The 41,053-nt window shown below is 63.5% G+C and carries 40 protein-coding genes (1 of these 40 only partly in view); 17 read left to right on the forward strand and 23 right to left on the reverse strand.

The genetic code is table 11. From position 1 onward, the window contains the following. From QM712_RS18510 to QM712_RS18550, 9 genes are all read right to left on the reverse strand, one after another. Positions 1 to 182, reverse strand: partial view of a ParB/RepB/Spo0J family partition protein gene (locus tag QM712_RS18510; RefSeq protein WP_415024569.1) — the 5' end (the start) only. The gene continues 775 nt to the left of window position 1, outside the view; only the first 182 of its 957 coding nucleotides appear in the window; the start codon lies at positions 180 to 182; its stop codon lies off the left edge, out of view. A 33-nt stretch (positions 183 to 215) separates the two neighbouring features. After that, positions 216 to 497 carry a hypothetical protein gene (locus tag QM712_RS18515; RefSeq protein WP_415024570.1) on the reverse strand — a complete coding sequence of 94 codons (282 nt, stop codon included), beginning with the start codon at positions 495 to 497 and terminating at the stop codon, positions 216 to 218. A 660-nt stretch (positions 498 to 1,157) separates the two neighbouring features. Continuing rightward, the gene (locus tag QM712_RS18520; RefSeq protein WP_415024571.1) at positions 1,158 to 1,376 is read right to left on the reverse strand and encodes a hypothetical protein; all 219 of its coding nucleotides are present in this window, start codon (positions 1,374 to 1,376) and stop codon (positions 1,158 to 1,160) included. A gap of 92 nt (positions 1,377 to 1,468) precedes the next feature. Then, positions 1,469 to 4,210, reverse strand: a complete 2,742-nt coding sequence (locus tag QM712_RS18525) for a CHC2 zinc finger domain-containing protein (RefSeq protein WP_415024572.1) — start codon at positions 4,208 to 4,210, stop codon at positions 1,469 to 1,471. A gap of 11 nt (positions 4,211 to 4,221) precedes the next feature. Then, entirely contained in the window at positions 4,222 to 5,004 is a 783-nt protein-coding gene (locus tag QM712_RS18530) for a hypothetical protein (RefSeq protein ID WP_415024573.1), read from the reverse strand. 15 nt (positions 5,005 to 5,019) lie between these two features. Beyond that, positions 5,020 to 5,457, reverse strand: coding sequence for a hypothetical protein (locus tag QM712_RS18535; RefSeq protein ID WP_415024574.1), 438 nt, complete (start codon positions 5,455 to 5,457; stop codon positions 5,020 to 5,022). A gap of 10 nt (positions 5,458 to 5,467) precedes the next feature. Continuing rightward, complete coding sequence (locus QM712_RS18540) at positions 5,468 to 5,800, reverse strand: hypothetical protein (RefSeq protein ID WP_415024575.1); 333 nt, start codon at positions 5,798 to 5,800, stop codon at positions 5,468 to 5,470. Between the two features lie 36 nt (positions 5,801 to 5,836). Beyond that, positions 5,837 to 7,318 carry a DEAD/DEAH box helicase gene (locus QM712_RS18545; RefSeq protein WP_415024576.1) on the reverse strand — a complete coding sequence of 494 codons (1,482 nt, stop codon included), beginning with the start codon at positions 7,316 to 7,318 and terminating at the stop codon, positions 5,837 to 5,839. Next, complete coding sequence (locus QM712_RS18550) at positions 7,315 to 7,530, reverse strand: hypothetical protein (RefSeq protein WP_415024577.1); 216 nt, start codon at positions 7,528 to 7,530, stop codon at positions 7,315 to 7,317. Before QM712_RS18550 ends, QM712_RS18545 begins: the two co-directional genes overlap by 4 nt. A 176-nt stretch (positions 7,531 to 7,706) precedes the next feature. Here QM712_RS18550 and QM712_RS18555 point away from each other — a divergent pair, with 176 nt between their 5' ends. The 3 genes from QM712_RS18555 to QM712_RS18565 are packed head-to-tail and all read left to right on the forward strand — an operon-like array spanning position 7,707 to position 11,394. Beyond that, the gene (locus QM712_RS18555) at positions 7,707 to 8,495 is read left to right on the forward strand and encodes a PD-(D/E)XK nuclease family protein (protein ID WP_415024578.1); all 789 of its coding nucleotides are present in this window, start codon (positions 7,707 to 7,709) and stop codon (positions 8,493 to 8,495) included. Between the two features lie 3 nt (positions 8,496 to 8,498). After that, entirely contained in the window at positions 8,499 to 9,722 is a 1,224-nt protein-coding gene (locus tag QM712_RS18560) for an AAA family ATPase (protein WP_415024579.1), read from the forward strand. A gap of 13 nt (positions 9,723 to 9,735) precedes the next feature. After that, positions 9,736 to 11,394: a hypothetical protein gene (locus QM712_RS18565; protein WP_415024580.1), complete on the forward strand. Its 1,659-nt coding sequence runs from the start codon at positions 9,736 to 9,738 to the stop codon at positions 11,392 to 11,394. Between the two features lie 333 nt (positions 11,395 to 11,727). On the opposite strand, the gene QM712_RS18570 is transcribed toward QM712_RS18565, so the two are convergent. Then, a complete protein-coding gene (locus QM712_RS18570) occupies positions 11,728 to 13,140 on the reverse strand; it encodes a tyrosine-type recombinase/integrase (RefSeq protein ID WP_415024581.1) in 1,413 nt (470 codons plus the stop codon). On the opposite strand from QM712_RS18570, the gene QM712_RS18575 reads away from it, so the two are divergent. After that, complete coding sequence (locus QM712_RS18575) at positions 13,105 to 13,353, forward strand: JAB domain-containing protein (RefSeq protein ID WP_415024582.1); 249 nt, start codon at positions 13,105 to 13,107, stop codon at positions 13,351 to 13,353. The two genes, QM712_RS18570 and QM712_RS18575, sit on opposite strands and share 36 nt — an antisense overlap. Positions 13,354 to 13,510: 157 nt before the next feature. Here the strand turns inward: QM712_RS18575 and QM712_RS18580 are convergent, their stop codons facing one another. Next, positions 13,511 to 13,816: a YMGG-like glycine zipper-containing protein gene (locus QM712_RS18580; protein WP_415024583.1), complete on the reverse strand. Its 306-nt coding sequence runs from the start codon at positions 13,814 to 13,816 to the stop codon at positions 13,511 to 13,513. A gap of 169 nt (positions 13,817 to 13,985) precedes the next feature. Continuing rightward, entirely contained in the window at positions 13,986 to 14,360 is a 375-nt protein-coding gene (locus QM712_RS18585; RefSeq protein ID WP_415024584.1) for a hypothetical protein, read from the reverse strand. 343 nt (positions 14,361 to 14,703) lie between these two features. Between QM712_RS18585 and QM712_RS18590 the strand changes: the two genes are divergently transcribed. Beyond that, positions 14,704 to 16,101, forward strand: a complete 1,398-nt coding sequence (locus QM712_RS18590) for a peptidoglycan-binding protein (RefSeq protein WP_415024585.1) — start codon at positions 14,704 to 14,706, stop codon at positions 16,099 to 16,101. Positions 16,102 to 16,128: 27 nt separating this feature from the next. Here QM712_RS18590 and QM712_RS18595 read toward each other — a convergent pair whose 3' ends face one another. From QM712_RS18595 to QM712_RS18615, 5 genes are all read right to left on the reverse strand, one after another. Next, on the reverse strand, positions 16,129 to 16,821 hold the full coding sequence (locus QM712_RS18595) for an AprI/Inh family metalloprotease inhibitor (RefSeq protein ID WP_415024586.1): 693 nt from the start codon (positions 16,819 to 16,821) through the stop codon (positions 16,129 to 16,131). After that, positions 16,821 to 17,810 carry a 2-hydroxyacid dehydrogenase gene (locus QM712_RS18600; protein WP_415024587.1) on the reverse strand — a complete coding sequence of 330 codons (990 nt, stop codon included), beginning with the start codon at positions 17,808 to 17,810 and terminating at the stop codon, positions 16,821 to 16,823. Before QM712_RS18600 ends, QM712_RS18595 begins: the two co-directional genes overlap by 1 nt. Continuing rightward, positions 17,810 to 18,628, reverse strand: a complete 819-nt coding sequence (locus tag QM712_RS18605) for an ABC transporter permease (RefSeq protein WP_415024588.1) — start codon at positions 18,626 to 18,628, stop codon at positions 17,810 to 17,812. The genes QM712_RS18600 and QM712_RS18605 overlap by 1 nt, the downstream gene beginning before the upstream one ends. Further along, positions 18,625 to 19,437 (reverse strand): ABC transporter ATP-binding protein, encoded by an 813-nt coding sequence (locus tag QM712_RS18610; RefSeq protein WP_415024607.1) that lies wholly within the window; start codon positions 19,435 to 19,437, stop codon positions 18,625 to 18,627. The genes QM712_RS18605 and QM712_RS18610 overlap by 4 nt, the downstream gene beginning before the upstream one ends. Before the next feature lie 101 nt (positions 19,438 to 19,538). Further along, a complete protein-coding gene (locus tag QM712_RS18615) occupies positions 19,539 to 20,561 on the reverse strand; it encodes an ABC transporter substrate-binding protein (RefSeq protein WP_415024589.1) in 1,023 nt (340 codons plus the stop codon). A 138-nt stretch (positions 20,562 to 20,699) separates the two neighbouring features. Between QM712_RS18615 and QM712_RS18620 the strand changes: the two genes are divergently transcribed. The 9 genes from QM712_RS18620 (at position 20,700) to QM712_RS18660 (ending at position 31,268) form a co-directional block, all read left to right on the forward strand. After that, positions 20,700 to 21,506: a creatininase family protein gene (locus QM712_RS18620; RefSeq protein ID WP_415024590.1), complete on the forward strand. Its 807-nt coding sequence runs from the start codon at positions 20,700 to 20,702 to the stop codon at positions 21,504 to 21,506. Positions 21,507 to 21,646: 140 nt separating this feature from the next. Next, the gene (locus QM712_RS18625) at positions 21,647 to 21,910 is read left to right on the forward strand and encodes a hypothetical protein (RefSeq protein WP_415024591.1); all 264 of its coding nucleotides are present in this window, start codon (positions 21,647 to 21,649) and stop codon (positions 21,908 to 21,910) included. Between the two features lie 317 nt (positions 21,911 to 22,227). Beyond that, entirely contained in the window at positions 22,228 to 23,313 is a 1,086-nt protein-coding gene (locus tag QM712_RS18630) for a sensor histidine kinase (protein WP_415024592.1), read from the forward strand. Positions 23,314 to 23,321: 8 nt separating this feature from the next. Beyond that, positions 23,322 to 23,951 carry a response regulator transcription factor gene (locus tag QM712_RS18635; RefSeq protein ID WP_415024593.1) on the forward strand — a complete coding sequence of 210 codons (630 nt, stop codon included), beginning with the start codon at positions 23,322 to 23,324 and terminating at the stop codon, positions 23,949 to 23,951. A gap of 134 nt (positions 23,952 to 24,085) precedes the next feature. Next, a complete protein-coding gene (locus QM712_RS18640; protein WP_415024594.1) occupies positions 24,086 to 24,499 on the forward strand; it encodes a response regulator transcription factor in 414 nt (137 codons plus the stop codon). Positions 24,500 to 24,783: 284 nt separating this feature from the next. After that, positions 24,784 to 26,781: a carbohydrate porin gene (locus tag QM712_RS18645; RefSeq protein WP_415024595.1), complete on the forward strand. Its 1,998-nt coding sequence runs from the start codon at positions 24,784 to 24,786 to the stop codon at positions 26,779 to 26,781. 16 nt (positions 26,782 to 26,797) lie between these two features. Next, complete coding sequence (locus QM712_RS18650) at positions 26,798 to 28,531, forward strand: ABC transporter permease (RefSeq protein WP_415024596.1); 1,734 nt, start codon at positions 26,798 to 26,800, stop codon at positions 28,529 to 28,531. A gap of 10 nt (positions 28,532 to 28,541) precedes the next feature. Then, entirely contained in the window at positions 28,542 to 29,861 is a 1,320-nt protein-coding gene (locus QM712_RS18655; protein WP_415024597.1) for an AAA-associated domain-containing protein, read from the forward strand. 111 nt (positions 29,862 to 29,972) lie between these two features. Then, entirely contained in the window at positions 29,973 to 31,268 is a 1,296-nt protein-coding gene (locus QM712_RS18660; protein ID WP_415024598.1) for a hemolysin family protein, read from the forward strand. A gap of 3 nt (positions 31,269 to 31,271) precedes the next feature. On the opposite strand, the gene QM712_RS18665 is transcribed toward QM712_RS18660, so the two are convergent. From QM712_RS18665 to QM712_RS18680, 4 genes are all read right to left on the reverse strand, one after another. After that, positions 31,272 to 31,511: a PilZ domain-containing protein gene (locus QM712_RS18665; RefSeq protein ID WP_415024599.1), complete on the reverse strand. Its 240-nt coding sequence runs from the start codon at positions 31,509 to 31,511 to the stop codon at positions 31,272 to 31,274. A 106-nt stretch (positions 31,512 to 31,617) separates the two neighbouring features. Further along, entirely contained in the window at positions 31,618 to 33,300 is a 1,683-nt protein-coding gene (locus QM712_RS18670) for an FMN-binding glutamate synthase family protein (protein ID WP_415024600.1), read from the reverse strand. Positions 33,301 to 33,461: 161 nt separating this feature from the next. Then, positions 33,462 to 34,337, reverse strand: a complete 876-nt coding sequence (locus tag QM712_RS18675; protein WP_415024608.1) for a patatin-like phospholipase family protein — start codon at positions 34,335 to 34,337, stop codon at positions 33,462 to 33,464. A gap of 369 nt (positions 34,338 to 34,706) precedes the next feature. Continuing rightward, entirely contained in the window at positions 34,707 to 35,480 is a 774-nt protein-coding gene (locus QM712_RS18680; RefSeq protein ID WP_415024601.1) for a ferredoxin--NADP reductase, read from the reverse strand. Positions 35,481 to 35,854: 374 nt separating this feature from the next. On the opposite strand from QM712_RS18680, the gene QM712_RS18685 reads away from it, so the two are divergent. Continuing rightward, a complete protein-coding gene (locus QM712_RS18685) occupies positions 35,855 to 36,781 on the forward strand; it encodes an ATP-grasp domain-containing protein (RefSeq protein WP_415024602.1) in 927 nt (308 codons plus the stop codon). Positions 36,782 to 36,854: 73 nt separating this feature from the next. Here the strand turns inward: QM712_RS18685 and QM712_RS18690 are convergent, their stop codons facing one another. Together QM712_RS18690 and QM712_RS18695 are read right to left on the reverse strand one after the other, a co-directional pair. Beyond that, the gene (locus QM712_RS18690) at positions 36,855 to 37,772 is read right to left on the reverse strand and encodes an amino acid ABC transporter substrate-binding protein (protein ID WP_415024603.1); all 918 of its coding nucleotides are present in this window, start codon (positions 37,770 to 37,772) and stop codon (positions 36,855 to 36,857) included. Positions 37,773 to 37,784: 12 nt separating this feature from the next. Continuing rightward, the gene (locus QM712_RS18695; protein ID WP_415024604.1) at positions 37,785 to 39,080 is read right to left on the reverse strand and encodes a dicarboxylate/amino acid:cation symporter; all 1,296 of its coding nucleotides are present in this window, start codon (positions 39,078 to 39,080) and stop codon (positions 37,785 to 37,787) included. A 209-nt stretch (positions 39,081 to 39,289) separates the two neighbouring features. Between QM712_RS18695 and QM712_RS18700 the strand changes: the two genes are divergently transcribed. Together QM712_RS18700 and QM712_RS18705 are read left to right on the forward strand one after the other, a co-directional pair. Beyond that, positions 39,290 to 40,291, forward strand: a complete 1,002-nt coding sequence (locus tag QM712_RS18700; RefSeq protein ID WP_415024605.1) for an NADP-dependent oxidoreductase — start codon at positions 39,290 to 39,292, stop codon at positions 40,289 to 40,291. 167 nt (positions 40,292 to 40,458) lie between these two features. Next, positions 40,459 to 41,053, forward strand: a 595-nt coding sequence (locus QM712_RS18705; RefSeq protein ID WP_415024606.1) for a cysteine rich repeat-containing protein, incomplete at its 3' end; no start/stop codon positions are given.

Genomic DNA, 41,053 nt, shown 5'->3' on the forward strand with positions numbered 1-41,053 from the left:
GCAGGCAGCATGCCGCCGTTCATGATGTGATTGAGCAGAGACTGATTATCCTCGCTGTCAACATCGGTTCGGCCTTCCGGGTTAAACCCCGGCTCGATGTGCAAGTCTTCCCATCGCATGCGGCGAGCGTCGGCGCGCTTCACTACGCCGTCACGCTGCATACTCTTGAATGATGCCGTCATTTCCTTTTCCTTTCGTCGTCGGTCGATGGATGATTACTTGCCGGCGCAGGCCACAACGCGATCCGCCCATGCCGTAAGGTCTTCCGGGTCGATACCGTTTGCAAACGTGATCGCAGACAGCGCAGCGGCGCAAAGGTTTGCCGCAGATTCCGCCATGTGCCCTCGATGCTCTTCGCTCATTTCAGCCGTTGCTATCATGCCCATCAAACCCTTGACTTGAACGGCGATGGCAACCGCATGAGCGAATGTCGCGCCGCGCACCTTGGTTAGATTGTCGATGATGTCGTGCATTTCCTGAATGTTTTCTTTGTTCACGTCCTTTCCTTGTTATCCGAACAACTTGCGAAACAGCCGGCCCGTAATCTTGCCGGCGACACGGCGCGCAATGCGCCGACCTATCTTGTTTTTCCGAACGGCGTTCACGTCGTTTGCGATCTTCGCGCCCGTGTACAGCCAGCTAAGGAAGCTCATTCGCCACCCCTTCCTCAGCGAGTGCTGCGATATCTTCGTCTGACAAATCGCGGTCGTTAAAATCCGCGTCCCCTGGCATGCGCGCTGTGCCGTCTGCACGATGCCAGCAATATTTGCTGCCCCGCCGATGCCTGAACCAATAGCCGGAGCAATCGCAGCCTTGTCCCGTCAGGCCCGTATCGCGCTTGTTCATCCATGCATCAGGCCGCCAGGAACGTCGCTCGCAGGATTCGCGCGGGCACTTCGGTTGCCGTGCGTATTCGTCTGGATGCTTCGGCAGCACGCAGCGCGTTTCGCATGAACGGCAACGGCAGTGATAGCGGGCCATCGCTCAGAACACATGCGGGGCCAGAAAGACCGCCAGCCATCCATAAAACACAGTCAATACGGCGGCGATAGCCCACCACATGACGCGCACTTGACGGCGTGCGCGCTGTTGCCTGTGCTGCGCTTCGAGAAATCGTTTATCGAATGCTCGGCTTGCGTCTTGTCGGTAAAAGCGGCTCACTTCAATTCCTCGCCAGCGCACGCGGCGCAAAGGTTAATCTTGCACGTTCCGCACTTCGAATAGTGGTTGCGGGCGTTCGTATCGAAAAACTGTTGCCCTGGCTCGATACTGCACATGCAGCGCAGGCCATAGCGGCGCATGTCACAACGCTTTTGCGTGCGTGCCTTGCGCCAGCCGCCGCCGTGATGTTTTGCGTACCATTCGGAGCGCTTCATATTTCGGCCTCGGTTGTCGATGTGGAGATTATACGGAAAACGCAAATAACCGGACGGCGGAGCATCATTGTATTTTCCAATCGGCTCGATAGTTACGCTCTATCGAGCACAGACGATGCAGGAAGCCACACGCCGCGATGCGTGCCGCCTGAGCCATAGCGCTCCGTTTCGTGAACCTTCGCGCCAGACAGACGCTTGAGGATGCGGCCGTGCTGCTTACCCGCCCACGGCGTGCCGGCAAGTATCTTTTCCAAGGCGCTATGCGTGTTCGCGACCTTGAATCCTTGGCCGTCGATTTTCACGCCGATACGCAATAGCGTTTCTTCGGCCGCGCCTCGGCCTATGTCGCCGTCGTAGCCTTGGCGCAGCGCCCGCGATATCAGCTCGCCTATGCTGCGCTCGGACGTGTGGCCCATATCGCCCTGAACGCGCACAGTGTGTTCCAAGATGCGCGCCAGGCATGCAGCTTCGTCCTTGGATTCGGTCAGCGCCGTTTCCTCGCTCCAATCCTGTTTCGCGATCCACTCGCGGGCCTGCTCAGGCGAGATAAGGCCGTTGCTGTGCAGCGCGTATGCGCCCGCCAGCAGCGTTCCGATTTGGTCGCCAAGCCGTTGCGTACCGATTACCTCTGCGCCGGCCGTCGCGAACGTCTTGGCGTTGGCACGAACAGCGCCAATCATGTTCACTGCACGGGCGCGCATGCCGGCGCAATACTCCGGCGTCAGCAACTCGACTGCGCGGCGCTCAATCTGCACGAATTCGGCGGCGCGCTGGTCCCGCGACTTAGCTTCGTCAACCTGCATGCCAAGTACCGTTACGCGCGTTTGGTCCGCGTACTGCTGCACGCCAACGCCGATACTCGAAAACGCGAACATCGATCGGACGCGAAACATCATGGCCTTGCCGCCCGTCGTGCCCTTGATGATGGCCCCACCGCTTTCGCTGCTGGCCTGACGCGCCAAAAACATGATGCCCTGTATGCGCTCTGCGGCGCGCATGTCTTGGCTTTCCGCCTCATCGAACACCACGGGCCGCGCGTCGATGCCAAGCAATTGTCGTATGCCTGCCTCGGTCGTGTTGCTCTGCGGCAGGATGGCCGTATTTCCAAGGATGCGCGCAACGATTTCGCTTTGCACCCAGGTCTTGCCCGTGCCAGCGCCGCCCGTGATCCAGATATGCGGCCGCCAGCCAAGCGCGCCGCAGATGGGCGCAAGGAATATCCATCCGGCCAGCAACGTCGCGGATATCGGTTTTTCCCATTGCAGCATGCGGCACAGGCTCACAAGCTCGGCCGCGTCGCGGTTCGTAAGGCCGTTGCTGATATCCATATGCAGCGGCGGCGCGGCTTCATAGATATTCTTGATGCCGGGATGTGTGAGCGGCACGCGCTCGCCATCAACGATCAGCGCGCCGCCCAGGTGCAGCAAGGCGCGGTCGCCATCCCACCACGCGCCACGGCCGCGCACTTTCTCGGCGTCGTACACGCCAGCGTCTTCACACTGTCGCATGAGCGCGTTGGCGGCCATTTCCCAATCGGCCCCCTCGGATTCTTTCTTGGCGTGATACTCGCGCTTCCAGAAATGCCAAGGCGCGATGCTCATCATGTTCAGCTTTGTGTGCGATCCGGCGCTAAGCTCGATCACCTGAGCGGCGCGGCCTGCTAGGTAGAAATAGCGGCCGTGATCATAGCCGAGCGCGCGATACGGGAGCTGTTCGCCGTCATCGTGCGAAAGGTCTTCCGGTTCGCCGTGGTAGCCGTCGTCGTGCTGCGGCGGTTCGTCGTGATCGATAGGCGCGGGCGGCGGCGCTTGTGTCTTGTGCGACGGCAGGCGGGCAAAGGCGTTGATGTGTTCAATCACCCTATCGCCGTCCCAGCCTTCCGATTCGGCGTCGGCCAAGTCCCACCCTTGCGGCACGCCTTCGGGCGGCACAACGATTTTGACGGCCAGGGCGATATCATCCAGCAGCTCGGCAACGCCAGGCTTGCGCACGCCGTGCTTGTCTGCTCCGCCGTCAACCGCCTGCATGCCAACGTCGTCGGCGTCAGGCCACAAAAGAACCTTGCGGCCGCTCAGCGCCTGCCAGGCCATATGCTTGATTGCGTTGGAGCCGCCCGACCACGACACGCCGACGAATTCGGGCAGCATCCGCATAACGGCATCCGCCTTTTTCTCGCCCTCGCAAACAATCACGATAGCGTCAGGACTGGCCGCCAGGCGATGCAGGTTGTACAGCGGGCGCGGCTTCGGGAACGCGGTCTTGCGCCAATCGCATTCGCCCGTCACGGCGTTGCGGCACCATAGGTGCGGTACGTACTCTTTGGCGCGGTTGCCGTCCTGTTCGTATTCGTAGCGCTGCACATAGCCAAGCAGCGCGCCGGATTGATCGTGATAGGCGTAGTCGCCAGCCCAATCGCACGACACCCATTCGCCCTTTTTCTTGGCGCTATGCGTGCGCGGAAGGGGCGGCACATCTTCGGGAATGGGCATGATGGCCTGCCATTCCTTCGCCTCTTCCTTTTCCGGCTTGTGCTCACGCGGGCGAATTTCTGACGCCTGCGGGACATAGCCGTTTGATATGCGCTCGCACGCCTCTTTGAAGCCTGCTCCGGTTATCTCACGCACAAAACGAATTGCATCGCCGTGCGCGCCGCAGCCGAAGCAATGGTAAAAGCCTTTCGCTGTGTTGACCGTGAACGACGCGGATTTTTCCGAATGGAATGGACAAAGCGCCGTGTATTCGTTCGCGCTTCCGCCCCGGTCAAGCTTGATGTATCGGCCAACGATGTCGGCGATATCAACGCTGTCTAATAGTGTGTCTACGTCGATTGCCATAATATCTAGGCTTATGCCTTCGTGTTGTCGTTCGCAGGATGCGGCGGCGGAACGTTGTCATTGGCGGCGCGAAGATGCGGCGCGTTCGCCTCGAAAGCAGCTTGCGAAAATCCACGTGGGGTCGCGCTTCGAATATTCTTCGTGCGATCCGACTTGCCGCCCAAGCGGTTATGCGATTCGCTACCGCCTTGGCCTTCGGACTCAGCAGGCGGCACAGCGCGGCGCTCAGGCATGATGAATCCCCCCCCGGTCCAAAGGCACGTCTTTTTCTTGTACGCATCTTGAGGCGGGAAATATTCGGGATAGATAGGGTGCGAGTCGTTGGCCGGCAGATAGCCGCCATACTCGCAAGGATCAAAAGTGTAGTCTGGTTTGCCGAATATTCCAGAAAAGGCGCTCACGGGATTTTCAAAGAACCAGGGCGCGCCAGACAGCTCGCCAATCATGCGGCACTGCTCGGCCAACAAAGCCGCCTTTGCTTGGAAATACGGATCGGCCTTGCGCTTGGATTCCCAATGGCGAGTACCGGATACTGCCACGTCCGTACACACAGGGAAGCCGGCAACAAAGCAAACCGAACCGGACGCGATGACGCTTTGCAGTTTCTTCACCGCATCCAACACGGTCAACGGGTAGCAGATACGAACGGACGGCGTTTCATTCTCGCCGCGATAGACAGTTTCCGAAAAAACGTCGTGTTGCGGGTCAACAAGTATCACGTCGTAGCCGGCCTTAAGCCACGGCTCAGCCATGATGCCAGTCAGGTCGCAAAGGAATATCGCAGTCATTTTCATGATTGTGTCAGGGGGCTAACCCTGCTTCGTATTCTTGATGATGTCCCGCGCTTCCTCGACGGATCGCGCGAAGCCAGAACGCGCGCCGAAGCCACGCATAAAGCCGTCCCAATTCACTTGCCCGTCACCTGGCCGACCCGTTGCCGTCTTGACCTCGATAGAGCAAAACACGGCAACGACTTTGCCGGCCATCCTGTCGCACCATTGAGGCGTGACAAGCTCGCGATGCGCGCCGATCAGATCGGCAGAGTCCGGGGCCAGGCCGAAGCGCATACGCTCGCCTGAGCCGCCCATACGTTCCGCCATTTCGATGCACGCCGACATGATGCGTTCACGCACGGCCGGGTTCTTGTGCCGGATCACCAGGCCGTACCCGACGTGATTTCGGAATAGCCGCGTATCGGCGTCGCACACGTCGCGCAGGATAAGGCGATGTAGATTCGACTCTTTCATGGTGCGCGTCTCAGAACGGGATATCATCCCCGGCGTCCTGCGCGGTCTGCTGCTGCGTCTCTTGGCGGCGAGGCGGCGGATTGCTCTGCGTCTGGCGTTGCGGGCGCTCGGCCGAACCGCCTTGATTGTCGCGCGGCTCAAACTTCGAAATCAGGATGCTCGTTTGGCCTTCCTTGCGCGGAATGGCGGCTGGATTGAACCACGCATCAAGCATCAGGAATTTGCCGCCGTCATCGCGCTGCATTTCTGCGCCGATGTTTACGTACTTCGGTTTCATTTCCCCGGCGGTGTTCTTGTACTCGCCTACCTTTACTGCCAAGTCGTAGATTTTCGTAACTGCCATGATTTGATTGCTCCGTTATGCGCTCTGTGCGGCGGGTTAAAAAGATAGGGATTGGTCGCGCTGGCGACGTGCCTTCACGCGGATACGCGCCCATCCTTCGGGATTGTTGTAGCCGCGCTCGCGGCCGAGCTTCACGAAGTCGTCGTAGGTGGATGCGCGGCCTTCCTCTTGCCGGCGAACCTTGCGCAGCTCGGCAGCGAGCGCGCCCGTGACTTCCTGCAATTCGCCGTCTTGCTCTTCAATCTGTCGGCCTCGGTTTTCGTAGACGTGGCCGCATTGCGGGCAGCTCGGCGCGGGAGCATGGGCAGCATAGCACTTAGGGCAAGATGTGAGCGCAAGCACTGGTTCGGCGTCGCCGGCTTTCTTGGTCTTTTTCTTTCGCCCCTCAAGCGTCCATTCGCGATCCGCTTCCGGCAGGCCGTGAATCATGCAGTTGCCGACGTGATCAAGAATGAACGCGCGATCTTGACCAGGCGAAGGGCGAAGGATTCGGCCGACTTGTTGCAGGTACACGACAAGCGACATTGTTGGACGCAGCAGGATGCCGCAGCCGACCACGGGAATATCCGTGCCCTCGCTTATCAGGTCGCAGCTCGTCAGGCCGTGAATTTTGCCGCGAGCCAGCGAGCGTATCAGCATGCGCCGTTCGTTGCCGTCCATCTTGCCGTCGATGTAGCGGAAGTCGAAACCCGCCGCCTTGAATTGCTCGGCGACGTGTTGCGCATGCGCGACAGACACACAGAACGCGATGGCAGGCACGCCGGGGCAAATGCGCGCGTAGTGCTTCACGGCATCGCCCGTGATGGACGGCTTATCCATCCGCTCGGCCAGCTCGCCCACAGCGTAATCGCCGGCCTGCTTGCTCACGCCTTGCAGGTTCGCCACCATCGGCGGCGCAAACACTGTCGGCTGTAGCAACGCGCCAAGGCCGATCAGCTCGCGCATTTGCGGGCCGCAAATCATGTCATCGAAGAAACCGCCCGCAGACTTACCCAGGCCGCGCCCGTCGCTGCGTGTTGGCGTCGCAGTCACACCAAGGATTCGCGCATCAGGGAAGGCGGATATCACCTTGCCCCACTTGTTGCCGGGTACGGCATGGTGCGATTCGTCAGGGATGATCAGGAACGGCGAACGGATAGAGCCGAGCCGGTTTATCAGCGTATCGACCGAAGCCACGCCAACAGGCGCATTCATGTCCACGAAGGGCCGCGATAGCTCTTCAACATGGTTGCTCATGCACTCGCGTATCGCCTTGTCCGGCGCGACGATGGAATGCCGCAAACCGATCTTCGCAAGCGACATGCTGGCCTGCGTCAACAGCTCTTTGCGATGCACCAGAATGAGCGAGCGATTGCCCAACGCCGCCGCGCCGTTCGCCACGTAGCAAAACACGTAGGTTTTGCCGCCGCCCGTCGCCAACTGAAACAAGGGCGCACGATTCCCCGCGCGGTAAGATGCGCGAAGCTGCTCCACTGCATTCAGTTGATAGGGCCGCAAACTGATTGCGGCGGCGCTCACACCAAGCCCGCCGCTTTCATGCTCGCGTTGCGCTCGGCGATCAGCTCAGCAAGCGCAGTCATCAGGCGATCATAGGTCGATTGATTCGGCGTAACGCGGCCTGCGCCCCAATGCGAAGGCGTGCCGGACGACACGCCAGCGCGGTCGCATACGGTCGTCATCGGGAAGCCAGCGGCATCCACTTTACTTCTCAAGTCGTCATACAAATTCACGGTTATTCCCGTCCGTCAAAGATAGTTCACGCTTTCAAGACTGAATTCTAAGGGCTAACCGTGTTTTATCGCAACTAGTCAACGCGGTAATCTGCGCGAACACTCGGGAAGATTTGCGCTATACTTTGAACACTTGGACTTTACTACACATCATGAGCACGAATATTCGATGCAGCATGCTGCCTTCCTATTCGGATTGTGCGCGCCGCGCTGCGGCCAAGCAGTACCGAACGGAAATCGTAGCGGCAGGCTATGAGCTGAACGAGCTTGAACCGGCCGTAGGCGCGGCGCTCGGCACGTCAGTTCACTCAGGCGCAGCAATGCTGCTGCAAGAAAAAAAAGACACGGGCGAAGTGCTCGGCGAAGACGAAGCAACGGAATTCGCCGTAAGCCAGTTCGCAGACAACATCCGCGACGGCGCGACGTGGGATGAAACGACGCCAAACGTTGCGACGGCGCACTTTCAGATACGCCGGCTTGTAGCGTCCTATGCGGACTTGGCGCGCCAGGTTGAACCGGCGTTGATCGAATACCCGATGCGCGTTGATGCCGGCGACGGCTTCGAGCTGACTGGCACGCTTGATCTTGTGACGCGCCCGCGACAGCTCCGCGATTTGAAATCTGGCGCCCTGGCGCGACCGTATCAAGCGCAGCTTGGCGCATATTCGCTGTTGTTGAAATCCAACAAGGTGAACGTCAGCGAGGCGCTGATAGATTGGCTCCCGCGTGCGCCGAAAACGCAGCCGCAGCCAGGTGTTGAAACGCAACAGTTCAGCGTGAGCACGTGCGAGCGTGCCGCGCACGCAACAATCCAGTTCATCAAGCGCGACCTATCGCGCTTCCGCAGTACCGGCGATCCTTGGTCGTTCGCCGCTAACCCCATGTCGATGGTCTGCACGCGGCGATACTGCCCCGCGCACGGCACGAAATTTTGCGACATGCCCTTACCTACCTCTGAGGAATAAACGATGTCTGTTCTACAAATTCGCCAGGCCCGCCGCGAAGGCGCGCGCGTTGTTATCGGCGTGGCCGGCGTATCCGGCAGTGGCAAGACGCATACCGCGTTGCTTGTTGCGCTCGGCCTGGCGGGCGGCGATGCCAGCAAGGTCGGATTTATCGACACGGAGAACCGGCGCGGGAGCCTGTATTCCGACGTTTACCAGCAGATTGACGGCGACGGCCGTACTGATGTGCCGTTCTTGATTGGCGACCTTTACCCGCCGTTCTCGCCGCAACGTTACATCGACGCGATACACGAATTCCAGGCGGCCGGCGTGCGCGTGCTCATCATCGACAGCGCTTCGCACGAATGGGAAGGCCAGGGCGGCGCGGAAGAAATCGCGACCGCAGGCGACCCGCGTATGCCGAATTGGAACAAGGCCAAGTCCGAGCACAAGCGATTCATGAATGCCGCGCTTCAATGCGATATGGATATCGTGATGTGCTTCCGCGCTCGCGAGAAAGCGAAGCCCGAAAAGCAGATGGTCAACGGCAAAGAAAAGACCGTTTACGTTGACCTCGGCTTGCAGCCCATCACGGAAAAAAACGTGATGTTCGAAATGACTGTGAGCATGATGGTTCACGATCAGGGCACGCGCCGCGACATTCTCAAGTGCCCCGCCGCGCTCGCGCACATCTTCCAAACGGATGCGCGGTATGTCGGGTTCAAGGAAGGCTTCGCGCTTCGATCATGGCTCGATGGCGCGGGACAGCTCGATGCCAAGGTGGAATCCTGGCGCAATCGTCTTCTGTCGAACGCTGAACAGGGCCTTACTCACATCGCCGAGTGTTGGGACAAGACGCCGACAGGCGTTCGCAAATCGCTCGGCGACAAATTCTACGAAACGCTCAAGAACTCGGCGCAAGAATTCGACAAGCAGCGCGCCGAAGCCGCCAAGGCCGCCGAAGATTCCTCGCTCGCTTCGCTGGCCGAACCGGATGCGTCGCAGGGCCAGCAGGATCACGCGCACAGCGCCGCAAACGATATCGGCGATACCAAGACGCCAGAAGACCCGGAAGCCGCTCAGCGGGCCGCAGAACAAGCCGGCGAGATGGCCGCTCTGCAAGACAAGCCGGAAGCTTCGAAGCAACGTCAACCGCGCAAAGCACCGGAGAAAAAAGCGGAAGAGCAGCCGAAGGAAGACGCCAAGCCCGCCGCTCAGGCCGCCCGCAAGTCCGTCGAAGTCTTTTAAGGCCATAACCGCCATGCAAATCCATATCGAAAACTATCGCGCCATCCGTTCCGCTGATTTCGTGCTGTCCGATATTACGCTTGTCGGCGCGCCGAACGCGGCGGGCAAGTCCGCCATTGCACAGGCGGCCGCCGCCGTGCTGTCCGGCGTTGCTGTGCCCGTCCCTGGCGTACAGAAGAATATGGCCGGCTTGCTGGTGCGCATCGGCGCGGCGGCCGGCTTCGCTACGCTTCAAACCGAAACCGGATCACGGCGCGTAGACTGGCCGCGAGCGCTCGCCAAGACCAAGGGCGAACCGCTCGACGTGCCGCAAATCGCAACCGGCATCGAGTCGTTAGCGCCGCCGCAGGGCGCGCCGGACACAGGCCCGCTTGCCAGGCGTCGCGGCGAAATCCTCATGGAACTGTTGCGCGCCTATCCGACGCAAAAGGATTTGCACGCCAGGCTGTCGCCCGAAGGCGTTAGCGATGAACTCATAGCGTCGCTATGGGAAGAGATAGACCGCCAAGGATGGGATGCCGTGCATGTGCGCGCCAAGGAAACCGGCGCGCGCCTCAAGGGCCAATGGGAAGGGGTCACAGGCGAGCGCTACGGAACCGCGAAGGCCGATGCCTTCACGCCGAAGGAATGGGAACCGGAGCTTGCCGGCGAAAGCGAAGAGTCGTTGCAGGCCAGGATCACGGACGCGCGCGACACGCTAGACGGCATGATTGCTGTTTCTGCCGTCGATGATGCGGAGCGCGACCGCCTGGCCGCCATTGTCGAAAGCATCGAGCAACTAACGAAGGAAGCCGACGAAGCGGCAACGGCGCTCAGCAAGGCCACCAAGAAACGCAACGAAGCCGCCGACAAGATATCGAAGCTGAGTAATCCACAGGCCCATGCGATACAGGAATGCCCGCATTGCAATGGCGCTCTTTCGCTGCGCGGCGGTCAAATTGTTGAAGCTCACGCGCTCAGCGACGACGACATAAAGGCGTGGGAAGACGCTACTAAAGACTTACGCGGCGTCACTGAGAAAGAACAAGAGGCGCGCTCCGCTGCTGCGAAGTGCAATAATCGGCTCGCAGAGGCGCAAGTGGCGCGCGAACAGCTCGAAAAACTCGACGCCGGCAACGCATCGCAAGACCAAGTGCAGAAAGCCCGCGAGGAACTTTCTATAGCTCAATCGCGACTTGCTGCGTTCACTTCGAAGACGCGCGCCGACAGGCTGCACGCCTCTGTCCAACAGAATGCAATTATCGTGTTGGCGCTCGATTCAACTGGCGTTAGGCAGGATGTACTAAGCGATTCGATTGGCTCGTTTCTCGCCGATCACGTCAACAATTTGGCGGCGGTTTCAAAATGGGAACCAATCGAAATCGCGCAAGACATGTCGTTGTCTTACGGCGGGCGCGCATGGGTAGTTCTCTCTGAGTCTGAGCGCTTCCGTGTTCGTGTGTTGCTGCAAGTCGCGGTCGCGCGTCTACAGCAAGCAACGGCGCTTGTTATCGACGCGGCGGATATTCTCGACCGCGCTGGCCGTAATGGTCTTGTTGGGTTGCTTCACCACGTCGAAATCCCGGCGCTTGTGTGCATGACAATGCCAACTCCCGAAGATGTGCCCGATTTGAAAGCGGCGGGCATCGGTTCGTCCTACTGGATCGAACAGGGAGAATTAAGGCCGCTGTAATGCGAAGCACCTTCGATCATCACAACAAGAAAAGGGGTTTGGGCTGTGCCGGAGTTTCTTAAGCCGGAAGAGGTAGTAGCGCGTTATAAAGGCAACATCAGCACGAAGACGTTAGCGAATTGGCGCACCAAAGGCGGCGGTCCTGCTTACGTAAAGATCGGCGGGAAAGTCATGTATCACATAGGCGCTGTCGAATCTTGGGAAGAGTCGCGCGTTTACTCAAGCGCGAGCGCAAGGATTGAGGTTACAGAAGAAATGCGAAAGCTCGCTAAAGCACTCTACGGATAGGAAACGGAAGGCCGCCGCGTGATCAATACGCGGCGGCCATTTTCTTTAATCCTTCACTTCGCCGGCCAGGATCGCGGACAGGAACGCTTGCCATTTCTTCACGGCGGCGCGCTTCTCTTTGATGTAGTCGTATCGGTCATAGTGTCTCGATGACACGTCGCTTTTGCTATGGTTTTGCAGGCGGTCACGGTCCTCCTTCGATATGCCGGCACGGCCGCCTAGCGTTTTCCACGTGCGCCGAATGTCACGCGGCACGAATGGCCGCGCGCCAGTTTCCTCGATGTACATATGGACAACCTTGTTCGGCCCCGTCGATAGGGCTGGCTTGTCAGGTTGCCAGCGATGCGGGAAGTACAGGCCGTTCACGTTTGGCCGCAGGCCATCGAGCACGGCCAGGGCCTGCGCAGGAAGCGGGATGCAATGCGGAAGGCCGTTCTTCGTCTTACCCCACTCCAACAGGCTTTCACGCTTCACGTAGGTTTCGACCGACACGCGCACTATTTCCTGTACGCGCTGGCCCGTCGCCATCATGAGCAACAGCGCGCCGCACAGGTTCGTCCGGTATTCGTTCTGCTCGCACCATAGCCAGAAAGCCCGCAGCTCGGACGGCGACAGGTAACGATTGCTCGGACACGACGCATTAGGGTCCGTGGCGATGGCCGAAACGGGGTTGTGTTTGATGCCCCACTTACTGCCCGCGTTACCGGCCTGCGTATAGTCGTTCTCAGCTCGCATCCCGAAGGAATAGGCCGAGTGTATCCAAGAGCGCATGCTGTGCGCCATAGCGATGGTTCCGCGCCCGTGCGCCGTGGTCAACATCGGCATGATGTCTTCCGGCTCGATGTCGCCCGCAATGCGGTCCCCGCCTATCATGTCGGCCGCGTTGTCTTCGCGTTTGAGCAAGACGCGCTCAGCAGTGTACGACGCGCTCTTGTCCTGGCGCTTCAGGTCTTTCACATAGGCCGTGAACAGCTCGCGCACCGTGACGGCCGAACCGTTCTTTCTGTGCAGCCGGCGCGCGTATTTGTTCTTTGGCATCGCCCCGCGAAGAATGGTCGGCGCGTACTCGTTTCGGAATTTCTCGCGGGCGTCGGCCAGGCTGATATCGGGATATGTTCCGATCTTGGTTAAGCCGCGCTTGCCGGCCCTGAAATAGACCGCGTACCACTCGGCCGCGACGCGGGTTGCCAGTGATCGAACCACCAGCGCCAGGCGGCCAGCGCCACGCGGGCCGGCATCCTTGATGATGGTCTGAGCGCGTCCGCTACCTGGCGCGTGCCTGATAGCGGCCTTGATTCCTGCCTCTGTAAGCATAGAAAACGGATTCCCCTTGTTAGCAGTTGGCCCCTTGGCCTGTTGCAAGTTTTGTTGCCAGTAAGGCCCGAATAACCCTGCCCTGGCGGGACCAATGGTGCGCCAGCGATGGGCGCAAAAAACCGCAGAATTCAACGTGTTCATAGGGTTTTCCGGGAAGTCTCAGGCAACGCGGGGAACGTACAAATTGTCTTCGTGCACAATCATCCCTCCGGCGATCCCTCGCCGTCGCAGGCCGACATCCAGATGACCAAGGCCATCATCGACATCGCAGAGCCGCTCGGCATCGCCGTGCACGACCACATCATCGTCGGCAGGAGCGGACATGCGAGCCTGCGCGGAATGCGGCTGATCTAAAACGTGATGAATTCGAGCTAGACCGGCGATCCGACCCCGCCCCATGAGAGAGGCGAACCCGGGACCGGCAGGATTTGGCTCAAGCCCATCCCGCCTCAGGCCGCGCGCGGCGGATGACGCGGCGGGCCGATGACGGGACAGCGATGACGATCGCCGTTCAGTAGCAATATCTGGAATCGACGCGAACGTAATAGCCGTCGGGCCGCTGCATGTAGCAGCCGCGCTGATAGGCGTAATAGCCGGAGCGGCGCCGTTCGCCTTCGGAAGCGATCGCGGCACCGGTGCCGGCCCCGACGACCGCGCCGATCGCGGCTCCGCGTCCGCCGCCGATCGCCCCGCCCAGGATCGCTCCGCCGACGCCGCCGATGATGGCGCCGCCGATGGCATCCTGAGCCGCCGCTTCATGAACAGGTATCGCCATCGCAACCGTCAGACACGCTGCAAATCCAAGACCCCGAAGCATTTCGCTCTCCCCCTGTGGCGCAGCGATACATAGCGCCGGAGGCGGATTCGGGCCAGAAGAATTGCGGACATCCGGCCCCGGTTGCATGGCGCGCTGCCGCCAGATTTCGGGCTGCGGACCGGATCAACAAGCTGCGCCACCCGCAAGTCATGCGCCGGGGGATAACGCCTCAGGAATCGATCCAGCGCTGCACGGCCTCGGCCGTGTCGGCGGGCGTCGTGTTGAAACAGATGGCGGCGTTCGGCGCCAACCGGTGAACGAGATTGAGCACCTTCTCGAACAATTGCAGACGCTCCTTCGGCTCGCGCAGGCCCGGACCAATGACGATGCAGTCGAAGCTGTCGCCGCGCAGCGCCGCCATGACGCCGGTTTCCGCGGTGGCGTCGAGATCGATCAAGCAGCTCGTGACCTCGTAGCCGAGATCATCGAGGCGCAGCAATTGCGCGTCGATATAGGAGCGCACCAGTCCCGGTGTGAGCTGCGGAAACGCGCTGTAGTCCGCGTTGCCGGGTTCGATGCCGATCGCGAGGACACGCTTGGCCATGCCGAACTCCCTGCTGAACCCTCTCCAGCGCTAACCGGCTCGGTCCCTGCCGGTTCCTGCCCCGGGAACGCGTGAGCCGCTCCGGCGGCGCCGGCGCCCGCCGGTCAAACCCGCGACTGCGATGCAGTAGTCGCTTCTGCGCAAGCAAGGTTCAGCCGGAGATTGCGGCCTTTGACCGCAGCCCTTCCGCCGATTTCGCGCCGAGGATGTAAGCCATTTCACATGCACCCGGCTCGCGGCCTGCCACATTCGCGGGACCATGCCGGAGCCGCTGCTACCCACGGTAGAGCGACGCTCGCACCTGATTTTACGAAAACGATAATTTATCAATTCGGAGCGGGAAATGGTGTCATTCGAAAGCCTGAAGAGCGAGTACGACAGGAATTGGGCCAGTCTCCAGATCCGGCCCGGACGCCTCGCCGACGCCAACGCGGTGGCGCGCAAGGCCATCAACGGCAAAGCCACCTACCAGCAGGTCGAGCGGCTGACCGATGTGCCCTGGCATTTCATCGCGCTGTGCCACTATCGCGAATCCAACTTCGATTTCGACACCTATCTCGGCAACGGCGAAGCGCTCAACCGCGCGACGACGCTCGTTCCGAAGGGGCGCGGCCCGTTCGCCTCGTTCGTGGACGGCGCCGTCGACGCGCTGAGGATCGAGGACTTCGTCGGCGCGAAAGACTGGAGTGCCGCGCGCACCCTGTTCCGGCTCGAGGCCTTCAACGGCTTCGGCTACCACGCCAAGGGCGTCAACTCGCCCTATCTCTACGGCGGCTCGACGCTCTACGGCCCACCCGAGGCGAACGCCGGCAAATTCGTCCGCGACCACGTGTTCGACCCCGGCCACGTCGATTCCCAGCTCGGCACCGCGGTGATCCTGCACGCGATGATGTCGCTCGACCCGTCGATCACCCTCGACGACAGCCCGGCTGTCGCGGGCCGCGCGGAGCCCGAGGACGACATGGTGTCGACGATCCTGCTCATGCAGCAGGCGCTCAACCGGCTCGGCGCCAATCCGCAACTCGCCGAGGACGGCATCAGCGGGCCGAGGACGAAGGGCGCGGTCTCGCAGTTTCAGCAGCAGAACGGCCTGAAGGACACGGGCCTGCTCGACGCCGCCACGATCGCCGCCATCACGCGGGCGACGCAGGCGAGCCCCGTCGGCCAGCCCGGCGACCTGTCCCAGGTCATGAAACGGCTGGAGGATCTCGCACAGCTGCTGCGCGGCGGGGCGCTCCAGCCCGGCACGCCGCCAAGCGGCAAGCCCCAGCCGGATCCGACACCGGCCGCCAGCGATCCGATCAGCCTGTTCGAACGGCTCCTTTCCCTCGTCAACAAGACAGCGCCCATGCCCGGAACAGCCACCACCCCGACCAGTCCCGTTCCCGTCGACCAGCTCAAGCAGGTGGTCGATCTCCTCAGCACCCTGCTCAACAAGGACAACAAGCCCGTTCTCGGCCAGGTCAATGGCGCGCTCGGCGAGACCATCGGAAAGCTGCTCGACGGCAAGAAGACCGCGCTCGGCATCGGCGGCTCGCTCATCACGGCGCTGCTCTCCGCGGTGACGGCGAGTCCCAATGCGGGAGGCCTTGCCGGATTGTTCGGAACGATCGCATCCGCGGTGCCGGGGCTCAGCCAGTTCGCGATGCCGATCTCGCTCGCACTCACCGCCTGGGGCGTGCTCGGCAAGCTGGAGAAATGGGCGCAAGGCACCGCGCCGCCGCCCAAGCCGACGTCCTGAGCGCGAACCGCACGAAGCGCGCGGCGCCTACTGACGCAGCATGATCAGGGGATCTGCGGTGTCGGGAACGCGCCGCCACTGCGCGTTGTCGTCGGCCTCGAACTGCCAGGCCTCGCCGGACTTCGACATCAGGATGATCTGACCGCGTTCGAGCCGCCATTGCGTCGGATTGAACTGCGCGATGGCGGCATCGCATTTCGGCTTGAGGAAGACCTGGAAATTGTCCGGACCGGCTTCCGTGTTGGTCAGCGTCAGCCCGCAGATCGGCTGGCCGTTGCCGCGCACCATCGCCCAGTCGCCGATCATCTGGTCCATCGACTTGGCCATCGAGCGGGCGGCGACGAGGTCCTGCAGGATGTAGACGCCCTCGCCCTGCCGCAAGCCTTCGAAGATGCCGGCCTCGACCTCGGTGAAGTCGATCACGGCTTCACCGGCCGCGTCCTGCAGGCGGACGATGTCGAGGCCCTTGACGCTCCAGGCGACGATGTCCTTGGTGAAGGGCAGCGCGGCCTTGCAGGCCGGCTCGAGCTCCAGCTTGAGGCCCTGGGACGCGGCCTCGCCCTTGAGCGTCACCACGCAGGTCTTGCTGCGCTCGGTGGTCGAGAGCTCCCACTGCCCGACCATCTCCTTCCTCAGCGTCGTCGCGTCCTGCGCCCATGCGGCGTTCATCGCGGCAGCACAGGCCGCGACGACAAGGGCAAGGGCGCGAAGGACGGTCATCAGCGCCCCTTCACCGGCGTCTCCGCCACGGGCGTGAGCGGCGCCTTGCCGGCGAACCAGGCCTTGAGATTGTCGACGACGAGCTGGTCCATCGCGTTGCGCGTCACCACCGACGCCGAGCCGATATGCGGCAGCAGCACGACGTTCTGCATGCTCTTGAGCTCGTCCGGCACGCTCGGCTCGGCCGCGAACACGTCGAGGCCGGCGGCGAGAATGGTGCCGGACTTCAGCGCCTGCACCAGCGCCGCCTCGTCGACCACGGAGCCGCGCGCGACGTTGACCAGCACGCCGCGCGGGCCGAGCGCCTTCAGCACCTCGGCGTTGATCATCTTGTTGGTGCTGGCGCCGCCGGGCACGATCACCATCAGCGTGTCCACCGCCTTCGCCATCTCGATCAGGTCGGGGTAGTGCTTGTAGGAGACGTCCTTGGACGGATTGCGCGAATGGTAGACCACCGGCACCAGCGAGGCGTCGAGCCGGCGCGCGATCGCCTGTCCGATCCTGCCCATGCCGACGATGCCGACCTTGCGGTCGCGCAGCGAGCCGACGCTGAGCGGATAGTTCTGCGTCTGCCAGAGCCCGGAGCGCACGTAGCGGTCGGCCTTGATGAACTCGCGCAGCGTCGCGATCAGCAGGCCCATCGCGACGTCGGCGACCTCCTCGGTCAGGACGTCGGGCGTGTTGGTGACGATGATGTTGTGCTCGGCCGCGTATCTGGCGTCGATGTGGTCGTAGCCGACACCGAAGCTCGCCACCATCTCGAGCTTCGGCAGTTGCGACAGCGAATCCTTGTCGGCGCGCACCGTGTGATAGGTCACCGCGGCGCCGCGGATCCTGTCGCGGATCGCCGGCGTCAGCCGCTCGAGGTCGCCGCGCGTCTCCGCCTTGTGCACGATGAAGTGATCGGAAAACCCGTTCTCGAGGATCGGCCGCACCGGCCCATAGATCAGAAGGTCGATCTTTTCGGACGAAATCGAACCGGCAGTCATCAGTTGTCCTTTCCAAGCGCGCTCTCGTGCCAGCGCCGCAGTACCAGGTGCGAAACTAGCGCCAGCAGCCCATAAATGACAATCCCGGCCAGCGACAACAGAAGCAGCGCCGCGAACATGCGGGGAATGTTCAACCGGTAGCCCGACTCGGCGATCCTGTAGGCAAGGCCGGAGCCCGCGCCGGCGGTGCCCGCGGCGATCTCGGCCACCACGGCGCCGATCAGCGACAGGCCGCCGGCGATGCGCAGCCCGCCGAGAATGTAGGGCAGCGCCGCGGGCAGTTTCAGGAAGCGCAGGGTCTGCGGCGGCGAGGCGCCGTAGAGCTGGAACAGGCCGGCGAGATTGCGATCGACCGAATTCAGCCCGAGCGTGGTGTTGGACAGAACCGGGAAGAAGGCGACGATGAAGGCGCAGACGACCACCGCGGTCTGCTGTTCCAGATAGATCAGGAGCAGCGGCGCGATCGCGATCACCGGCGTCACCTGCAGCACCACGGCGTAGGGGAACAGCGAATATTCCACCCATCTCGACTGGTTGAACAACAGGGCCAGCGCGATGCCGCCGATACTGGCCGCGACGAAGCCCTCGAGCGTGGTCAGCAGCGTGGTGGCGAGCGATTCCGACAGCACCGACCAGTCCTTGACCAGCGTCAGGAAGATGACGGAGGGCGCCGGCAGCACGTAAGGCGGGATGTCCTTGACGCGGACGACGAGTTCCCAGGCCGCGAGGCCCGCGGCGAACACGATGACGGGAAGCACGAAGCGCATCGCGCGTTGCGCGCCGGTCGGCCTGGCGGTGACGGCGGATCGCGCGTTCATAGCATCGACTGCCCCGAATAGGACGGCGCGAGCGCGTCCGACACCGTGCGACAGTAATCGGCATAGGCGGCCGACGTGCGGAATTCCTCGCCGCGCGGTTCAGCGGTTTCGATGCGGATGTCGGCCTGGATGCGGCCGGGCCGCGCCGTCATCACCACCACGCGCTGCGACAGGTAGACGGATTCGAACACCGAATGGGTGACGAAGATGACGGTCTTGCCGAGGTTGCGCCAGAGCGCGAGCAGATCGTTGTTGAGGCGGAAGCGCGTGATCTCGTCGAGCGCGGCAAAGGGCTCGTCCATCAGGAGGATGTCGGGATCGGTGACGAGCGCACGCGCCAGCGACACCCGCATCTTCATGCCGCCGGAGAGCTCGCGCGGAAAGGCATCCGCGAAATCGGCGAGCCCGACGCTCGCAAGCGCGCGATCGGCCCGCGCGCGTGCGTCCGCCTTCGCGACGCCCGCGAGCTTCAGCGGCAGCCGCACGTTCTCGCGCACGCTGGTCCAGGGCATCAGGGTCGGCTCCTGGAACACGAAGCCGATGCCGTGGCCCGGCCGCGCCTCGCCCTCATGCCGCGAGACGCTCACCGTGCCGGACGACGGCGCGCCGAGCCCGGCGACCAGACGCAGCGCCGTCGACTTGCCGCAGCCGGACGGGCCGAGCAGCGAAATGAACTCGCCCTTGCGCACGGCGAGATCGATCGGCCCGAGCGCGGCCACACCATTGTCATAGGTCTTCGTCACGCCGCTCAGGCTCACGGCCGGCGCGATCGGATCGGCATCGATGACGGGATCGACCTTCTCTACCATCGACGGCAGGTGCTCTGTCGCGAAGCCGGACACCCACCTCTTCCCACCGGGGGAGAGGTTGAACCTGCGATCACCATCATCGGACCGGGCCTCGGCATCGACTACGGCTTGGCCGGGCGCTGCTCGACGCCGACCCCCTTGTTGACGAAGCGCAGCGTGTAGGACTTGCGGAAGTCGAGATCGGGCTTCACGACGCCGGCCTTCACCATCTTGTTGAAGAAGGACGTGTAACGCTCGTCGCTCATCGCGCCGATGCCGTTCTTCACGCTGTCACCGGAATCGACGATGCCGTATTCCTTCATCTTGGCGACGGAATAGGCGAGAAGCTCGTCGGTCATCTCCGGGTTGAGCTTCTTGATCATGGCATTGCCGGCGGAATTGTCGCCGTAGATGTAGGTGTACCAGCCGATGATGGAGGCATCGACGAAGCGCTGCACGAGATCCTGCTTCTTCTCCACCATGTCGCGGCGGGTCTCGATCAGCGTCGAATAGGTGTTGAAGCCGTAATCGGCGATCAGCAGCACGTTGGGCTTGAAGCCGGCGGCCTTCTCGACCGCATAAGGCTCGGAGGTGACGTAACCCTGCATCGCGCTCTTGGGATTGGCGATGAAGGGCTGCGGATTGAAATTATAGGGACGGACGTTCTTCTCGCTGAAGCCGTATTCGGACTTCAGCCATTGGAAATAGCTGGTCATGCCTTCCTTGGAGACGAACAGCGTCAGCGGCTTCAGGTCTTCGATCTTGGCGACCTTCGCATCCGGCTGCGTCAGCATCACCTGCGGGTCTTTCTGGAACATCGCCGCGATCGTCACCACGGGGACGTTGTTCGCCACGGCATCGAACGACATCAGCGTGTTCGCGGCCATGAAGAAATCGATCTTGCCCGCGATCAGCAGCATCCGGTTGTTCTCGTTCGGCCCGCCGGGAACGATGGTGACGTCGAGCCCGTATTTCTTGTAGGTGCCGTCCGCGACCGCCTGGAAGAAGCCGCCATGCTCGGCCTCGGCGACCCAATTGGTTCCGAACGAGACCTTGTCGAGGGTTTCGGCGCGCGCCGGAGCGGCCGCGACGAAGGCGGCCAGCAGGCTCGCCGTTAACGCTCGCCGCAGATGAGAGGGGCTCATGATGGGACTCCGTCGATCGCTTCTGGCCCATGTGAGGCCAACGCGATAAAACCGCAAGAAGTTCGGGGACGCAGCCGGCCAGGCCCGCGTCCCCTCCACGACCCAAACTACGTGACAAATCCGGGCAATGAAACCTCGATGACGCCTTCCCGCGACTGGACCGACATTCGCTGGGCCGATGCCGATCCTGCGGACGCCTCGCGCTGGATCGCGGTGTTGCCGCTGGCGGCGACCGAGCAGCACGGCCCGCATCTGCCGCTCGAGACCGACGTGCTGATCGCGGATGCCTATCTCGCGCGCGTGCGCGAGCTTCTGCCCGAGACCATCCCCGCCAGCTTTCTTCCGGTGCAGCCGGTCGGGATCTCCACCGAGCATATCGACTATCCGGGTACGCAGACGCTGCCGACCGAGGTGGCATTGAAGCAGTGGACCGCGATCGGCGAGGACGTCGCACGGCGCGGCGCCAGAAAGCTCGTCATCGTCACGAGTCACGGCGGCAACAGCGCGGCCATGATGCTGGTCGCGCAGGATCTGCGCGCGCATCAGAAATTGTTCGTGGTGACGACCTCGTGGTCGCGCCTGTCGGGCGCGGACAAATTGTTTCCGGCCAATGAAGTGCGTCACGGCATCCATGGCGGCGCGGTCGAGACCTCGATCATGCTGGCACGCTATCCTGATCTGGTGCGCAACGATGCCATCGCGGATTTTCCCGCAAGCAGCATCGCGATGGAGAGGGAATTTCGCTGGCTGTCGACGCAGCGGCCCGCGCCGTTCGCCTGGCAGGCCCAGGATCTGAATGCGAGCGGCGCCGTCGGCAATGCCACGCTCGCCGTCGCCGCGAAAGGCGAGCAACTGATCGATCAGGGCGCCCGCGCCTTCTGCGAATTGCTGGCCGAGGTCGATAAATTCGACGTGAACAGGCTCGCCAAAGGACCGCTCGGCTAACCCGCATCCTTTTGTAATCATTGACTAAACAATCGGTTCTCGCGGCTGCTTTCCGCGCATTCGAACCGGTTTCGCCAAGCCTCCGTCCAATGGGGCACGCGGACCACAACGGACCGCCTCAACCCGGATGGAGTTCTTCAATGTCGATCAAGACCAGGATTGCCGCCGTCGCGCTCGCTGCCCTCGCCGTCACCGGCAGCATCGTGTCCACCACCTCACAGGCGCAAGCCAAGCCGCCCGGCTGGGTCTGGGGTGTGGGCGCCGGCATCGCCACCGCCGCCGTCGTCGGCTCCGCGATCGCCGCCAGCAACGACCCCTATTACTACGGCTATCGCCGCTGCGGCTGGGCCGCCCAGTACAACGCCTTCGGCCAGTACATCGGCCGTGTCCGCACCTGCTACTGATTTGAGCATCTGAGGCCGATCTCACGTGGATCCCGCGTCCGGCACGGGCGCCTCATCCACCCCGTGTCGTGCCCCCCGACCCGCCCGGCTGTCCCCCCGGGCGGGTCACCCATTTCCGGAACCCGGTTTGTCCGCCGAGGCCTGGTTGACCGGGAGCGCGCGGTTAACCTATAGGGCCGACCAGCAGTCCCCAGCAGACTCCCGGGGGGCTTGCCCCTGTTCGTTCACCGTCAAACCGGCCGCACCGCATGACCAGAACCGCGAGCACCCCGGTTGCAGCGTCGGCGCCTCACGGGACTTCGGCGCGTGGCGGATTCGTGCCGCGATCCTGGCTGGCGAACCGGCCCGCGATCCTGCCGGCGGCCGCGGTTCTCCTCGCCACCGCCATTTTCGTTCTCGACACGCTGACCGATCTGGAGATCGCGGCCGCCGCGCTCTACGTCGTCGTCATCCTGCTGTCGGTCCGCTTCTGTCAGCGCCGCGGCGTCCTGCTGGTCGGAGGCGTCTGCGTCGGCCTGACCGTGCTCAGCTATCTCGTCACGCCCTCGGGAGTGGCGCATTCAGGTGCGATCAACGCCTTGATCAGTGTCGTTGCCATTTCGGCGACGACCTATCTGGTGCTCAGGATCGAGCAGGCCCAAGCGGCGACCGACGAGGCCCGCGCGCAACTGGCCCATGTCTCGCGAGTCACCACGCTGGGCGAACTCACGGCGTCAATCGCCCATGAGGTCAATCAGCCCCTGACCGCCGTGGTGACCAACGGCAACGCAGGCCTGCGCTGGCTGGCCGCATCGCCTCCCAATCACGACGAGGCCGGTCGCGCGCTCGAGCGAATCGTGAAGGAGGCCAATCGGGCCAGCGACATCGTCGGGCGCATTCGCAACCTGGCGCGGCGCGCGCCCGCCGCGACCGTGCGGTTCGACCTGGCCGACACGATCCTTGCAACCGTTGCACTCGTCCAGAGCCAGGCGCAACGGCATGCGATCGTGCTGCGGACCGAGATCGAGGCGGACCTGCCCGCGATCCGCGGCGATCATGTCCAGGTGCAGCAGGTCATCCTGAACCTGCTCGTCAACGCGATCGAAGCGCTTGCCCATGCGCAGGCCCCGGCGCGCGAAGCGCGAATCGGCGCAAGGTGCATGGAATCCGTCGTCGAGGTCACCATCGCCGACAGCGGCAAGGGATTCGGCGCCGCCGGCGACCGCGTGTTCGACGCCTTCTACAGCACCAAGCCGGATGGCTTGGGGATGGGTCTTGCGATCGCCCGCTCGATCGTCGAGAGCCACGGCGGCACGATCTGGGCCGGCGCCGATCCGCTCGGCGGTGCCTTGGTCGGCTTCTCGCTTCCGCTCCCGTCGGGCGCCGCGGCTTCGCCCGACGACATTGACGCGCGATCGACGTGAGCGCAGCCATGCACGACGATTCCATTGTCTTCGTCATCGACGACGAATCCGCGATCCGCGAGGCGCTCGACAGTCTGTTGCGCGTCACCGGCCTGCGAACCGCATCGTTCGGGTCGGTCGCCGAATTCCTCGACGGCGAGCGCCCCGACGTGCCGGCCTGCCTCCTCCTGGACATTCGCCTGCCCGGCCAGAGCGGGCTCGATTTCCACGGCGAGATGCGCAATCTCGGCCTCGACCTGCCCGTCGTGTTCATGACCGCACATGGCGACGTGCCGATGTCGGTCCGCGCCATGCAGGACGGCGCGATCGACTTCCTGATCAAGCCGTTTCGCGACGAGGATCTGTTGCGGGCGATCCACGCCGGGCTGGCGAAGGATCGTCTGCGGCGCGCCAACGCTGCCGCCGTTGCGACGTTGAAGGAGCGCTACGACGGCCTGACGGAGCGCGAGAGAGAGGTTCTCTGGCTGGTGGTGTCGGGGCAGCTCAACAAGCAGATCGCGGCCAGGCTCGGACTGAGCGAGATCACCGTCAAGGTCCATCGCGGACAGGTGATGCGAAAACTCCAGGCCTCGTCGTTGATCGACCTCGTCAGGAAGACCGACCTGATCTCACACGGCAGCGCCGGCATGACACACTGAAGCCTGCGCATCGCCAAGACCCCGCTCGCGCGCGAGTCGGGCGCAACGTTATACCCGCGTATAATCGCAATATCCGCCGGTTCGGGTAAGGGTCCTCGGAAGATCACGAGGTCCATGCAGGAACGGATCAGGATATGCCGATCAAACCCTCCATCGCGGTGGTGGACGACGACGAGGCCGTGGGCGAGGCCACCGTGGCGCTGCTGCGCTCGCACGGATTCGTCGCCAAGGCATTCGCCTGCGCGGACGACTTCCTCAATTCCAACCGTCTCAGCCTCACGACCTGCCTGATCGCCGACGTGAAGATGAACGAGATCAGCGGCCTCGAACTCTATGGCCGGCTTGCCGCACGCGGCACGCCCATTCCGACCATCCTGATCACCGCATATCCCGACGAGCAGACGCGTGCTCGTGCGTTCAGCGCGGGTGTCACGGGCTATCTGACGAAACCGTTCAGCGAAGGCGAGTTGCTCCACTGCATCGCGCGGACCGCGGGACGCAACGTTCTGTTTTCGCCGCTCGCGCCCCGAGGCCGCCAATGCCGGTAGCCGCTAGGCACGATCATGACAGGCCCATCCATCCTTGTTGCAGCACTGTCACAGAAAGATGCGTACCGTCATCGGAGCAGTCCGGCTCGTTGCAGTTGAGAATAGCTCGCAATAAGGTCGCTGCAAGCGCAGGAAAACCTGCCCGCAGGTGCAAATCCGATCGTGGAAGGCCGGTCGAACCGGGACAGACCGAGTTGGGGGCAGAATCCTGCCATTCCGGCGGTCCCGGACCGAACTTGAAGACATGGACGAGAGCTGGGCGTAAGTTTGGGACCAATTCGACGATGAACCGCTACCGCTCTCTGATTCGTGCCTCCGCCGGCCTCGGGCTCGGCATGCTGACCTTGCCTGGCGCGGGCGTGGCCGCAGACCTGCCGTTGAAGGCGACGGCGGCGAGGAGCGTGTACGACTGGACCGGTTTCTATGTCGGCGGCCATTTCGGCTATGGCGGCGGCAGCTTCGGACCCGGCACCAATCCGCAGCCGGAGCAGGGCGTCGTCTTGCCGCACAGCGTGACCGGTCTCACCGGCGGCTACCAGCTCGGCTACAACCGCCAGCTCGCCAACCGCGTGGTGCTCGGTGTCGAAGCCGACTCAACCTTCACCAGCCCGGTCGACGGTCCGGCGATCGCGCGCGCCCCCGCGCCATACCACTCGACGCTCGACTATGTCGGCACCGTGCGCGGCCGCATCGGCTATGCGTTCGACCGATTCTTGCCTTATGTCACCGGCGGCTTCGCGTGGGGACACACGCGCATCAACATCAACGATGCCGACGGCGTCACCGACCTGTTCCCGGTCGGCCATTACCAGGCCGGATGGACAGCGGGCCTCGGCCTCGAATTCGCGGTCAGCGGCAACTGGAGTGCGAAGGCGGAGTACGACTACGTCGCACTGTCGAGCCATACCTACGATCTCGGCAGCTTCGGCCTGCCCAGCGTCAACGTCGATCCGCGCACGCACCTGTTCAAGCTCGGCCTGAACTATCATTTCGGCGATACGCCGTGGCTGGCTCCCGTCGACGGCAAGACGCTTCTTCCGGAATCGAACAACTGGAATGTCCACGCGCAGACGACATTCCTGCCGCAGGGCTACGGGCCGATCCACTCGCCCTATGCTAGTCCGCAAAGCCTTCCCGGCGGCGGCCAGTTGCAGGCGACCTGGACGACGACGGCATTCTTCGGCGCGCGCCTCTGGGATGGCGGCGAGTTCTACTTCAATCCCGAGCTGGCGCAGGGTTTCGGCCTCAACGGCACGCTGGGTCTCGCCGGCTTCTCCAACGGCGAAGCGCAGAAGGCCGGCGCGGCATTCCCCAAGATCCGCGCGCAGCGCTACTACCTGAAGCAGACGTTCGGCCTCGGCGGCGAGCAGGAGGAAGTCGGCGACGGCCCCAACCAGCTCGAGGGCAAGCGCGATATCGACCGCGTCACGCTGATCGTCGGCCGCTTCGCCATCGGCGACTTCTTCGACGGCAACGCCTACGCCAAGGATCCGCGCGCGGACTTCATGAACTGGGCGATGTGGGCATCGGCCGCGTACGACTTCCCAGCCGACCTGCCCGGTTACACCCGCGGCGCCGTGGTCGAGCTCAATCGCAAGGATTGGGCGATTCGCGCCGGCGTGTTCGAGGTGCCGACCGCGCCCAACAGCGACGTGCTGACCTTCAAGACCGCGGGCTCGGTGGTCGAGTTCGAGGAGCGCCATTCGATCCTCGACCAGCCCGGCAAGCTGCGTATCGGCGCATTCGCCAACAGCGGCAACACCGCGAATTATCGCGAGGTGCTCGACCTCGCCGCCGCGAACCCGGCGCTCGACATCAACGACATCGTCGCCGCGACCCGGCGCGACCGGCTCAAATACGGCTTCTACGTCAACCTCGAACAGCAGCTCGTCAACGACGTCGGGCTGTTCGCCCGCGCGAGCTGGAACGACGGCCAGAACGAGATCCTGTCCTTCACCGACATCGATCGCAGCCTGTCGGGCGGCCTGTCGATCAAGGGCAGCCGCTGGGGACGGCCGGACGACACGATCGGCATCGGCGGCGCCCTCAACGGCCTGTCGGCCACGCATCGCGACTTCCTGGCCGCGGGCGGCACCGGCCTGCTGATCGGCGACGGCCGGCTCAACTATCAGCCCGAGCGTATTCTCGAGGCCTATTACGCTTACACCGTGATCAAGAACGTCGTCCTCACCGCAGACTATCAGTTGGTCGTAAACCCGGCCTATAACGCCGACCGTGGCCCGGTCTCGATCTTCTCGGGCCGCCTGCACGCCGAGTTCTAGCCCAGGGACGGGCCGCATGAAGCCAGGAAATACCCGCACGGCCGCGATCGGCCGCGCGCTGCGCCCCAACGTGTGGGACGTCGTGGCCCTGATCCTCGTGATCGGCGCGATGGTGCTGATCGTCTATGGCGGCCAGCAGACCACCGCGCCGCTGTCCGAGCTCGAACGCACGCCGGTCTCGCTCGATCCGGCGAACCTGCCGCTCTACGCGCTGCGCACCGTGCTGCGCATGCTGCTGGCGATCGTGTGTTCGACGGTGTTCACCTTCATCTACGCCGCGATCGCCGCCAAGAGCCGGCGCGCGGAGATGCTCATGATCCCGGTGCTGGACATCCTGCAGTCCGTGCCGATCCTGGGCTTCCTGACCTTCACCGTCGTCTTCTTCATGAACCTGTTTCCGGGCCAGGTGCTCGGCGCCGAGTTCGCCTCGGTGTTCGCGATCTTCACGAGCCAGGCCTGGAACATGACCTTCAGCATGTACCAGTCGATCCGCAACGTGCCGAAGGACCTCGAGGAAGCCACCCAGAGCTTCCATCTGTCGGGCTGGCAGCGCTTCTGGCGCCTCGACGTGCCGTTCGCGATGCCCGGCCTGATCTGGAACGCGATGATGTCGATGTCGGGCGGCTGGTTCTTCGTGGTCGCCTCGGAAGCGATCACCGTCGGCAACACGACCGTGACGCTGCCGGGCGTGGGCTCCTATGTCGCGCTGGCGATCGAGCAGCGGGATCTGCCGGCGATCTTCTACGCCATCCTCGCGATGCTGTTCGTGATCATCGCCTACGATCAACTGCTGTTCCGTCCCATCGTCGCCTGGGCCGACAAATTCCGCTTCGAGCAGACCGCCTCGGGCGAAGCGCCGGGATCGTGGATGCTCGATCTGTTCCGCCGAACCCGCGCGCTGCGCGCCCTGACGCTTCCGTTCGCGGCGGTGAACCGCACATTCTCGAATTTGCGGATCGCGTTGCCGAAACTGTCGCCCGTGGGGCGCGGCAAGGAGCGGCCGTCGCGCGCCGTCGACGCGCTCTGGATCGCCGTGATCCTTGCCGGCACCGCCTACGCGGCGTGGCTGACCTATCGTTATCTCTCGGTCACGATCGGCCTCGCCGACGTCCTGCTCGTCCTGCGCGATGGACTGATCACCTTGCTCCGCGTCGCGGTGCTGATCAGCCTCGCCACGCTGATCTGGGTACCGGTCGGCGTGTGGATCGGACTTCGCCCGAAGCTGGCCGAGCGGATCCAGCCACTCGCCCAATTCCTCGCGGCGTTTCCGGCCAATCTCGCTTTCCCCGTCTTCGTCGTCGCCATCGTCAGCTTCAGGCTCGATCCGAACATCTGGCTGAGCCCGCTGATGATCCTGGGGACGCAATGGTACATCCTGTTCAACGTGATCGCGGGCGCGAGTGCTTTCCCGACCGATCTGCGCGAAGCGGCCGGCAGCTTCCACCTCAGGGGATGGCGATGGTGGTTCAAGGTGATCCTGCCCGGCATCTTCCCCTATTACGTCACGGGCGCGATCACCGCGTCCGGCGGCTCCTGGAATGCGTCGATCGTCGCGGAAGTCGCGAGCTGGGGCGATACCCATTTGAAGGCGACCGGTCTCGGCGCCTACATCGCCAGCGCCACCGAGGCCGGCGACTTCCCGCGCGTCGTGCTCGGCATCGCCACGATGTGCATCCTGGTGACCCTGTTCAATCGCCTTGTCTGGCGGCCGCTCTACGCGTTCGGCGAGCGCCGCCTGCGGCTCGGCTGAGGAGTCCATCATGCTCGACCACGTCACGCCCTCCACACTGATCGACATCCGCGGCGTCTGCCGCTCCTTTCCGAAGGGCAGCGGCGAGGAATTGCTGGTGCTGGAGAAAGTCGATCTGACGATCCGCTCCGGCGAGATCGTCGGCCTGCTCGGCCGCTCGGGCTCAGGCAAGTCCACATTGCTGCGCATCATCGCCGGGCTGGTCAGCCCGTCGTCGGGACAGGCGACGTGCCGGGGCGAGATGATCGCCGGACCGCCGAACGGCGTCGCCATGGTGTTCCAGTCCTTCGCGCTGTTTCCCTGGCTGACGGTGCTGCAGAACGTCGAGCTCGGGCTGGAGGCGCTCGGCGTCGACGCCGTCGAGCGACGCAAGCGCGCGCTCGCGGCGATCGATCTGATCGGTCTCGACGGATTCGAATCGGCCTTCCCCAAGGAGCTGTCCGGCGGCATGCGCCAGCGCGTCGGCTTCGCCCGTGCGCTGGTCGTTCATCCGGACCTGCTGCTGATGGACGAGCCGTTCTCGGCTCTCGACGTGCTCACCGCCGAGACGCTGCGCACCGACCTGATCGATCTCTGGATGGAAGGCCGGCTGCCGATCAAGTCGATCCTGATGGTGACGCACAACATCGAGGAGGCGGTGCTGATGTGCGATCGCATCCTGGTGTTCTCGTCGAATCCGGGACGCGTCGCGGCGGAGATCAAGGTCGAGCTGAGTCATCCGCGCAACCGACTCGATCCGCATTTCCGCCAGCTCGTCGACAGCATCTATGCCCGCATGACGCAGCGCGCGGAGCCCAAGGCGCCGGCGCTCGAAGGCATTCCCGGCTCCGGCGTCGGCATGACCCTGCACCACGCCTCGTCCAACGTGCTGTCCGGCCTGATCGAAACGCTGGCGGCGGCGCCCTACAACGGGCACGCCGACCTGCCGGTGCTCGCCGGCCAGCTCCAGCTCGAGGCCGACGAGATCTTCCATCTCGGCGAATCGCTGCAGCTCCTGCGCTTTGCCCAGCTCAGCGAAGGCGATCTGATGCTCACCGATGCCGGCAAGCGCTTTGCCCATCTGGAAACCGATGCGCGCAAGAAGCTGTTCGCCGAACATCTCGTCACCTACGTGCCGGTGATGGGATTGATCCGGCGCGTGCTCGACGAACGCCCCTCTCACACCGCGCCCGCGGCACGGTTCCGCAACGAGCTCGAAGACTACATGTCGGAGGACTACGCGGACGAGACGCTCAAGACCGTGGTGTCATGGGGCCGTTATGCCGAGCTTTTCGCCTATGACGAGCAATCGGAGACGTTCAGCCTGGAGAATCCCGGCGAAAGCGGCTGAAATCCCGCCTGCGACAATTTGGTCGGAACCCGGGAAAGTCGGCCTCGAGTTCATATATAAGGGGTTCGACCCGGCGTCCGCCGGGCCTGACATCCCGTTTCCTTACCGAAAATGTTGTCCGTCGAACTCATCATCGTCGTCGTCCTGATCGTCATCAATGGCCTGTTGTCCATGTCCGAGCTGGCGGTGGTCTCGTCCCGCCCCGCCCGGCTGTCGCTGCTGGCGGCCAAGGGCGTGCGCGGCGCGGAACGTGCGCTGCGGCTCGCCGCCGATCCCGGAAAGTTCCTCTCGACGGTGCAGATCGGCATCACGCTGGTCGGCGTGCTGTCCGGCGCGTTTTCCGGCGCGACGCTGGGACAGCGGCTGACACAGTGGCTGGTCGAGCACGGTCTCTCCGCCGGGATCGCCGACATCGTCGGCGTCGGCATCGTCGTCACCCTGATTACCTATGCGACCCTGATCGTCGGCGAGCTCGTGCCGAAACAGGTGGCGCTGCGCGACCCCGAGAGCATCGCGGTCAAGGTCGCGCCCGTGATGGACGGGCTCGCCAAGATATCGTTGCCGCTGGTGGTGCTGCTCGACCTGTCCGGCAAGCTGATCCTCGCCCTGCTCGGCCGCGGCGGCAAGGCCGAGGAGAAGGTCTCGGAAGACGAGATCCATCACCTCGTCAGCGAGGCGGAGAGCGCAGGCGTGCTGGAGCCCGGCGAGAAGGAGATGATCGCAGGCGTGATGCGCCTCGGCGACCGTCCGGTCGGCGCCGTCATGACACCGCGCACGGAGGTCGACGAGATCGACCTGAGCGAGGACCCCGAGACCATTCGCGCGATCATCGCCAAGAGCCCGCATTCGCGTTTTCCCGCCTCGGACGGCGATCGCGACAAGCCGATCGGCGTGCTCCAGGCCAAGGATCTCCTGGTCGCCTACATGAACGAACGCACGCCCGATCTGCGCGCGCTCGTTCGCGAGGCGCCGGGCATTCCGGCGTCGGCGGACGCCCGCGACGTGTTGACGATCCTGAAGGCCGCGCCGGTTCATGTCGGCCTCGTCTATGACGAATACGGCGCCTTCGAAGGCGTTGTCACCGCAGCCGACATCCTGGAATCGATCGTCGGCGCCTTCCATTCCGAGGAAGGTCCGCCGGAGCCGGCCTATGTCAGGCGCGCGGATTCCTCGCTGTTGATCTCCGGCTGGATGCCGGCCGACGAGTTCGGCGAGCTGCTCGGCATCGAGCTGCCGCCGCACCGCTACAACACGGTGGCGGGCCTCGTGCTGCAGCAGTTCAACGTGCTGCCCAATGTCGGCGACGCGTTCGACCTCGGCGGCTGGCATGTCGAGGTCATCGATCTCGACGGCCGGAGGATCGACAAGATCCTGGCGAGCCGGCCAGGCGACGCGGCCGCCGCGTAAGGCTCAACCGAACCTCACGCCGATCCGCCTTTCCTTGCGCCAGACCACCGTGCAGGCGAGATGCGTTCCGTCGGCCTGCAGAAACAAAGTGAAATGTTCGGGGATACCGACCGGGCTGCTGACGTCGAGCGCGGCCCCTGTGTCGGAGAAATTGCGCACGGTGCAGTCGATGGCGCCGCCGCCGAACTCGATCGTCCCGGCTTTCAGCACGCGATGCCTGGCTTTGTTGCGGCGCTCGTCCATGGGACCAGTCTACACGCAAAGCTTGCGCGAATCTTAAGCCACGCGCCGGCCTCCCCGACGAATTTCGCCGTCACGGCGCGCGGCGGCTCCGTGACACCGTCAGGGCTCACGAAACCGGCTGGAACGTGTCCGCCCGCGCCAGTCGCCACGCCTCGCGGAAGCGCGGATCCTCGGTCCCGTCGATCAGCTCGCCCGGGCGCAGCGACGGATAGAGCTGGGCAAAGGACTTCACCTGGGTCGTGGAGGTCCGCTGGCTGAAATGGATCGGGCGCAATTGCTGCGGATGTTCGAGGCCGGCCGCGGCGATCAGCTCGGACAGCGAGTGCAGCGTGGCGTGGTGATAATTATGCACGCGATCGATCTTGAGCGGCACGTAGAGCGCCCGGGCCCGCGTCGGGTCCTGCGTCGCGACCCCGGTCGGGCAGCGATCGGTGTGGCAGCTCAGCGACTGGATGCAGCCGAGCGAGAACATGAATCCGCGGGCCGAATTGCACCAGTCGGCGCCGATCGCCATGGCGCGCGCCATGTCGAAGGCGGTCGCGATCTTGCCGGACGCGCCGATCTTGATGCGGTCGCGCGCATTGATGCCGACCAGCGCGTTGTGGACGAAGCTGACGCCTTCGCGCATCGGCATGCCCAGATGGTCCATGAATTCCAGCGGCGCCGCGCCGGTGCCGCCTTCATTGCCGTCGACGACGATGAAGTCCGGATAGATGCCGGTCTCCATCATCGCCTTGCAGATCGCCAGGAATTCCCAGGGATGCCCGATGCACAGCTTGAAGCCGGCCGGCTTGCCGCCGGACAGCCTGCGCATCTCCGCGACGAACTGCATCATCCCGGTCGGCGTCGAGAAGGCACGGTGCGAGGCCGGCGAGATGCAGTCCTCTCCCATCGAGACGCCGCGGATCTTGGAGATCTCTTCCGAGACCTTCGCCGCCGGCAGCACGCCGCCATGGCCGGGCTTGGCGCCCTGGCTGATCTTGAGCTCGACCATCTTGATCTGGTCGTCGGACGCGACACGCGCGAATGCCTCCGGATCGAACGTGCCGTCGAGATGACGGCAGCCGAAATAGCCCGAGCCGATCTCCCAGATCACGTCTCCACCCATCTCGCGATGGTAAGGACTGAAACCACCCTCGCCGGTATCATGCGCGAAGCCGCCCCGCTTCGCGCCGGCATTCAGCGCGCGCACGGCGTTCGGGCTCAGCGCGCCGAAGCTCATCGCGGAGATGTTGAACACCGAGGCCGAATACGGCTTCTTGCAGTCGGGCCCGCCGATGGTGATGCGGAATTTCTCCTCGGCATGCGTCTTCGGCGAGACCGAGTGATGCATCCATTCGTAGCCCTCGCGATAGACGTCCTCCTGCGTGCCAAAGGGGCGCTTGTCGAGCTGCATCTTCGCACGCTGATAGACGACCGCGCGGGTGTCGCGCGAGAACGGCATGCCGTCCTTCTCGCTCTCGAAGAAGTACTGCCGCATCTCGGGACGGATCTCTTCGAGCAGGAAGCGAATGTGCGCGGAGATCGGGTAGTTGCGCAGCACCGCATGGCTCTTCTGCATGAGATCGCGGACGCCGAGCAGCGTCAGCGCGCCGAAGATGGCGATCGGAATCAGCAGGATGCCGAAGATCTTGCGGTCGGCGATGCCGACTCCGATCAGGAGCGCGGTGACGACCGCGCAGATGGTCAGGATGATGAAGCGCGGCGAGAATGGAAGCAGCAGGGTTTCCATCACGTTCTCTTCCATGGCTCGCTTGGCGGGACCTTGCGCTTTGTTCTCGTCGGCCATGATCACATCCTCTCGTCAGTACGACGGGGTACGATACACCTGCGTCCTCCCGGGGATATGACGCGGCTTTTGCTTTCAAGCTACCGAATTCGGCTGCCGCAAATCAATCCGCCTGATGAGGCGCACTATTGCAGTGCAATAGACTCAAATGAGATGACAAGTCAGTGACTGTGAGGCCGGGCCTCATGTGGAATCAGGCCGTGCCGATCGAGGCCGTTCTGCGCGAGCCATGCGTCGGTGCTGATGATCGCGCGCTCGATATGGTCGTCGGTTCGCGAAAAATCGTAGGGCGATCCGACCAGCGGGCAGAGCGGCGGCACCACGACATATTCGATGTCGGACGCGAGCCCCTCGAGCTCCGCCACCAATTGCCGGGCAATCAGCAGTGTCAGCGCATGCAGCGCATTGGCGACCGCGCCGGCTGGGGGATGATCGTTCACCGCGCAGGCATGCCCGGTCGGCAGCACGATCAGCCGCTTCGCGCCCATTCGCACCGCGACCCGGACCGGGGTATTGGAGGAGATCGCACCGTCCGCAAGAAAATGACCGCGATAATGAACCGGCGTGAATGCGCCGGGAATCGCGGTGGACGCGAGGATCGCTTCGACCGCGGAGCCCTCCGACAGCACGATGCTCTCGCCCGATATGAAATCCGTGGTGACGATGTGCAGCGGCAGCGCCGCGTCCTGGAGATTGCGATAGGGCAGATGATCCTCGATCAGCCTGCGGATGCCGTCATGCGGGATCAGGAAATCCCGCCGCCAGGCAAATCCGAGCAGGGAGCGCCAGGTGACCGGGAAGACATCCTGACGCTTCAGGCCGCGCCAGATCGCTTCCAGCCCAAGCACACCCTTCAGCGTGGGATCACCGGCATAATAGGCGCCGTTGATGGCGCCGACGCTGGAGCCGACCACGAGGTCGGCGACGACGCCGTGCTTGGCCAGCGCATGCATCATGCCGACCTGGATCGCGCCGAAGCTGCCGCCGCCCGCCAGCACGAAAGCGGTCGGCTTCGGCGGACGGCCATGGTCGATCACGGACAAGGCGCGAGTAGCTCCCCCAACTCTCGCATTGCAACATCGCGGCGAGATTTTGGGGCGAGCTTATATCAGCGCCGGCGCGAGCAACGCCAATAACAAAGTCGGGGGAGGATGGTGAGGGGACGTGGAGCGCATGAGGCGAGATGCCGGCGGCATCCACCGTGGTCGTCCTGGCGAAAGCCAGGACCCATGCTCCCAGGGAGAAGTTGTGCGCGACGTCGGATTACTCGACCCCAGGTCTTCGCCAAACGGCCGCCTGGGGTGATCGGTCCCGGATCATCGCTCGCTACGCTCGCTTGTCCAGGACGACGCTGTGCAGACTTGGCAGTATCAAGCGATGGGCGCCTGACCTATCGCGAGCGGCGCTTACCGCTCGACGAACGCCTTCTCGATCACGAAATGGCCAGGCTTGTTGCCGGAGCCTTCGATGAAATCGCGGCCTTCGAACATGACCTTCAGCTCTTCGAGCATCGCCGGGCTGCCGCACATCATGATGCGGTCGGTCGCGATGTCGAGCGGGCCCTGGCCGATGTCGTTGAAGATCTGCTCGGAATTGATGAGGTCGGTGATGCGGCCGCGATTGCGGAACGGCTCGCGGGTCACGGTCGGATAGTAGACGAGCTTCTCCGACAGCAGCGGACCGAACAGCTCGTCCTCGCGCAAGCCGGACACGAGCTTCTCGCCATAGGCGAGCTCGGAGACCTGGCGGCAGCCGTGCACCAGCACGATGCTGTCGTACTGGTCGTACACTTCGGGATCCTTGATCAGGCTCGCGAACGGCGCGAGCCCGGTGCCGGTCGAGAGCAGCATCAGCCGCTTGCCGGGAATGAGGTTGTCGGTGATCAGCGTGCCGGTCGCCTTGCGGCCGACCAGGATGGTGTCGCCTTCCTTGATCTTCTGGAGGCGCGAGGTGAGCGGGCCGTCCTGAACCTTGATCGAGAAGAACTCGAGTTCTTCCTCGTGATTGGCGCTCGCCATGCTGTAGGCGCGCAGCAGCGGACGGCCTTCGACCTCGAGGCCGATCATCGCGAACTGGCCGTTCTGGAAGCGGAAACCGGTGTCGCGCGTGGCGCGGAAGCTGAACAACGTATCGGTCCAGTGCTGGACGGACAGAACCTTCTCTCGGTAAAACGCGCTCATGATTTTCGATATTCCGAATGATTGCGGTTTTAGGGCAAAAGCGTTGCCCGGCCCCTGAAACGAGGCGAGCACCATTTGCCATGGCGGAGGATTTCGCGTGTGTGATCTACGCCATTGGCATCAATAATCAACCTCGGCCCGGAGGCAATTGATGCTGGTCAAAGCGGCATTTGCGGCGGAAATGGTCAGATCATTAACGAATCCGCTGTTCGGCCTGCGCGCAGGGCAATTTCTTTTCTCATTCGGGCTCGATTGCAGCACTTAATTTCCGTCCCGCTCGCGAGAATTTCATTAAGAATAGCTCTGATTTCCAACCCGGTTTGACGCCGTTTCCCGCATTTTGCGGCTTTCGGCGACAGGAACGATCAAGACAGATGGCAGGCAGCGAGCGGATCTTCCTCCAGGCGATCAGGCGCTATTGCGCGGGCCACGGCATCGCGGTCGAGATCCGATCCGGCGGCTGGCTCATCGCCATGCGCCGGGGCGCGACCTGCCGTTTCGCCTTCGGCTACGACATCGGCCTCAACAGCGCGATCGCCCATCGCCTCGCCAACGACAAATCGGCGGCCGGCGAAGCGCTCAGCCTGGCGCAGGTGCCCTGCGTGCCCCATCACCTCTTCCTCAATCCGAGCTTGGGCGTGCACGTCGCCGGTACAGCCTGGCACGACGCCATGCTGGCACTGCTCGCGCAGAATCCGCAGGGCGTGGTGGTGAAGCCCAACGAAGGAACCTCAGGACGCGCCGTGTTCAAGGTCACGAACCGGAACGAGCTCGATCGCGCGATGACCGAGGTGTTCTCGTCGAGCCTCGGCCTCGTGATCGCGCCCTATGTCGAGATCGAGGACGAGGTCCGCGTGATCCTGCTCGAGGGACGGCCGATGATCGTCTACCGCAAGGAACGGCCGTCGGTGACCGGCGACGGCGTGCACACACTGCATGAGCTCGCGACCGCTGCGGGCCACGGCCGGCAACTCCGCGAACTCGAGGCGCGCGAGACAAAAAATGTCCTTGCGAAGGGCGAGCGGCGCATCCTGAACTGGCGGCACAATCTCGATGCCGGTGCAGAGCCGGTTCTCATGGACGACGGCGAGGTCCGAGCCGCCTGCGTGAAGCTCGCCGCCGACGCAGCGAGCGCCATCGGCATCACCTTCGCATCGATCGACGTGGTTCGCGTGGATGGTGCGTGGCGCGTGCTCGAGATCAATTCCGGCGTGATGATGGAGGCGCTGGCGAAGCTGCATCCGGAACTGGTGCATGCGACCTACGACGCGGCGCTCGACCGGGTGTTCGGGGAAGATTAGCAGCCGCGAACTCGCCGCACCTTCTCCCGCAAGGGGAGAAGGAACGAGAGCGAAATCGCGGCACGACGCCCGGCTAGTTGTTCGCGCTCGCCGAATCGTCCATCGCCTTGAAGGCCTCTTCCAATTGCAGCGAGATCGGCACGTTCATCCGTTCGCCGGTCGGAAGCCTGGCGGTGAACCATTTGTTGTAGAGCGGGACCAGATCGTGGTTGGAGCCGAGCTTGCGGAAGGCGCGCTCGACCACCGACGTCAGCTGCGGCTCGCCCTTGCGGAACATGATTCCGTAGGGATCGTAGGACAGATAATCGCCGGTGACGCGGAACTTGTCCTGGGCCTTGTGGCGCACGATCAGGCCCGACAGCAGGATGTCGTCGGTCGCGAACGCGTCCACCTTGCCGTCGGCGAGCATCTGGTAGGACTGCTCGTGATCGGCGCCGACGACGATGTTCAGCCCCAGCGAGGACTTCTTCTCGGCCGCCTGGATCGCCTGCTCGTTCGTGGTGCCCTTCGTCACCACGATGGTCTTGCCTTTCAGATCGGCCAGCGACTGCACGCTCGACGCTTTCGGCACCATCAGCTTGGTGCCGGCGACGAACATCAGCGGCGAGAAGGCCACGCGCTTGCCGCGTTCGGAGTTGGCCGTGGTCGATCCGCATTCGAGGTCGATCTTGTTCTGCAGGACCGCGTCGATGCGGTCGTCCGAGGTGACCTTGACGTAATCGATCTTCAGATTGGGATCGTCGACCTCGGCGCCGATCTCCTCGACGATGGCCTCGCAGAGTTCGAGGCTGTAGCCGATCGGACGGCCGGCCTGGTCGAGGAACGAGAACGGCGGCGAGCTCTCGCGGTAGCCGAGCCGCACGGTATGCGTGGCCTTGACGGCCGACAGCGTCGGGCTAAGCCCTTCGCCGCCGGTCTGGGCGGAGGCGGCGGTTGCCAGCAGACACGCTGCCAGCAACAGGCCGCCGGAAAGCACCGTTGAAGGGCGCATGGCGCACTCCCGTCAATGGCCGGCCATCGCGGGCACTTCGCCCGGCACCATGTCGCCGGGCACGGCGTCGCCCGGTCCCATCGCATGCTCGGGACCAAGCTCACCCTCCCACTTCGCCACGACCGAGGTCGCCAGCGTGTTGCCGATCACGTTGGTGGCGCTGCGCCCCATGTCGAGGAAGGTGTCGATGCCCATGATCATGAGCAGGCCCGCCTCGGGGATATTGAACTGCGCCAATGTCGAGGCGATCACGACGAGAGAGGCGCGCGGCACGCCGGCGACACCCTTCGAGGTGATCATCAGGGTCGCGAGCATCGCCAGCTGCGTGCCGAGCGGCATGTCGATGTGGTAGCTCTGCGCGATGAAGATGCTGGCGAAAGTGCAGTACATCATCGTGCCGTCGAGATTGAAGGAATAGCCGAGCGGCAGCACGAAGCTCGAGATCCGCGACGAGGCGCCGAAGCGGTTGAGCCCCTCCAGCGTCTTGGGGTACGCCGCTTCCGAACTCGCGGTGGAAAACGCGATCATCAGCGGTTCGCGGATCAGCCTGAGCAGATGGCTGTAGCGCGGCCCGATCACGATGAAGCCGACGATGACCAGGATGCCCCACAGGAGCAGCAGCGACAGGTAGAAGCCGCCCATGAAGACGACGAGCTTCCAGAGCACCAGCAGGCCGTTCTTCGCCACCGTCGCGGTGATGGCGGCCCAGACCGCGAGCGGCGCGAACAACATCACATAGCTCGTCACCTTCAGCATGATGTGGCCGAGATCGTCGATCAGCGCCAGGATCGGCTTCGAGCGCTCGGGCATCGCGCCCATCGCCACCGAGAAGAACACGGCGAAGATCACGATCTGGAGGATTTCATTCTGCGCCATCGCGTCCGCTATCGACGTCGGGATCAGGTGGGTCAGGAACTTCTCGATCGAGAAGGCCGAGACCGGCAGGCCGGTCGATTGCGCCTTGTCGGGCAGCGTCCCGGGGAAGTTCGCGCCGGGCTGGAGCAGATTGACCATGACGAGGCCGAGCATCAGCGAAATGAAGGAGGCGCTGATGAACCAGCCCATGGTCTTGGCGAAGATCCGTCCGAGCTTCGCGCCCGAACCCATATGGGCGATGCCGCCGACCAGGGTCGCGAATACCAGCGGCGCAATGATCATCTTGATCAGGCGCAGGAACATCATGGCGATCAGGTTGATGGACGAAGCCCAGTCGGCTCGCGTATCGGGCAGGAAGTTGTAGATCGCCGAGCCCATGATGATGCCCAGCACCATCGCGGCCAGAATGTATTGCGTAAACCTGTTCGACATTGCTTACCCCCACGTACACCGGCGCTTCATAGTGTCGCAGATATGACGACGACGCAACACGCTTGGCGTGCGTCGCGAAAACGGAATGTTCCCATTGCGCAATCGGAGTGTGCGATCTAGCCTTCACGCAGCGCACAACGAATGCCGCCTGCACGTTTTCTTTGCGGCGACTGCATCAATAATCGTCAAGCAAGCGAAGAGGGAACGCGATGAGTGGCAGCGTCAATCGCCAGATTCTTCTGGTGGAAAAGCCCAGCGGCAAGCTCGGTCCCGAGCACTTCAGGATGGTCGAAGGCGCGATGCCGGAACCGAAGGACGGTGAAGCGTTGCTGCGTGTGCGCTACGTCTCGCTCGATGCCGCGAACCGCGCCTGGATGCACGGCGCAACCTATCGTTCCGCTGTCGAAGCCAACAGCGTGATGGCCGGCGGCGCCATCGCCGAGGTCATGGCCTCGCAGGCGCCGGGGCTTGCGCCCGGCGACATCGTGTTCGGCGACACCGGCTGGCAGGACTATGCCGCAGTGCCCGCGAAACATCTCACCAAAATGCCGAAGCTCGAACCGCTGACGCATCTGCTGAGCGTGTTCGGCATCGCCGGCCTCACCGCCTATTTCGGGCTGCTCGAGATCGGCAAGCCGAGAGACGGCGAAACGGTCGTGGTCTCCGCGGCCGCGGGCTCGGTCGGCTCGATCGTCGGCCAGATCGCGAAGATCAAGGGATGCCGCGTTGTCGGCATCGCCGGCGGCGCGGACAAGTGCAACTGGCTCACGTCCGAACTCGGCTTCGATGCCGCGGTCGACTACAAGGACGGCGCGGTGTTCAAGGCGTTGCGCGCCGCGGCGCCGAAGGGCATCGACGTCTATTTCGACAATGTCGGCGGCGACATCCTGGAAGCCTGCATTCCGCAGATGAACAATTACGGCCGCATCGCCTGTTGCGGCGCGATCTCGCAATATGACGGCGTGCCCGCGGCGCATGGCCCGCGCGGCGTGCCCGGCCTGATCGTCGTGAAGCGGCTGGTGATGCAGGGCTTCATCGTGATGGACTACATGGATCAGAGCCAGCGCGCGCTCGCCGACCTCCAGGCCTGGGTCAAGTCCGGCAAGCTCAAGGTGCAGGAGGACATCATCGACGGCCTCGAGAACACGCCGCGGGCGCTGATCGGATTGCTGGCGGGTGAGAACCGCGGCAAGCGCATGGTCAAGCTCTGAAGCGCCGAAGCCCTCGCCTTTCCTGCGCATAATCTCCTTGCGGTGGCCGCGAAAGCGGCCAATGATGTCGGCTGCGAGACATTGCTCGCCATGATTGCATTGAATTGATTTTTGAGAGCCTCGCACGGAATGCCGAGCGCTCCACGACAGGGCAGGAATTCATGCAGATGTTCACGCCAATGAAGCATGTCGTCACGTCCGCCGCCTGGCTGGTGCTCTTCGCAATTGCAACACCGACCTTCGCGCAGGCCCCGACCGATGCGCAGAAGAGCGCGATCCGTTCCGCGTGCCGGGCCGACTACGAGGCCCATTGTGCGAGCGTCACACCGGGTGGCATGGAGGCCCTGCAATGCCTCCAGAAGAACATGTCGAGCCTGTCATCGGGGTGTCAGGGCGCAGTGCGCGCGATCGAGCCCGCCGCCGCTCCCAAGGCGGAGGCTCCCCCCAAGGCTGAACCCGCCCAGTCCGTCCCGGCGAAGACCGAGGCGGCGCCCGCAGCCAAGCCGGCCGCAGCCAAGAGCGGCGGGTCGAAACCAAGCAGCACGCAGGTCGCCGCGATCAAAAGCGCCTGCCGCGCCGACTATCCAAAGGTGTGCGCCGGCGTGTCGCCTGGCGGTGCAGCCGCGCTCGAATGTCTCGACAAGAACAAGGCCAAGGTGTCGCCGGCCTGCGCCAAGGCCGTGAGCGCGGCATCCGGCGGCGAGGCAGCGGCACCCCAGACGGCCGCCGCGGGCACACACCATCCAGTCGTCGTCGACGCTC

Source organism: Bradyrhizobium sp., assembly GCF_047605465.1.
Lineage (GTDB): Bacteria > Pseudomonadota > Alphaproteobacteria > Rhizobiales > Xanthobacteraceae > Bradyrhizobium.

Coding starts and splice junctions, on each gene's coding strand:
- QM712_RS18625 (WP_415024591.1), top strand. CDS start 21,647: ATGTCGATCAAGACCAGGATTGCCGCCGTCGCGCTCGCTGCCCTCGCC.
- QM712_RS18590 (WP_415024585.1), top strand. CDS start 14,704: ATGGTGTCATTCGAAAGCCTGAAGAGCGAGTACGACAGGAATTGGGCC.
- QM712_RS18645 (WP_415024595.1), top strand. CDS start 24,784: ATGAACCGCTACCGCTCTCTGATTCGTGCCTCCGCCGGCCTCGGGCTC.
- QM712_RS18585 (WP_415024584.1), bottom strand. CDS start 14,360: ATGGCCAAGCGTGTCCTCGCGATCGGCATCGAACCCGGCAACGCGGAC.
- QM712_RS18540 (WP_415024575.1), bottom strand. CDS start 5,800: ATGGCAGTTACGAAAATCTACGACTTGGCAGTAAAGGTAGGCGAGTAC.
- QM712_RS18685 (WP_415024602.1), top strand. CDS start 35,855: ATGGCAGGCAGCGAGCGGATCTTCCTCCAGGCGATCAGGCGCTATTGC.
- QM712_RS18615 (WP_415024589.1), bottom strand. CDS start 20,561: ATGAGCCCCTCTCATCTGCGGCGAGCGTTAACGGCGAGCCTGCTGGCC.
- QM712_RS18660 (WP_415024598.1), top strand. CDS start 29,973: ATGTTGTCCGTCGAACTCATCATCGTCGTCGTCCTGATCGTCATCAAT.
- QM712_RS18695 (WP_415024604.1), bottom strand. CDS start 39,080: ATGTCGAACAGGTTTACGCAATACATTCTGGCCGCGATGGTGCTGGGC.
- QM712_RS18665 (WP_415024599.1), bottom strand. CDS start 31,511: ATGGACGAGCGCCGCAACAAAGCCAGGCATCGCGTGCTGAAAGCCGGG.
- QM712_RS18680 (WP_415024601.1), bottom strand. CDS start 35,480: ATGAGCGCGTTTTACCGAGAGAAGGTTCTGTCCGTCCAGCACTGGACC.
- QM712_RS18580 (WP_415024583.1), bottom strand. CDS start 13,816: ATGCTTCGGGGTCTTGGATTTGCAGCGTGTCTGACGGTTGCGATGGCG.
- QM712_RS18565 (WP_415024580.1), top strand. CDS start 9,736: ATGCAAATCCATATCGAAAACTATCGCGCCATCCGTTCCGCTGATTTC.
- QM712_RS18690 (WP_415024603.1), bottom strand. CDS start 37,772: ATGCGCCCTTCAACGGTGCTTTCCGGCGGCCTGTTGCTGGCAGCGTGT.
- QM712_RS18535 (WP_415024574.1), bottom strand. CDS start 5,457: ATGAAAGAGTCGAATCTACATCGCCTTATCCTGCGCGACGTGTGCGAC.
- QM712_RS18640 (WP_415024594.1), top strand. CDS start 24,086: ATGCCGATCAAACCCTCCATCGCGGTGGTGGACGACGACGAGGCCGTG.
- QM712_RS18620 (WP_415024590.1), top strand. CDS start 20,700: ATGACGCCTTCCCGCGACTGGACCGACATTCGCTGGGCCGATGCCGAT.
- QM712_RS18670 (WP_415024600.1), bottom strand. CDS start 33,300: ATGGCCGACGAGAACAAAGCGCAAGGTCCCGCCAAGCGAGCCATGGAA.
- QM712_RS18530 (WP_415024573.1), bottom strand. CDS start 5,004: ATGAAAATGACTGCGATATTCCTTTGCGACCTGACTGGCATCATGGCT.
- QM712_RS18600 (WP_415024587.1), bottom strand. CDS start 17,810: ATGACTGCCGGTTCGATTTCGTCCGAAAAGATCGACCTTCTGATCTAT.
- QM712_RS18595 (WP_415024586.1), bottom strand. CDS start 16,821: ATGACCGTCCTTCGCGCCCTTGCCCTTGTCGTCGCGGCCTGTGCTGCC.
- QM712_RS18610 (WP_415024607.1), bottom strand. CDS start 19,437: ATGGTAGAGAAGGTCGATCCCGTCATCGATGCCGATCCGATCGCGCCG.
- QM712_RS18605 (WP_415024588.1), bottom strand. CDS start 18,628: ATGAACGCGCGATCCGCCGTCACCGCCAGGCCGACCGGCGCGCAACGC.
- QM712_RS18700 (WP_415024605.1), top strand. CDS start 39,290: ATGAGTGGCAGCGTCAATCGCCAGATTCTTCTGGTGGAAAAGCCCAGC.
- QM712_RS18555 (WP_415024578.1), top strand. CDS start 7,707: ATGCTGCCTTCCTATTCGGATTGTGCGCGCCGCGCTGCGGCCAAGCAG.
- QM712_RS18655 (WP_415024597.1), top strand. CDS start 28,542: ATGCTCGACCACGTCACGCCCTCCACACTGATCGACATCCGCGGCGTC.
- QM712_RS18635 (WP_415024593.1), top strand. CDS start 23,322: ATGCACGACGATTCCATTGTCTTCGTCATCGACGACGAATCCGCGATC.
- QM712_RS18560 (WP_415024579.1), top strand. CDS start 8,499: ATGTCTGTTCTACAAATTCGCCAGGCCCGCCGCGAAGGCGCGCGCGTT.
- QM712_RS18575 (WP_415024582.1), top strand. CDS start 13,105: ATGGGCGCAAAAAACCGCAGAATTCAACGTGTTCATAGGGTTTTCCGG.
- QM712_RS18520 (WP_415024571.1), bottom strand. CDS start 1,376: ATGAAGCGCTCCGAATGGTACGCAAAACATCACGGCGGCGGCTGGCGC.
- QM712_RS18525 (WP_415024572.1), bottom strand. CDS start 4,210: ATGGCAATCGACGTAGACACACTATTAGACAGCGTTGATATCGCCGAC.
- QM712_RS18650 (WP_415024596.1), top strand. CDS start 26,798: ATGAAGCCAGGAAATACCCGCACGGCCGCGATCGGCCGCGCGCTGCGC.
- QM712_RS18570 (WP_415024581.1), bottom strand. CDS start 13,140: ATGAACACGTTGAATTCTGCGGTTTTTTGCGCCCATCGCTGGCGCACC.